The sequence below is a fragment of the Acidocella sp. C78 genome (genome assembly GCF_907164655.1).
Map to the genome: position 1 here is coordinate 227660 of NZ_CAJQZK010000060.1, position 57143 is coordinate 284802.

The window sequence follows — 57143 nt, forward strand, 5'->3', positions numbered from 1 at the left end:
CTATCCTCGGCGACTTCGTCCGTGAGGTCTATTGGCATCAGTATGCGGCCGGGGGTAACCCTGTCTCCAAGGAGGACTCCCTGAATTATGTTACTTCAGCGGTGTCGAACGGCCGAACGACCACCCGGTGGTCGGAAGCAACGGTTATCCGTGTGGCTCGCTACCTGCTCGGAGCGTGTGCAGATTTCGGCCTTCTTGGACCCATGAAGGCGAATGCTAGGTCAATTACCACTTTTCGAATCACTCCGATCGTCTCCTCGGTCCTTGCCCACGACTTGCATTTTAAGGGATTGAGCGACCATGCCCTGCTCCGGAGTCCGGACTGGGGACTCTTCGGGCTGGAGTCCGACGACGCGCTTGGCGAGCTGAAGCGGCTATCCCTGCGGGGAGAGCTCATCGTGCAATCAGCCGGCGGCCTTACCCAGGTATCCTGGAAATACAAGTCGATGGAGGAGCTTGCCGATGGCATCGCTAAAGGCTGACTTCGACGAGCTGATCCGCCGGATTGAAGCCGGACGTGAGTTCGCGCACGCAAGCTTCGAGCCGATCTTCTATCTCGTCTTCCATCCGAGCCAGCTGATTGAGGTAAAGCGGCTGATGCCAGCCTGGACCTCCAAACTGGCAAACGCGGGCTGGCGTGTCGAGACGTTCTCCATCGCCGAGCACATAGCTGACATCCTGGCAAAGGCGCCACTCCGCAAGGTCTGGCTTGAGGCCGACCACAAGGCCCCCCTCTCCTGGGGGAAGACAAACGCCTCACTGGCCAATGCGCTCACGGCCCAGGGGCGTCTTCAGTCCCGGCTGGAAGAGCGGCTCGCCGCCCTTGAAGGCCAATCGTCGACGATCATGCTGGTAACCGACCTGGAAGCCCTGCACCCATACCTCCGAATCGGAGCGATCGAGGCGCAGCTCCAGGGAAAGTTCCACGTCCCCACGGTCTTCCTGTACCCGGGCACTCGGACGGGCAAGACGAGGCTCAGATTCCTTGGCTTTTATCCCGAGGACGGCAACTACCGATCGGTCCACGTCGGCGGCTAACATAAGAGGACACGACAGGAAGCTCCATGACCCAGATTCGCACCCTCTTTGATGCCGGCAAGGACATCTATCGCGCCATCGAGAAGGTCATCACCTATCAGGCCTCCCAAGAGCAGCGCCTGAAGGCGGAGATCTCTGAATACATCGTCACCGAGAGCATCGAGCAGCAGCTGGAGCAGTTGCTGGAGAAGATGCAGGCGGCGATGGAGTCTGGCTCCAGCCACGAGATCGGCGTGTGGGTCTCTGGCTTTTACGGTTCGGGCAAGAGCTCCTTCACAAAATACCTCGGCCTTGCCTTCGACGAGCGAGTCACCATCGACGGAAAGCCATTCCTCCGCTACTTCCAAGATAGGCTCCACCGGCCGACCACCCGGGCACTGCTGTCAAAGTTGGCGGCGAGCTTCCCGGCCGCGGTGGTGTTGCTCGACCTGGCGAGCGAACAGATAGCCGGCGCGTCCCTCGCCGAGGTCTCCACCGTCCTCTATTACAAAGTTCTCCAATACGCCGGCTATTCCCGGAATCTCAAGGTCGCCGCGCTTGAACGCCGGCTTCGCAAGGAAGGCCGGTACCCTGAATTCGAGAGGGCCTTCCAGGAGGAAACTGGCGAGCAGTGGGCAGATTACAGGAACGACGAACTTGTCGTGGACAGCGTCGTTCCACGACTAGCCCACAAAATCTACCCCAACTTGTTCCGCACCGAACAGGCATTCAACACCGCCGGCAGCGATACCATCTACCTGATGGACGACCGCGTCCAGGAAATGATCGACATCGTTCGCGAGGCGTCGGGCAAAGAGCACATCATCTTCGTCATCGACGAAATCGGGCAATACGTCGGCAGTCAGCAGACCAAGATCCTCGATCTCCAGGGCCTTGCCCAGAACTTGAAGGACCTAGGTGGCGGCAAGGTGTGGATCGTCGGCACGGCTCAGCAAACGCTGACCGAGGATGACCCCAGAGCGGCCATCAACTCGCCCGAGCTCTACAAGCTCAAGGACCGTTTCCCGATTACAGTCGCGCTTGAGTCGAGCGACATCAAGGAAATCTGCTTCCGCCGTCTGCTGGGCAAATCGTCCGCGGGCGCGGTCGAGCTGGGCGCGCTGTTCGACCGGCATGGACAGGCTTTGCGGCAGCACACCAAGCTGACTGACGCAAAATTCTATGACGCCGGCTTTGATCGCGAGGCGTTCACCAACCTCTACCCCTTCCTGCCTGCGCATTTTGACATCCTGCTCCACCTCCTCGGCGCCCTGGCGAAATCAACCGGCGGCATTGGCCTCCGGTCCGCCATCAAGGTGATTCAGGACATTTTGGTGGAAGGGGCGGGTTCGCTAAAGCCCGCGGCGGATCGAGAAATCGGATGGCTTGCGACCACTGTGACGCTATACGACGCCCTGGACAAGGACATTCGACGCGCTTTTCCGTCGATCCACCAAGCCGTCGAGAAGGTCCTCATTCGCTTTCCCGACGATGAGTTCTGCCAGGGCGTCGGCAAGACAGTCGCGGTTCTCCAGATCCTCGGCAACCTGCCGGTGTCAACGGACAACGTCGCCGCTCTGATGCAACCGACGATCGCCGCCGCTTCGCTGGCAGACAAGGTCAAGGAGGCCACTGACCGACTCCTAAAGGACGCCATCGTTCCCCTCGGTGAGAAGAACGGCTCGTTTCGGTTCTTCAGTGAAAAGCTGAACGACGTCGAGCAGGAACGGGCTCAGCTCGTTCCGCGATCGCCAGACCTCCGGCGGGTTTTCAATGAAGCGTTGAAGGAGGTTTTCGAGCCGCTACCCGGCACCAGACTGCACGGAACGCTGTCGGTGACGGCAGGGCTGAGGCACATACATGGTGGCCAGCAGACGTCCTTGGCCGGTGAGCGGGAAACAGTCCAAACCATCGTGTCGTTCGCTGATCCGTATCCATCCGGTGTGAACCGCCTGCCGGTACGGCAAGGAGGCGTGCATAAGAGCGCTGCTACGAGCTGATTCATGGTAAGGGGCGGCGGGCGGATGGAGATTATCACGGGGGTAGAGCGCCGGCGCCGCTGGCGGGATGAGGACAAGCTTCGGATTGTGGCGGAGGCTGAGGCGCCGGGTGCGGTGTTTGCGCTGGTTGCGCGGCGGCACGCGATTTCGAGAGGGCAATTGTGGAAGTGGCGCGGTCAGGTTCGGCGTGGTGAGTTGGTGCCGGTGCCGATGGTACCGGAATTCATTCCGGTGCGGGTAATGGCGAGTGCGGCACTGTCGATGCCGCGGGCGGCAGGCAAGTCAGCTTCGGTGAACGACGCGAGCGTTGATCCGATGTCGCAGAGGCGAGCCACGCGATGCGATGCGAGCCGGATCGAGATCGTGCTGCCGGACGGGACGTGTGTTCGGGTTGATGATGGAGTTGGGGTTGCCGCCTTGCGTCGGGTGCTGACGGCGGTGCGGCGGTGATCCCGGTCTCGGCCGGTGTGCGGGTCTGGCTGGCGTCGGGGCATACGGATATGCGCCGCGGGATGAAGGGGCTCGCGTTGCAAGTGCAAGAAGGTCTGGGACGGGAGCCGTTCTGCGGGGATGTTTTTTTCTTTCGCGGACGCGGCGGGTCGCTGGTCAAGGCGATCTGGCACGACGGCGTGGGGATGTCGCTGTATTCGAAACGCCTTGATCGAGGGCGGTTTATCTGGCCGCAGACTGCGGACGGCGTTGTGTCCCTCACCGCTGGTCAGATCGGTTATCTTCTGGAGGGGATCGACTGGCGAAATCCACAACAAACCTGGCGGCCGCAAGCGGCCGGGTAGGCGCGAAGATTCTGGGGAAAATCCTGGTCCAGAGCGGATTTCTGTAGCGAAACCCTGGAAATTCGTGATTCTATACGGGGCATGGATCTCGATCCTTCGACCCTGCCGAATGATATCGCTGCGCTGAAGGCGATCATTCTGGGCGACCGTGCTCGGCGGTCCGATACCGCAGCGTATATCGCGCATCTGAAGCTGCAGATCGAGAAGCTCAAGCGTGCGCTCTACGGCCCCAAGGCGGAACGCACGGCGCGGCTGCTTGATCAGATGGAACTGGAACTCGAAGATCTCGAGACCACCGCGACCGAGGACGAACTCCGCGCCGAGCAGGTGGCCGCGAAGGCCAAAACCACGACTGTCGCCGGCTTCACTCGCAACCGCCCATCACGCCAACCCTTCCCCGAACACCTGCCACGCGAGCGGGTTGTGCTGCCAGGTCCGACCCAGTGCGCCTGCTGCGGTGGATCGCGGCTCGCCAAGCTCGGGGAGACGGTGACCGAGACACTGGAATCCATCCCCCGCCAATACAAGGTGATCCAGCATGTGCGGGAGAAATTCACCTGCCGCGATTGTGAGAAGATCAGCCAGGAACCAGCACCCTTCCACACCATTCCACGCGCTTTTGCCGGTCCCGGCCTGCTCGCGATGATCGCCTACGATAAATTCGGCCAGCATCAGCCGCTGAACCGTCAATCTGAACGGTTCGCACTGGAAGGCATCCACCTCAGCGTCTCGACCCTGGCCGATCTGATTGGTGCTACCTGCGTGGCGCTGGAGCCGGTGTTCAAGCACATCGAGACGATGGTGTTCGCGGGTGCGCGCCTGCATGGCGACGACACCACCGTGCCGGTGATGGCACGAGGGCAGACCGATACGGCGCGCGTGTGGGTTTATGTGCGTGATGATCGGCCGTTCGGCGGATCGGGTTCCCCCAGCGCGGTGTTCTACTATTCACGTGACCGCGCCGGCGTTCATCCGCAAACCCATCTCGCCGGATACCGCGGCATATTCCAGGCCGATGCCTATGGCGGCTACAACAAGCTCTACGAGTTGAACCGATCTCCTGGACCGATCATCGAGGCGGCGTGCTGGTCGCACGCCCGACGAAAATTCTTCGAGCTGGCCGATATCGCGCGGAACGCGAAGCGCAAGGCCCAGGGTAAGACCCCCGCCTTCGTGGCGCCGATGGCCTTGGCCGCGGTGCAGCGCATCGACGCGCTGTTCGAGATCGAGCGGGAGATCAACGGTCAGTCACCCGCTGAACGCCTGGCGGTGCGCCAGCAACTCGGCGCCCCGCTCGTCGCTGAACTCGAGATCTGGATGCGCGCCGAGCGCGCCAAACTCTCACGCCACAACGATGTGGCGAAGGCGATCGACTATATGCTGAACCGTTGGTCATCATTTACCCGGTTCCTGACCGACGGGCGGATTTGTCTCAGCAATAACGCGGCCGAACGTGCCCTACGCACCCTTGCTCTGGGCAGAAAATCCTGGCTATTCGCCGGCTCCGATCGCGGTGGTCAAAGGGCCGCCATGTTGTACAGCCTGATCACGACGGCAAAGATGAACAACGTCGACCCACAGGCATGGCTCGCCGACATCCTCGCGCGCATCGCCAGTCATCCAGTCGCCAGCATCGAGAAATTGATGCCATGGAACTGGACACCGCAATCCTGGGCCCTGGCCGCCTGATCGTGCAGACCAATAAAATCCACCACGTCTTCACGATTGACCGTGTCGCCAGGGACCTCGGCGAGGATGAGGAGTGGCTCGCGGACATCGCCAATGAGATGGAACCCGAAGACGGCCTGATCTGGGTTTACAACCTCAGCGACGGCGGCGTCATAGCCTTCACCGACTTTGGTATCGAAAATCTGCGCGAGCTCATCCTGATCCACCGAGATAGAGCCAAATAGACTCGTCCGCGGCTCTGACCGGATGGGTACGCTGATCCGGGAGACTATGAGGCAGAAAAGGGACGCCTCACCGACGAGTCTCGCCACAAGTCGTCCGAAAACGCCATTTACCTGCTTGCCAGACGATCTCCCGAGGCCGACGACCTTGTCGCTGAGATTTGCCGATGCCAACGCATCGCCGAGCTGCACAGGCATGACCCCGACCAAGAGGTCAAAGAATATTGCCAGAGCCAGATCGACCGGGCCTCTCGTCTCACCTCCGAACTTGCCCAAAAGATCGTCCGCGGCTTGACTCATGGATCGTTCGTTTTCCGCGGCAAGGTAACGGCGGTCGATAGCCTCGACGCATCCCTGCTCGCGGCATGCAGGAAGCACCTGGCGGAAGCAGCCGAACGCGTGTTTGACCGTTACCAGGAAGCGCCAGAGCGTGTGGGAACTGACCTCGCGGAGAGGTTCCTCCGCGCGCCCAACCTGAGGGCGATCACCTCCCAGACTGACCCACTCGGCTTCGTTCAGATCTCGGGCGGCACCCCAACCATCAAGACCGACCACAAGGGCCTCGTCAGCATCAAGGATTATGTCGAGCGGAACGGTACGGTGGAAGGCAAGAAGCTGTTGGACGTCTTCTCGGGTCCGCCTTTCGGCTGGTCGCCGGATACTGTTCGCTACATGGTCGCCGCCCTGCTCGTCGCGGGCGAGGTGAAGCTGAAGGTCTCCGGGCGAGAAGTCACGGTCAACGGCCAGCAGGCCATCGAGGCTCTCAAGACCAACAACACCTTCAAGCCCGTCGGTGTCGCCTTGCGTGACGACAGGCCCTCCATGGACGTGCTTGCCCGGGCCGCAGCACGGCTGACCGACCTTTGCGGTGAGCCGATCGTCCCATTAGAGGAGGATATCGGAAAGGCGGCCCAAAAATTGCTGCCATCGCTGCAGTATCAACTTGCCCCTCTGGCGGAACAGCTTCAGGCTCTGGGTCTCCCAGGCGTGGAGACGGTTCGCTCGGTAAACCAGCAAATCGCTGACATGCTGCTTTCCGACGCATCGGACGCGCCGCAACGGTTCGGGGCAGAACAGTCCCCGCTTTATGACGGGTTAAAATGGGCCAGCGCGGCCAAGCTCTCGTTCGATCAGGGCATTGCCGAGACGATCAAGACACTGCGTGACCTTCAGCGCGGCATTGATGAGCTTCCCGGCACCGGCGTCCCAAAAGACCTTCGGGATGCGACCCGCGACGATCTGGAAGCCGTGGCCGATATGCTGGCCCAAGAGGATTTTTTCAAACGCAAAGCCGACCTCAGCACCCGCCGAACCGCCATCGAGACGCAAGTCGCCAACGCAGTCGAGCATATGCGGTCCGCGCAGGCGGAGAGGATTCTGGCCGCTGAGGGCGAGCTGTCGCTGCTGTCCGAATGGTCCGAACTCACCGCCGAAGAGCAGGCGGGGACCCTAGCCGAAATTCAGGCGCTCGCGAGCAAGGTCAGCACCGATATGGCCGGTCTCAAGCGATTGGTCTCATGCCAATTCGATATCGAAGCCACCATCACCGAGATGAAAGCGAAAGTGGCCCAGATCGGTAAGGCTCGGCGCCAACCGCCACCCTATCCCACACCCCAACCCACGCCTTCGTCAGGGATGCACGACAGAGGACGAAAGACGGTCTCACTGCCCTCCCAAATCGGCAATCTGGATGAGCTGGATGCACTGATCCGAACCCTCTCCGCGTTGCGCCGGGACCTCATGAGCAACACCATCGACCTGGTGGTGAAGGGGGACTGAACTTATGGCCTTCGATGATGCAACACGAGGTCGTCTGCAGCGCTTCGTCACCGATGCTAGAGCGGTTCTGACCAAAGAGTTCGCCAAGCAATTCCAGCAGGACTACGGGCTGGACCCGGAATCCGGCAGCGTGGCGGCGTTGGAGAGCCTGGAGCTGGACGACCAGCGCCTGGAGACCGCGCGCATCCTGCGCGAAATCCTGGGCCATTACCTTGCATCGTCCATCGGCCAGGGCGCCGAAGCGAAGAAGGCGGTCCTGGATCGGATGGTGCGGGAGCAGGCCTTCACCACGCTTAATCGCTTGGCTGCGCTGCGTATGATGGAGGCGCGCGGGCTGGTTATGGAATGCGTGGCCAAGGGCTATCAATCCAAGGCGTTCCAGCTTTACCAGCGCGTCACTGGATCGGCCCTCGGTGAGACCGGGGATGCCTATCGTGTGTTCCTGCTCAGCCTGTGCGGCCTCTACAGCGACGACCTGCCTGCGCTGTTTGATCGCCATTATCCTAACGGCCGCCTGTTTCCGCGAGAACCAGCCCTGCTGCCGCTGCTGGACCTGATTAACGCCGCCGATATCGAACCGCTCTGGGGCGAGGACGAGACCATCGGCTGGGTCTACCAGTATTTTAACAGCAAGGATGAGCGGAGAGCCATGCGCGATGCCAGCCAGGCGCCGCGCAACAGCCGGGAGCTGGCGGTTCGCAACCAGTTCTTCACGCCGCGCTATGTGGTCGAATTCCTGGTGGACAACACGTTAGGCCGACTGTGGTTCAACTGGACCGGTGGGCTGACCGGGCTGCGCGATCGCTGCCAATATCTACTGGTGAAGCCGGACGAAAACCCGGAACCCGCCAGGCGGCTGCGTGATCCGCGCACGATCAAGCTGCTCGATCCGGCCTGTGGATCGATGCATTTCGGGCTGTATGCGTTTGACCTGTTTCTGGAGATTTACCGGGAAGCCTGGGCATGGGAGCAGCAGCACGGCCCCGGCGTGCTGGACGTCTCGACCCAGACGCAGGCGGGCTTCAAGCCGCTTTGCCACACCTACGCCAACGAGGACGCCTTCCTGCGCGATGTGCCGCGGCTGATCATCGAGCACAACATCCACGGGGTCGATATCGATCCGCGCGCTGCCCAGATTGCCTCGCTGGCACTGTGGTTGCGTGTCCAACGCGCGTGGCATGAGGCCGGCGTGCGGGCCGACGACCGGCCGCTTGTCGGGCGGGGCCATGTCGTTGCGGCAGTGGCGCCCCCAGCCGAGCCAGACTTGCGACGCAGCTTCATGCAGGAGCTCGACCCGCTGGATGCCGAGCTGTTCGAGAAAGCACTGTTCATGCTCAAGGGGCTGCCCGAACTTGGCATTTTGCTGCAGGTGGAGAAGGAGCTGCCACGGCTGACCGAGCATGTTTACGGCAAGGTCTTCGACCTGTTGCGCGAACGCGGGCGGCGAAAAAGCTGGGCCCAGATCGAGACGGATTTACGGGAAGCGCTTGGCGGCTTCGCCCGAGCCGCCCGCGCGACGTATCAGGGAAGGCTGTTCTCGATCGATGCCTTACAGGGCTTGCGGCTAATCGACCTCACCCAGGCCAGGTTCGATGTCGTGGTCATGAATCCGCCATTTGGCGCCCTGGCAGCTGATACCAAGGACGAGCTGTCGAAGGTCTATCCGAAAAGCAAGAATGACTTGTTGGCCATTTTTGTCGAGCGTGGCCTAGGTCTCTTGCGCGGCAACGGGCGGCTTGGCGCCATCACGTCGCGCACGTGCTTCTTCCTATCGAGTTTCCAGAAATGGCGTGAGCACGTCGTATTGGGCATGGCGCGTCCAGAAACCATGGCGGACCTCGGACTTGGTGTCATGGACGACGCGCTGGTTGAAGCCGCTGCATACGTCCTGGAGAAGCACTCATGACTGTTTTTCTGCGACTCCTGGAGTCGACGAACAAAAGTCAGTGTCTAAGCGAACTTTCGTACGCGTTCCGGAGCAGCATTTATGACAGCCGAATCTACGAAGTTAGCACGAGTCAGTTTCAAGACTTTCCCGGCACGTCTTTTGCGTATTGGGTCGACGATTCGGTGCGACGCGCGTTCAAGACTTACAATGCCCTAGAATGTGCTGAGACCGGACTCGTTGCACGCCGCGGCGTAAACACGAATGATGATTTCCGCTTCCTACGATCCTGGATTGAGGTGTTGTCGGCGTCTCCGCGTTGGGTTCTTCATCCAAAAGGCGGGAAATACAGGCCGTTCTATTCAGACGTAGACTTGGTTGTCGATTGGAACCGTGACGGCGCATACCTGCAGGCTGAGCGCGTCACAGATCGTGTTTATGCTTACGCCATTGTCCCGAGTAAAGAATTGTACTTTCGGCCTGGGTTGACGTGGTCCCGTCGCACCAAGAGCCGCTTATCAATGCGAATTATGCCTAAAGGCTGTATTTTTGGGGATAAGGGACCAGCAATTATAGCAAGCGGCGACCAACCAGAAGAATTATTTTGTCTTTTGGCGATCTGCTCGAGCGACGCCTTTCACAGGCTAATTGAGGTTCAACTCGCCGCCGCGGATGCACGACCCGGCGGGGCGGCACACTCATTTGAGGTTGGCGTTATCCAAGAGACTCCCATCCCCAAGCTGAGCGCCCCCCACCGATCCAAACTCTCGAAACTAGCGTACCGGGCTTGGCAGCTCAAACATACGTTGGACACAACTGAAGAAATCTCACATGCTTTCGTGCTGCCAGTGGCATTGCGATGCCGTGTAGGTGGTTACGATTTACAGTCCATTGAGGCGGAGCTGGAGCGCATTCGATCGGAGATCGACTTGATTGCCCTCGACCTCTACGGCTTTTCCAAACCCGGCCGTGCAGATGCGCATGCCAGCAACTTGAGGATGATGAACGAAGCTGGGGCTCAAGCTTCCGACGACGATGGAGATGAAGACGAAGGCGCCAATCCCATCGATCAGACAAGCGGCCTTCTAAACTGGGCAGTCGGCGTTGCCTTCGGCCGTTTTGACCTGCGCCTCGCCACCGGCGAGCGCTCTATGCCACCACAGCCCGAACCCTTCGACCCGTTGCCTGCGAAAAGCCCTGGCATGCTACCGGACGGCGCAGAGCCGTTCCATACGCACGCTGGCATTCTGGTGGATGATCCCGGGCATCCGCATGACCTGCAGCGACTGGTCGAAGAAATCCTTGCCCGCGTCGATGCGCTGGTGCCGCCCGATGTACGCCGGTGGCTGCAACGGGAATTCTTCCCCGTTCACTTGCAGGGCTATTCCAAGAGCCGCCGCAAAGCGCCGATCTATTGGCCGCTATCCACTGCCTCCGGCAGCTACACGCTCTGGGTTTACTACCCAAGCCTGACCAGCCAGACGCTCTACACCGCCGTCAACGACTTCATCGAGCCGAGGCTGAAGCAGGTGGGCCACGATGCCAGCGCTCTGCGCACCAAAGGTAGTGCCCGCAGCCGTGATGAGGATCGGGCGCTGGAAGCCGTTCGGTCCCTGGAACAGGAATTGATGGCGGTGCGTGACACGTTGTTGCAGATCGCGCCGACCTATCGCCCCAACCATGACGACGGCGTGCAGATCACCGCCGCGCCGCTCTGGCCGCTATTCCGCCACAAACCGTGGCAGAAGCTGTTGAAGGACACCTGGGCCAAGCTGGAGAAGGGCGAGTACGACTGGGCGCACCTCGCCATGGCGTATTGGCCCGACCGCGTCCGCGAGAAGTGCAAAACCGACAAGTCGCTGGCCATCGCCCATGGTTTGGAAGACCTGTATGTGGAACCGGCCGCCACGCCAAAGAAAGCACGTGGCAGGAAAAGCACTGGGGGCACGTTATGATTCAAGACGTCAAAGCGCTACCGGTTAGTTTTTATTTCAGCCCCGATGGGATGACCTCGTTTTTTATTCCGAAATATCAACGTGAGTACGTATGGGGCTGGAAGAATTGGGATGCATTATTCAACGATCTTGAAGAATCTCCCAGCGGGCACTTTCTTGGCTCGATCATTTGTGTGAACACTCAGCATGACGGCTTAGCGGGCGGCCGGTTGGAACTCATCGACGGCCAGCAGCGCTTCACCACCATTAGCCTCCTGTTCTGCGCGTTCTACAAGAAGCTCAATGCAGTTACGAACCCAGACCGCAAGCTGATAGTCGAACTGGACAACCTGGAAAATAGAATCTTTGTTCGGTCAGCGGGGCAATGGCGTTTGGAGCCCAGTGAGCAGGCAAAAAACAAGGTCGATTTCCAGAAAGTGCTAAGCGATCTTTTCCCTAAAAAGGTGAAGGCGCCGAAAGATCTAGCGTATTTTGGAAATCGACGTATTGGCCGTGCCTATGGCTATTTCTGCGATAGGCTCAGTGGGCTGAGTTTGGACGATACCCTGGCGTTGCTGGACAAACTCAAGACAGCAATGCTGGTCAAGATCGAAGTACGAAGCCACTCCGATGCCTTCATGTTGTTTGAGTCAATCAATAACCGTGGCATCCCTTTGTCAGCGATCGACATCATTACTCACCAGTCGGTAATTAAGACGACATTTTGCTAGTCGTATGTTTGCGGGGATGATATAATTCTGGCATGAAACGGGACGGTCGCAGATTTGATCATCGCACCCTGGAAACCATCCGGCTGATGGCTGTAGAGCGGGTGCGCGAGGGCGAAGCGGCCTCTTTGGTGATTGCCTCATACGGGTTCAGCCGCACAACAATCTATAAATGGCTCAGCGCGGCATCGAAGCCTGGGGTCGGGGTGAAAGCCTTGCGGTCACGGCCGGCAACCGGCCGGCCGCGGCGTCTGACGCCGCGCCAGGAGCAGCAGGTGTTGCGTTGGATCAATGGCCGCGATCCGCGCCAATACGGCCTGGATTTCGGGCTGTGGACCCGGCACGTTGTGGCCGAACTGATCGAGCGCAAGTTTGGTATCAAACTCGGTGTGACGGCTGTGGGCGAACTGCTGTCGAAACTGGGCCTGACGCCGCAAAAGCCGTTGCAGCGTGCCTATCAGCGCGATCCGGAGGCGATCGAGGCATGGCGACGTGAGCGGTTTCCTGAAATCGCCAGGCAGGCCAAGTCCTGTGGCGGCGAGGTCTTTTTCTGGGACGAGTCCGGCTTTCGGGCCGACGCCGTGCATGGCAAGACCTGGGGCGTGAAGGGACAGACGCCGATCGTCGAGCGTCCGGGCCAACGGCAATCGATCAGCGCCGCCTCGGCGGTGACAGCCCGCGGCGGGTTCTGGTATTGCACTTATGAAGGCGGCCTGAATGCTGAGTTGTTCGTAGCGCTGCTACGCCGGATGATGCGGCACCGCACGAGGCCGGTGCACCTGGTCCTCGACGGGCTGCCTGCCCACAAAACAGCGCTGGTGAAAGCCTACGTGGCGTCGACCAATGGAATGCTGACGTTGCATTTTCTGCCAGGCTACGCCCCTGACCTGAACCCAGATGAACTGGTCTGGAGCCACATGAAGCGGACGGGCGTCGCCCGGACTCCGCTACGCCAAGGCGAAAAGCTTCAGGACAAAATCGAAGCCCAACTCGCCGCCATCAAGCGCAAACCACGTCTCGTGCAATCATTCTTCAAAGCACCAACTGTCGCCTATATTACCGACTGCTGAGTAAGAACAACCTGCTGGCGGAGCTCGACAAACGACCGGACTATGGCATTGATCGCGCGTTTGACGAATGGAAAGACTTAATTGATCTGCTGCCCGACCCGGCCGTGCAGGAGCGCTTCCTGCGTCAGCTGTACAACATGTTCAAGTACCTCAAGCAGGTAGAGGTAAAAGGCTGTCCACGCGCTACCCGCTCGAACCTGATCACCATTTACGACACACTGCTACGCAAGCGCCCGGTCTGGCTCTTTGGTTCCTTGCAAGCCAAAGGCAAGATCTATGCAACGCTAATGGATACCACCGCTGCAAAGGTGCAATGGGGAGAGTTGTGCGCGTCTGCCCTCCAAGACCTGCAACGTTTGGGCGCTGCACCAGCCTACGCATTTCTACTATGGGCTAGCCAAGTCGCGCAAAGCCAAGCGTGGGATGAAGGTGACACGCTGCGCCGCTTGGCGACCTTGCTCACCAAATGGTTCTTCTGGCGCAATCTGACCGACATGCCGCCAACTCGTGAACTCGACCCGATGTTTATGGAGCTGGTAGGCGACCTGCTAAAATTGATCCGCAGCAGAGAGGTCCGCGACTTGGACGCCTTCGTCCAGCGGACCAGTGTGTGGTTATTGCAACGGGCAGCCCCCGAAGACGACTGTGATTCTCGCCTAAAGGGCGACGTATACCTCGAAAATTATGAGGTTACCCGATTTATGCTGTGCAAGCTTGAAGAGGCACATCAAACCCTCGAGTCGAGGCGGGACTTGTGGGCGCATGACGCGAATGAACGGCCCGTGTTTACCGTGGAGCACATCCTTCCGAAGACTGAAAACCTCGGCCCAGGCTGGGTAGCGATGCTGGAAGGCGATGGGTCTGTCACGGCTGATGCAATTCGTCAGCGCTGCGCGCACCAGCTCGGCAATCTCACATTGAGTGGATACAACTCTAAGCTTGGGACGATGGAATTTCTGAGGAAGCGTGATCGGCAGAACGACAAGGGGGATTTCATCGGTTATCGGAATGGCCTCTATCTAAACGCAGACTTAGCTAGCCGGAATGATTGGAACGAACCTGCCATCGCAGCCCGAACGGAAAAGATGCGCAGGGAGGTGAAGTCAATCCTGGGCCTGCGGGAGGACTCATGACCATTGCCGGGTTTATCCGCGAGAGTGTACTGCGGCGGCGCCTGAAGCAGGCCGCGGTCATGGCAGTCTATGACCCGGACCGGCGCTATCGCGACCTGTGCCTATCGATGGCGGATGACGCCACCCAGGTAGTAGACGCCAGCGACAGCAGCATCAAAGCCCGCGAGGCCGCGATGCTGGCACTTGCCTCTCTGGGGCGCCCGGACCATCCCAAGGAGCTGCTGGTGTACGTTCCAGCCAAGCCGCCCGTCACGGATGAGGAACGCCAAGCTGACCCGTTCGCCATTTACGCGGCCTGCGGCGCGATCTTCCCGGATGGGGACGGAGATCGCTACGAGAGCCTCTGCCTGAAGGCGAAGCCCGATCACGCCACTGAGATCCGCCGGCTATTCGCCGAGAATCCATCACCGCCCTTTGCGCTGATCGATAATGTGGGTGGCGGCCTGTCCTGGCCCACCCTGCGCACGTGCCTGGGGGCTGAATCTGCGCGTGAGATCATGCTCGCTCTCCTCGTCCCGACCACGAAGCAGACCGAGGCGCTGAAGGCCAACGAAGGCTGGGTTCCAGAGGCAAAGGCGCTGCTGGAGAAATCCCTCGGCCTCAAGCTGATGACGCGGGGCAAGACACTGTCGTCGATCGCGGACGAGGCATGGCGCTTTCTGCTCTTCAGCGAATTTGCCTTCGACCTCCCCGCGTCGTTGCCCGCGAGTCTGTCCAACGTCCCGAGAGCACCGGAAGCGGCCCGCGTACTCGTGGAAGACCTGTGCGACACAATCAGGAGCGGCATGATGACCCGCAGCGAGTACATCGCCCGCGCGGAAGCCGTCGAAGAAGAACTCAAGCTGCGCGAGGCCTGCTCGGGGATCGTCGACCTTGGCGTGAGGAGCACGTTCCCCTTTGAGGAACGGACGTTTCTATCATCGGCGGTGAAGGCACTCGTCGGCGACGACACAGACGCCGCCAAATCGCTCCTCGCTGCCCATGGAGGATCAGTCTGGACCGGCAAAGGCGAAAGCCAGGCCCAATGGGGTCTGGTCGAAGCCGGATTGCGCCTCATCGAGGCCTGCGAGGACGCTGACCGCCAACTCGCCGAGAACGCCCGCAGCCTCGACGCCCTCATCGAGCATTATGCGGCGTCTCTGCGCGAGGCAGACAGGCTTCAGCGCGAATTCGAGCAGGCGGTTGGCGACTACATCCCGACTGACGGGTCGCTGTCTGACGCGGTCGAGCACTGTCGGAAGCGATACGCGAGGTTGGCGGAGAAGGTCCAATCCGTCTTCACCCGGCACTTGGAAAGCGGCGGCTGGCCGCCTCAGGGTCGGTTGTCGAACGCTGACGTGTTGGACAGTGTGGTGGCACCGATGCTCAAGGAGAGCGGGCGCCGGGTGGCCATCATCATGGTGGACGCGCTCCGCTACGAGCTGGGTGTAACTCTCCACAGGCAACTCGCTGAGACGGAGCAAGCCGAGATTCGCGCTGCATGCGCCCAACTGCCCACCGTCACTCCCGTCGGGATGGCCTCCCTGCTGCCGGGAGCCGGCACGGGGCTTCGGCTGACGAGAGACGGCGACGGGTTCGTCGTAATGCTTGACGGAACAAAGATGGCCACGGTCGCCAACCGCATGGATGTCGTGCGAGCGCGCTTTGGCGACAGGTTTGCGGAGGCGCCGCTCGACGCTTTTGTGCGGCAGAAGGATAAGGTCGCGGAAACCGTCGAGCTGCTGATCCTGCGGAGCACCGACATCGATGCTCATCTGGAGAACACCCCATCGGGAACGCTCACGACGTTGGCCCTGATCCACCAATCGCTGAAGGCGATACGCGTGGCCGTCCACAAATTGAAGCATGCCGGCTTCGCCGACGTGGTCATCGCCACCGATCACGGCTTCGTGCTCAACGCCCATGCCGAGGCAGGGAGCGTCTGCGCCAAACCGGCAGGAGCTTGGGTTACGGTACATGACCGCGCACTGCTCGGAGAAGGGGAGGCGGATGCGAGCAATTTCGTCCTGCCAGCCGAGAAGGCTGGGGTAAGAGGCGATTTCGCCAAGCTGGGCGGTCCGCGCAGCCTGGCCCCTTACCGCAAGGGGCTACTGTATTTCCACGGCGGCGCGTCTCTCCAGGAGGCAGTTGTCCCAGTCATCACGGTCAGGCTAAAGCAAACAAAGCAGCCTCTCTTGGCAGCGGCGAAAGTCGCTCTTGCCTACAAGAACGGCGCCAAGCGGATAACCACCCGCCTGCCCGTGGTGGACTTGGCAGTGGAAGGCGAGAACATGTTCTCGCTGGGCGAAACCTTCGAGATCCTCCTTGAGGCATACGACAAGAAGGGGAATATCGTCGGCGAGGCGAAGCGCGGCGGACCCGTTGACGTCGCGACCGGCACCATCACGGTGAAACCCGGCGGCAAGGTTCAGGTGACCGTCAAGATGGCCCTCGAATTTGAGGGCAAGTTCACGTTGAGGGCACTGAATCCCGTGACGATGGCACAGTATGCGTCGCTGGATCTGGAGACCGACTATGCAGTCTGAATACGTCATGGACGCCATCGACGCCAAGCTCAACGACGCCTTCGACGGCAAGGTGGTCCGCAAGGATCTTCTTCACCGGATCAAGAAGGGCACCAACATCCCCACTTTTGTTCTGGAGTTCCTGCTTGCCAGATACTGTGCCAGCAACGACCCGGCGGAGATCCAGGAGGGCCTAGAGGCAGTCCTTTCGACCCTGCAGGAGAACTATGTCCGTCCCGACGATGCCAACGCAGCTCAGTCCCGCGTAGCGATTAAGGGGAAGCACAAGTTCATCGACAAGGTTCATGTCCGCTACGTCGAGAAGGAAAAGCGACACTGGGCATCCCTCGAAAACTTTGCCTCTCAGCGCATCGCGATTGGCGAGAAGTTCTACCGTGACAACGACCGCCTGCTTGAGGGTGGAATCTGGGCCGAGGTCGTTATCGCCCACAACGACGTCGATGCCGACGCCTACGCTTTCTACGTAGAGGACCTGCGGCCAATCCAGCTCAGCCGATTCGACTTCGCCTCCTATGGCGAAGCCAAGAAAGCCTTTACCCGCGATGAGTGGATGGATGTCGTCCTCCGCTCGGTCGGGCTTGAGCCCGCTAAGTTGTCCCGGCGCGTGAAGCTGCATTTCATCGCCAGATTGGCGCCGCTGGTCGAGCCGAATTTCAACTTTATCGAGCTTGGGCCCCGCGGCACAGGCAAGTCATACTTCTTCTCGGAATTTTCCCCCTATTCAACCCTCATCAGTGGCGGGCAGGCGACCAAGTCGGTGCTATTTTATAATAACGCGCGCCGCAAGATTGGTCTGGTAGGGTTCTGGGATACCGTCGCATTCGACGAAGTTGGCGGGATCAAGGTCAAGGATCCCGACACCATCCAGATTATGAAGGACTACATGGCCAATGGCCGGTTTTCGCGCGGCGTGGAGGTCATCGCCGATGCCAGCATGGCGTTCGTCGGCAACATTGACATGTCGGTCGAGCAAATCGTCCATTCGACGGAATACGATCTGTTCCAGCCTCTGCCCGACCAGTTCGACCTGGCAGTGATGGATCGCTTCGCCTGTTACCTGCCAGGCTGGGAAATGCCCAAAAACAGTAGCGCCTTCCTAACCGACCGGTTTGGCCTCATCACCGATTACCTAGCTGAGGCATTCCACTACCAGCTCAAGCACGGCAACCGCTATGAAGAGGTTAGCAAGAGGCTGACGCTCGGCGCCGCCGTCGAGGGGCGTGATGAGAAGGGCATCAAGAAGACCCTGTGCGCGATGCTCAAGATCCTGCACCCGGTAGACTCTCCGACCGACGAGGACTTCGACGAGTACGTCGCCTACGCGATCGAATGCCGTCGCCGCGTCAAAGAACAGATGAACAAGCGCAAGCCGGACGACGAGTTCGCCAAGATAGACTTGTCTTTCTTCAACAAAGTCGGAAAAGAGATCGTCGTCTCCTGTCTTGAAAGCATTGGCGCCTCCGCGACATTGGAGCCCGTCCGCCGCCGTCTCCGGCCGAAGATCGTGGAAGCCAAACCAGCCAACGAACCCTCCTCTCCGTCCGCGCCCCAAGCCGCGCCACCGGCTATGGCGGCGCTCCCCCCCGAAACCGAGGAACCGACTGAGCAACACTACACGATCGCTTACGGGGACACCGGTCACTCATATGACACCATCTTTGGCCCCTATCTGCCGGGGGCGAAGAGTGTGGTTGTCGAAGACCCCTACATCCGCATGCCGCATCAGATCGCGAACTTCGTCCGGTTCTGCGAGACGGCCGTGAAGGCGGAAACGGTCAGAAGCATCACCCTCTTCACCTCATACGATCAGCAAACAGACCTGGCTGGCCTTCAAGAGAAGCTAGACGAGCTCAAGCAGAGCCTGGTGGAGTACGACGTCGCCCTCGATGTGCGCCTGAACGACAAGATGCACGACCGCGAGGTGCGTCTCGATAATGGGTGGACCATCAAGATCGGCCGCGGTCTAGATTTCTACCAGAAGCCTGATGGCTGGTTCGCGGTGGGTGCAACTGACCTCAGCCTTCGGCGCTGCCTGGAGACGAAGGTCGACGTGTTTCGCATCCCATCAACGGACGGAAAGAATTGAGTATCGGCCGTCATCCGCACACGATGTCAGTTCTGTTCGGGTGACTGGAATTGCTCGTTATTCTGTTTACGTCCCAAATCGGATTTCTGCCCGTCCAACAGCGCCGCTATCTCAGACGAAACCTTGTCCGCGGCTACCCGGAGTGCCTCGTCGATATGAATGTAGCGCTGGGTCACACCGCGCGCGGCGTGTCCAAGCAGGGCAGCGATCGTCAGTTCCGAGAAGCCGAGATCGCCGGCCACGCTGGCGAAGGTATGACGCAGCGTGTGTGGCGTTACGTCCTCCAGTCGTGCGGCGCCACACACCCGTTCGAGCACCCGCACGACGCCGATGAAATGCCCGTTTCCCCAGTCTGCCGGGAATACATATGGCGAGCCGTCGGTGACCGGCTGCGCGAGAATGAGATCGATGACGGCTTGACCCACGACGCGCATCTGCGGGCCGGTCTTGGTTTCTGGAAGCTGAATGGCCCGCTGTTCCGCATCCACCCAGGCGCGCTGGAGGGCAAGGCACTCCATGCGCCGGAATCCCGTGAGCAGCAGAAGCCGGATTGCGGCCAGGCCCGTTGGGTGCTCACCCTCGGCGGCGAGCGTACGCATGGCTGTACCCAGACGCGCGATCTCGGCCCTGCTTAAGCGTCGCTCTCGCGGCGTGCTGGCCAGCTTGCGCACGCCCCGTGCCGGGTTGCTCTCGATTTTCCCCCAACGCACGGCGTGCTCAAAGATCGAGTGCAAAGACGAGACCGTGCGGGCCGCGGCTCCCTCGCCACCGATCGGCGTGCCGCCCCGTGGCCCCGCTCGGCCCTTCGCCGTCTTGCCGGCGGCAATGTCGGCCTGCATCGCCTCGATATCGCCAAGCTTCAGGCTAGAAACCCGCCGCTCACCCAAAAGTGGCCGGATATGCGTTTCGATGCGACTCTTGTCCATCGTCAGGGTGGACGCCTTTATCGGCCGCCGGCGCCGGCCGAGAATGCGCCCTGCGTTGGCTTCCAGGAGATACCAGTCGCAGATCTCGCCGACCGTCGTGGTGCTGCCGTCGGGCTCGACCGGCGCCGCTGGGTCGACCCCCTTGGAGACCGCGACCAGCTTTTCGTGGGCGATCACCCGGGCCTCCTCGACGGTCATCAGTCCATAGCGGCCGATGACCAGACGGCGGGTCCTACCTTCCGGGGTGCGATACTGAACCACGAAGCTCTTCAGTCCCGACGGCATCACCTGCACGCCGAAGCCACGGAGCTCGCGATCCCACGCAAAACTTTCTCGAACCTTGACTCCAACCTTCGCACGGTTCGGAACTTTGAGCGCGTCGACAACGCGCTTTGTGAGCCTTGTTTCCGCCATATCAATGCCTTAGCGCCAGATTGCTTAGAACACGGGGATCATAGCCCCTCACAAACCAATTTCCAAGCATTTGGCGGCAAGTGGGCGCGTAGAGGAGGCCGTCCATGGCGGCGCATGGAACCTCAGGAATGTATATGACACAGTGTATTAGCGCATTATTGCGTAGCCCCGGCTACCCCGTCGCAGACCCTTCAGGGACCTTGCCAAGGTTGGGGTCGAGGGTTCGAATCCCTTCGCCCGCTCCAGATTTCCTCAGGAAAATTTAGGGCTTCCAAGCGGCCCTCCAAGACCTTTTTCGCTTTCAAGGCGCCTTCGGGGTACGATCCAGGGCCGTCTGTGAGTTTCTCACCTTCGGCCCCATGACCGCACACCCGAGTGTGAGCCTCATCCGGTCAGATCGGGTCATCTGGCCGGATGAACAATTCTCAACTCATCTATCTGGCAAGGATTGTGTAGCCTGATGGCGCCGCGATGAATCAGTTGCGCGATTCGAGGCGCTGGATCGATTTCAGCTGATGCGTGAAAGCCGACCGGCCGCCGGCGTGGGAGAGGTGCTGGACTGTCGCGCCCTGCCGCTGGGCGCTGCTGGCCGGCGTGGCCTGTGCTGCGACCGGCGCTATGCCGACCATGACGGCGAGGGCGGTCATGGCTATCGTTCTTGTACGCATGGAAAAACTCCGTGTTCGGTGATGCGGGACAACTCCCGCTTCACGCGGAGATGGGTGGGCGCGGGCGGGGACGGAACATGCCGCCAACGGCTAATACTCATGCCTCGCGCGCATGACCGGGGCCTAGGTTCTGTACCTATTGCCATGACTACGGAGCGTCTGATTCAAGTCTGTTTGGAGGACTTGGAACATGGCGGAACTTTTCTGGCTGAACGACACGCAATGGGCTGCGATCGAACCATTGCTGCCGAAGCTTGGCGGCAAGCCTCGGGTTGATGACCGCCGGGTGCTGAGCGGCATCCTGCATCGCTTTCGCGAGGGCTTGCGATGGCGAGCGCTTCCTGAGGCCTATGGGCCACGAACCACGGTGTTCAACCGGTTCAACCGCTGGAGCCAGCGTGGCCTCTGGCAGGAGATCTTTGCGGCCCTGGTCGCCTGCGCGTATCCGCCGCGCATCGCCATGGTGGACAGCACCTCGGTTCGGGCACATCGCGCGGCCGCGGGCGGTAAAGGGGGGCGCAAAGCCAGGCTATCGGCCGGTCGAGGGGTGGACGGACGACCAAGATCCACGCCGTCGCGGATGAGCAGGGGCGCATCGCCGCACTCCTCCTGACGCCGGGACAGGCCTCCGACATCAGCGGCGCCAGGGCGCTTCTGCCCACAATACCGCCACCAGAAGAGCTGATCGCCGACAAAGCCTACGACGCCGATGACCTGCGCGCCTTCCTCACCCGCCAAGGCACCAGGCCCGTGATCTCGCCCATGCCCAACCGCCGCGCCATTCCGCCCTTCGACCCCGTCGCCTACAGAAAGCGCAATCTCATCGAACGCGCCTTCTGCAGGCTCAAGGACTGGCGCGCCATCGCCACACGCTACGACAAAACCGCACGAAATTTCCTCGCAGGTATCTGCCTCGTCCTCGCCGTCACATCTTGGATCAGTTGAGTCCAGAACCTAGAGCATCATCCGATCAGATAGAGTCATCTGATCGGATAAAGATGCTCTGAATATCAATACCATAGAGCACTACATCCGATCCGGATGGATCGGAAAGTGCTCTAGCGCATTGACGCGGGCCGCCTGGGTTTGGTTCGATGGAATCATGAGCACGAGAATTTTGCGTTGGGCCGGCCAGGTGGCGTTGTTCGCCAGCCTCGCCGGGGGGCTTTCGGGCTGTGGGCTGGCAGCGGCGCCGTGCCGGGTGACGTCGGCGGGGCTGAAGATCATCCCGTTGATCGGGCCGGTGGCGGCTGCGCCGAGCGATGCCTGCGCCAACGCGATCGACCCGACGCCGACTCGGAGCTGAGTTTTTGCTCCGCTCCGCCTGATACCCTCCGCGGCCCGTGAGGGTGCGGGGATCGCGGGCCGCCGCGCCCGGTGCGGACGCGGCGGTGGAGGAGGAGGAGGAGCAAAAGATCAGGCGGAGGCTTTGGCCTCGCGCCGGCGGTCGTGCAGGATGAACTCGGTGTAGCCGTTCGGCTGGGTGCGGCCCTTGAAGACGAGGTCGCACGCCGCCTGGAAGGCGACGCCGTCGAAGCCCGGCGCCATGTTGCGATAGGCCGGGTCGCCCGCGTTCTGGCCATCGACCACCGCGGCCATGCGCTTCATCGTCTCCATCACCTGCGCCTCGGAGACGATGCCATGATGCAGCCAGTTGGCGATGTGCTGGGCGGAGATGCGCAGGGTGGCGCGGTCTTCCATGAGGGCGACGTTGTGGATGTCCGGCACCTTGGAGCAGCCGATGCCCTGGTCGATCCAGCGGACGACGTAGCCGAGGATGCCCTGGGCGTTGTTGTCGAGCTCCTGCTGGATGTCCTCCGGCTGCCAGTTCGGGCGGTCGGCCAGCGGGATGGTCAGCAGGTCGGTGAGCGAGCCCATCGGGCGGGAGGCAAGCTCGGCCTGGCGGGCGGCGACATCGACCATGTGGTAGTGCAGGGCGTGCAGCGTTGCCGCGGTGGGCGAGGGGACCCAGGCGGTGTTCGCACCGGCGCGGGGGTGGCCGACCTTCTGTTCGAGCATCGCCGCCATCGCGTCGGGCGCGGCCCACATCCCCTTGCCGATCTGGGCGTGGCCGGGCAGGCCGCAGACGATGCCGATATCGACGTTGCGGTCTTCATACGCCTTGATCCAGGGCGTGTTCTTGATCTCGTTCTTGCGGATCATCGGGCCGGCCTCGATCGAGGTGTGGATCTCGTCGCCGGTGCGGTCGAGGAAGCCGGTGTTGATGAAGAAGATGCGGCTGGCGGCGGCGGCGATGCAGGCCTTGAGATTGGCCGAGGTACGGCGCTCCTCGTCCATGATGCCCATTTTCAGCGTGTCCGGCGCGAGGCCGAGCAGGGATTCGGTGGCGGCGAAAAGGCCGTTGGCATAGGCGACCTCGTCGGCGCCGTGCATCTTCGGCTTGACGATGTAGATCGAGCCGGCGCGGGAGTTGCGCAGCCCGCCGGTGCGGCGGATGTCATGCAGGCCGCAGAGGGAGGTGACCACGAGGTCGAGGATCGTCTCGGGGATCGGCTTGCCGGCGGCATCGAGCACGGTGTCGGTGTAGATGTGGTGGCCGACATTACGGACCAGCATCAGCACGCGGCCGGGGAGGGTGAGGGTCGAGCCGTCCGGCGCGATGTAGGCGCGGTCGGGGTTGAGCTTGCGGGTGAAGGTCTTGCCGCCCTTCTCGACCTGTTCCTCCAGCGTGCCGGCCATCAGGCCGAGCCAGTTGCGGTAGACCAGCACCTTGTCCTCGGCATCGACGGCGGCGACGCTGTCCTCGGCGTCCATGATCGAGCTGATCGCGGATTCGACGATGAGGTCGGCGATGCCGGCCTTGTCGGTCCGCCCGATCGGGCTGGTCGGGTCGATCGCGATCTCGACATGCAGGTTGTGGTGGCGGAGCAGGACGGCCGTGGGGGCGGCGGCGTCGCCGCGATAGCCGGCGAACTGGGCGGCGTGCTTCAGGCCGGTCTCGCCGCTTTCGAGCACGGCGGCGAGATGGCCGTTGTGCACGCGCAAGGCGCGGATATCGACGTGGCTACCGGTGGCGAGCGGGAAATGATCGTCGAGGAAGGCGCGGCCGCGGGCGACGACGGCGGCGCCGCGCTGCGGATTATAGGCCTTGCCGCGTTCGAGGCCGCCGGATTCGGGAATGGCGTCGGTGCCGTAGAGCGCGTCGTAGAGGCTACCCCAGCGGGCGTTGGCGGCGTTCAGCGCGTAGCGGGCGTTCATCACCGGCACGACGAGCTGCGGACCGGCGATGGCGGCGATTTCGGCATCGACGCGTTCGGAGGTGACCTTCACATCGCCTGGCTCGGGCTTGAGATAGCCGATCTCGCGCAGGAAGGCCTCGTAGGCGGCGGGATCGATCTTCTGGCCGCGGCGGGTGCGGTGCCAGTCATCGATCGCGGCCTGGAGACGGTCGCGCTCGGCGAGCAGCTCGGCGTTGCGGGGGGCGTGGCGGGCGACGAGATTGGCGAAGCCCTGCCAGAAGGAAGCGGGCTCGATCCCGGTGCCGGGCAGCGCCTCGGTCTCGATGAAGGCGTGAAGCTCGGCGGCGACGCGCAGGCCCGCCGCGTCCACATAGGTTTGAGTCATTGGTTCGTCTCCTTGATCTGCGCGGTTTTTGGCCAAACCGGCCAGTCTTGTCGAGGGGTGGAGCGCGCTTGCAGTGCTGCCATGGGCAGATCTGCCGCAGTCGGGCTTGATATCGCCGCCTCGCTCCGCAATTAACAGGGCCGATCATGAACTTCCGGTGCCCCCGGACGGACGAGCGACGGAGTTTTCCCGACAGATGAGCGCCTTCAACACCGAAACCGTCACCCAGGTCCATCACTGGACCGACCGGCTGTTCAGCTTCACCGTGACGCGCGACCCCGCATTCCGCTTCATCGCCGGGCAGTTCACCATGATCGGGCTCGAGGTCGAGGGAAAGAAGCTGCTGAGGGCCTATTCGATGGCCAGCGCCAGCTATGACGATCATCTGGAATTCTTCAGCATCAAGGTGCCGGACGGGCCGCTGACCTCGCGGTTGCAGCACGTCAAGCCAGGCGATCCGGTGCTGGTGGGGCGCAAGCCGACCGGCACGCTGCTGGCCGACAACATGCACCCCGGCGAGCGGCTCTATCTTCTGGGCACCGGCACCGGGCTCGCGCCGTTCATGAGCATCATCCGCGAGCCGGACATCTATGAGCGGTTCCGTCAGGTGGTGCTGATCCATGGCTGCCGGCACATCAGCGACCTCGCCTATGAGGACTACATTACCAAGACCCTGCCGGCGGACGAGTTCATCGGCGCGCAGGTCTCGCGGCAGCTGATCTACTACCCGACGGTGACGCGCGAGCCGTTCCGGCATAACGGGCGGATCACGCAGATTCTCGAAACCGGAAATTTCGGCCCGGGGATCGACCTGCCGCCGCTCGCGCCGAAGGATGACCGGGTGATGCTGTGCGGCAGCCCTGCCTTCCTCGACGACATGGTGCAGCTGCTCGAGCGGCGCGGCTTCACCGAAGGCAGCTCGTCCCGCCCCGGCGATTACGTGATCGAGAAGGCCTTCGTCGAGAAATGAGGCCGCGCTGACGGCCGCGCCGCGTCCGGAGTGGCGCGGTTCAGGCCGATTTGGCGATACGGTCGAACTGTTGCAGCCGGGCCAGCAGGGCGGGCATCTGGTCCAATGGAATCATGTTCGGCCCGTCGGAGGGCGCGTGGTCGGGGTCCGGATGGCACTCGATGAAGACCGCGGCGCAGCCGACCGCGAGAGCGGCGCGGGCGAGCACCGGGGCGAATTCGCGCTGGCCGCCCGAGGCGGTGCCCTGGCCGCCGGGCTGCTGGACTGAATGGGTCGCGTCGAACACCACCGGGTAGCCGGTCTGCGCCATGATCGGCAGGGCGCGCAGGTCGGAGACCAGGGTGTTGTAGCCGAAGGAGGCGCCGCGCTCGGTGAGCAGGATGCGCTCGTTGCCGGTGCTGGCGATCTTGGCGGCGACGTTGCGCATGTCCCACGGCGCGAGGAACTGGCCCTTCTTGACGTTGATCGCCCGCCCGGTATGGCCGGCGGCGAGCAGCAGGTCGGTCTGGCGGCAGAGGAAGGCGGGGATCTGCAGCACGTCCACCGCCTCGGCGGCGGGGGCGCACTGGGCGGCGTCGTGCACGTCGGTCAGCACGGGGATGCCGAATTTCGCCCGGATATCGGCGAGGATCTGCAACCCCTGCGCCATGCCGACGCCGCGGCCGGCGGAAAGCGAGGTGCGGTTGGCCTTGTCGTAGCTCGACTTGAAGATCAGGCCGATGCCAAGCTCGCGCGTCATGTCCGCGAGCGCGCCGGCGACCTCGGTCGCATGCTCGGCGCTCTCGATCTGGCAGGGGCCGGCGATGAGGGTGAAGGGCAGGTCGTTGCCGACGCGCAGATCGCCGATCTCGACCGTCTTCATGATCATACCAGCCTCATCTGCTTGACCGCCGCCTCGATGAAGCCGGCGAAGAGCGGATGCGGGTCGAAGGGTTTCGATTTCAGCTCGGGGTGGTACTGCACGCCGATGAACCAGGGATGGTCGGGGTATTCGACGATTTCCGGCAGCAGCCCGTCCGGCGAGAGGCCGGAGAAGCGCAGGCCGGCGGATTCCAGCCGCTCGCGGTAGTGGATGTTGACCTCGTAGCGGTGGCGGTGGCGTTCCTCGATCGTCGCGGCGTCGCCATAGACGGCGCGGACCAGGCTACCCTCGACCAGGGTGGCGGCATAGGCGCCGAGGCGCATGGTGCCACCGAGATCGCCCTCGGCGGCGCGGCGTTCGATCTCGTTGCCGCGGGCCCATTCGGTGAGCAGGCCGACCACCGGCACCTCGCAGGGGCCGAATTCGGTGGAGGAGGCCTGGGGCAGGCCGGCGAGGTTCCGCGCCGCCTCGATCACCGCCATCTGCATGCCGAAGCAGATGCCGAGGAAGGGGACATCGCGCTCGCGGGCGAAGCGCACGGCCTCGATCTTGCCGCCGGTGCCGCGCTCGCCGAAGCCGCCGGGGACGAGGATGCCGTGCACCCCGTCGAGCCGGGCGACGGCGCCGGGCTGCTCGAAGATTTCGGAATCGACCCAGTCGAGCCGGACCCGCACCCGGTTGGCGATGCCGCCATGGGTCAGCGCCTCGCCGAGCGACTTATAGGAGTCGAGCAGGTTGGTGTATTTGCCGACGACGGCGATGGTGACCTCACCCTCGGGATTGCGCACCGTCTCGACGATGCGGCGCCAGCGGCCGAGATCGGGCTCGGCATCGTGCGGCAGGCCGAAATGGCGGAGCACCTCGCGGTCGAGCCCGGCCTCGTGATAGGAGATCGGCACCTCGTAGATCGTGCTCACGTCGAGTGCCGGGACCACCGCCTCGGGCCGGACATTGCAGAACAGCGCGATCTTGCGGCGCTCGCCCTCGGGGATCGGGCGGTCGCAGCGGCAGATCAGCATGTGCGGCTGGATGCCGACATTCAGCAGTTCCTTGACGGAATGCTGGGTCGGCTTGGTTTTCAGCTCGCCGGCGCTCGGGATGTAGGGCACCAAAGTGAGGTGGACGAACATCGCGTCGTGCGGGCCAAGCTCGTTGCCGAGCTGGCGGATGGCTTCGAGGAAGGGCAGGCTCTCGATGTCGCCCACCGTGCCGCCGATCTCGACGAGGACGAAATCAAGCCCGGCGGTGTCGCGCAGGATGGCCTGCTTGATGGCGTCGGTGATGTGCGGGATGACCTGCACGGTGGCGCCGAGATAGTCGCCCCGGCGCTCGCGGGCGATGACCTCGGAATAGATGCGGCCGGTGGTCGCGTTGTCCGACTTGGTGGCGTGCACACCGGTGAAGCGCTCGTAATGGCCGAGATCGAGATCGGTCTCGGCGCCGTCGTCGGTGACGAAGACCTCGCCGTGCTGATAGGGGCTCATCGTGCCCGGATCGACGTTGAGATAGGGGTCGAGCTTGCGCAGGCGGACCGAATAGCCGCGGGCCTGAAGCAGCGCGCCGAGGGAGGCGGAGGCGATACCCTTGCCGAGCGAGGAAACCACGCCGCCGGTGATGAAGACATACCGGGTCATGGGCTTTCGCCATAGCAGAGGGCGGCGCGGTGCAAAACCCCGCGCCGGGCGAATGAGGGGGCGCGCATTACTGCTTTGCCGGCGCCGGGGCGCTCTGCGCGGGTTTCGCCGGAGCCGCGGGCTGGGATGTCGCCGGCTTGGCAGCAGCCGGCGCCGTGGGAGCCGATTCGCCAGGGACGGGCGGCAGCGGGGCGAGCGGCGAGGCGGGGGCGGCCTTCTTCGCCGGACTCGCCGGCGGCGGCGCGTTCAGGATCGCCTCGGCCGAGCCGCCGCCGCTGTGCCGGTAGAGCAGGGCGAGAACCAGCGAGAGCACCATGAACAGCGTGGCGAGGATCGCGGTGACCCGGGTGAGCAGGTTGGCGGTGCCGCGCCCGGTCATGAAGCTGCCCATGCCCTGGCTGGTGCCGAGGCCGAGGCCGCCGCCCTCGCTGCGCTGGATCAGCACGACGCCGATCAGGGCAATGGTGATGAATGCCTGGAGGACGAGCAGAACGGTAATCATGGGAGCGTGGCGGCCTTTCGGAGTGACGCGCGGTTCTAGAGCATCAGCCCGCCGGATGGAACCGTCCGGCGGCCTGATGCCCGACTGTCGGGTCGATGCCGTGCTCTAGTCCCGCGGGGCGGCGGAGGCAATCGCGAGGAAGTCCTCTGGCTTGAGGCTGGCGCCGCCGACCAGCGCGCCGCCGACCTCGGGCAAGGCGAGCAGGGACGCGGCGTTGGAGGGCTTGACCGAGCCACCGTAGAGAATCGGCATCGTCGCGCCGGCGGCGCCGAGCTGGCGGCGCAGCGCGGCACGGATCGAGGCGTGCATCGCGGCGACATCCTCCTCGGTGGGCGTGCGGCCGGTGCCGATCGCCCAGACCGGCTCGTAGGCGATGACGCCGGGGGCGAAGACGCCGGGCACGGTCTGGCCGGCCAGCTCCTCCGGCAGGCTGCCGGCGAGCTGGGCGCGGACCACGGTTTCGGCCTCGCCGGAATCGCGCTCGGCCTCGGTTTCGCCGACGCAGATGATCGGGATCAGGCCGGCGGCGATCGCGGTGCGCGCCTTCTCGCGCACGATCGCGGAGGATTCGCCGTGATCGGCGCGGCGCTCGGAATGGCCGAGAATGACATGGGTGGCGCCAAGCTCGGCCAGCAGATCGGCCGATAGGTCGCCGGTATGCGCGCCGGAGCGCTGCACCGCGCAGTCCTGCGCGCCGAGGGCGACCGGGGCGCCGTCGAGGGCGGCGCGCAGCGGGGCGATCAGCGGCGCCGGCGGACAGATCAGCAGATCGGCGTATGCTGCGGCGGCACGCAGCCCCGCCGCATAGGCGGCGATGCCGGCGAGCGTGCCGTTCATCTTCCAGTTTCCGGCGATCAGCTGGGGCATGCGCGTCTCCCTTCCCAATGGCGCGACGGAGGTAGACGAGGCGGGGCCGGGTGGCAATCGGGCGCGCCCGTGGTAAGACGCGGCTTTCCCGCTGGATGAGGTTGCTGCCGCATGCTTTCGATGATTCGCCAACTGCTCGACAACTGGATCGTGCGCGCCTTTTTCGTCGTGCTGATCGGCGTGTTCGTGTTCTGGGGCGTCTCCAGCGTGGTGATGGGCGTTGGCGCGTCCAACGCGATCGCGACGGTGGGCGGGCGGCCGATCAAGATCGAGGCGGTGAATGCCGACTACCAGCGGACGCTGAACGCTTACGCGACGCAGAACAGTGGCCGCGAGCCGAGCAAGGGCGAGCGGCGGCTGTTCGCCGAGCAGGCGCTGGGTTCGGCGATCGACCGCGCGGCGATGCAGCTCGATGCGCGGCGGATGGGGGTGGTGGCGCCGCCCTCGGCGATCCGACAGCAGGTATTCGCGATCCCGGCGTTCCACGGTCCGGACGGCAAGTTCGACAAGGCGACGTTCAACGCCGTGCTCGCCAATCACAGCCTGACGCCGGCGACATTCATGGCGGAGATCGCCAGCGGGCTGAAATCGTCGCAGATCATCGATGCGGTGACCGCCGGGGTGAGCGCGCCGGCGCCGCTGGTCGACCAGATCTTTGCTTATGCCGCGCAGGAGCGGACGGTGCAGTTCGCGCAACTGCCCTTCGCCGCCGCGACCCCGCCGCCGCCGCCGGCCGAGACCGTGCTGCGCCGCTACTGGCGGGATCATCCGGGGCGGTTTTCGACACCCGCCTTGCGCGATGCCGACGTGGTGGTGCTCTCGCCCGCGCTGATCGCCAAGGGCGAGACGGTGACGCCGGCCGAGATCGCGGCGCAGTATCAGCAGGAGAAGGCGAAATTCGCGCAGGCGCCGCAGCGGACCGTCGAGATCGTCACCGCCGAGGACGCGAAGAGCGCCGCGGCGCTGGCGAAGACCTGGAAACAAGGGGCTGACTGGGCGGCGGTGCAGAAGGCGGCGGCGGCGGCGAGTGCGACCGCTGTCGTGATGACCGATGCGAAACCCTCCGACCTGCCCTCGGCGGCGCTGGCCAAGGCGGTGTTCGCGGCAACGCCGGATGAGGTTTCCGCACCGGTGAAGGGCTCGCTCGGCATCTATGTGTTCAGGGTGACCAAGGCGGTGGCCGGCGGCGACAAGCCGCTCTCGGCGGTGGCGGACCAGATCCGCGCCGAGATCCAGCTGCGCAAGGCGCGCAACGTGGTGGACAATACGCTGAACCACCTGCAGGACGCGCTGGCGGGCAGCACGGCGCTCGGCAAGCTGCCGGCGAGCCTGCATCTGGCCAAGGCGCGGGTGAGCGTGGACCGCGAGGGGATGACGGTGGACGGCAAGCCGGCGAGCATTCCCGGGCCGGCGCCGCTGCGCCAGGCGATCGACAAGGCGATTTTCGCCACCGCCCCCGGCAATTCGCCGCGGGCGGTGAGCGGGCCGGGCGACAGCTACTATGCCATCGCCGTGCACCGGATCATCAAGCCGGCGCTCAAGCCCTATGACAAGGTGAAGGCCGACGTGCTGGCCGACTGGACCGGCGCGCAGGTGGAGCGGCAGGAAGAGGTCGCGGCAGCGAAGCTGCTGACCGCGGTGAAGGGGGGCAAGACCCTGACGGCAGCGGCCTCGGCGGCCGGGCTGACGGTGACGACCTCGGCGCCGATGACGCGCGCCAAGCCCGCCAAGGGCGTGCCGCCGCCTCTCGCCCAGGTGGCGTTCAGCCTGAAGAAGGGCGAGCCCACGATGGTGCAGACGCAGGCGGGCTTCGTCGTCGGCGTGGTGAGCGACATCGCCGAGCCGAAGCCGGGCAGCAACGAGGCGTTCCGCCAGCGGGTGGCCGAGTCGCTCGGCCAGTCGATGCAGAACGACGTGCTGCAGACCTATGCCGCGGCGCTGCGCCAGCGCGACCATGTGACGATCAACACGAAGCTGCTGAACCAGATCAGCAATTGAGGCCCGCGAGATGACATCCGAGACCGACCAGCACGCCCGTTTCCGCGCCGCCTACGATGCCGGGCGGGGCGCGCTGGCCTGGCGACTGCTCGCCGCCGACCTGATCACGCCGGTCGCCGCCTTCCTCAAGCTCGCCCATGGCACGGCGCATTCCTTCCTGCTGGAAAGCGTCGAGGGCGGGGCGGCGCGCGGGCGCTATTCGGTGATCGGCTTCGCCCCCGACCTGATCTGGCGGTGCGACCGCGGCCAGGTGAGCGTGAACCGCGACCCGGCGGCGGACGCCGAGGGCTACACCGCCGATCCGCGCCCGGCCTTCGAGAGCTTGCGCGACCTGATCGCGGCGACGACGCTCGACCTGCCGGACCACCTGCCGCCAATGACCGGCGGACTGGTCGGCTATCTCGGCTATGACATGGTGCGGCTGATGGAGGCGCTGCCGGCGGACAAGCCGGACGTGCTCGGGATTCCCGATGCCGTGCTGATGCGGCCCGGGGTGTTCGCGATTTTCGATTCGGTGCGCGACGAGATCACGCTGGCCGCACCGGTCTGGCCGCGCGCGGGGGGTTCGGCGGCGGATGCCTGGAGCATGGCGACCGGGCGGATCGAGGCGGCGATGGCGGCCCTTGACCGGCCGACGCCGGCGCTGCCGGGCCATGCCGCGCCGGCCGGGCCGGCGACCTCGAACATGAGCGAGGACGCGTTCCGCGCGATGGTGCTGCGGGGCAAGGACTACATCGCCGCCGGCGACGTGTTCCAGGTGGTGGCGAGCCAGCGCTTCGAGCAGGAATTCACGCTCCCGCCCTTCGCGCTCTATCGCTCGCTGCGACGGATCAACCCCGCACCCTTCCTGTTCTTCCTCGATTTCGGCGCCTATCAGGCGGTCGGCTCCAGCCCTGAGATCCTGGTGCGGCTGCGCGACGGCACGGTGACGATCCGCCCGCTCGCCGGCACGCGCCGGCGCGGGGCGACGCGCGCCGAGGACGAGGCGCTGGAGACCGAGCTGCTGGAGGACCCGAAGGAGCGCGCCGAGCACCTGATGCTGCTCGACCTCGCGCGCAACGATGTCGGTCGCGTCGCCGAGATCGGCTCGGTCAACGTGACCGAGAGCTTCGTGATCGAGCGGTTCTCGCACGTGATGCACATCTCCTCGAATGTCGAGGGCCGCATCCGGCCCGAGGCGGACGCGCTGGACGCGCTGATCGCCGGCTTCCCGGCGGGCACGCTCTCGGGCGCGCCGAAGGTGCGGGCGATGGAGATCATCGAGGAGTTCGAGCCGAGCCGGCGCGGGCTCTATGGCGGGTGCATCGGCTATTTCGCCGCCAATGGCACGATGGATACCTGCATCGCGCTGCGTACCGCGCTGATCAAGGACGGGCGGCTTTATGTCCAGGCCGGGGTCGGCATCGTCGCCGATTCCGACCCCGATGCCGAGCTTGCCGAGAGCCACGCCAAGGCGCGCGCGCTGTTTCGCGCCGCAGAGGATGCCGGCCAGTACGTCACCCCCAACGAGGCGCCGGCGCGATGATCCTGCTGATCGACAATTACGACAGTTTCACCTTCAACCTCGTCCAGTTCTTCGGCGATCTCGGGGCGGAATGCGCGGTGCACCGCAACGACCGGATCAGCGTCGATGAGGCGATGGCGATGCGGCCGGAGGCGATCGTGCTCTCGCCCGGGCCGTGCACGCCGAACGAGGCGGGGATCTGCCTCGACCTGATCGCGGCGGCGGCGGGCAAGGTGCCGATTCTCGGCGTCTGCCTCGGGCATCAGGCGATCGGCCAGGCCTTCGGCGGGCGGGTGATGCGCGCGCCGGTGCCGATGCATGGCAAGATCTCGCCGATCCGGCATCAGGGGTCGGACGTGTTCGAGACGCTGCCCGACCCGTTCGAGGCGACGCGTTACCACTCGCTGATCGTCGAGCGCGAGAGCCTGCCGGAGACGCTGATCCCCACCGCCTTCACCGAGGACGGGCTGATCATGGGGTTGCGGCACCGCGACTTGCCGATTTTTGGCGTGCAGTTCCACCCGGAGAGCATCGCGACCGCCCACGGGCACACGCTGCTGCGCAACTTCCTCGGCATCGCCCGCGGGCGGAACCAGGGGGCGGGCGAGATCCTCGCCGATCTCAAGCCGGTGCTCGACCGGCTGGGGCGGGGGGAGACGATGTCCGAGGAACTGGCCGAGGCGGCGTTCGGCGCCGTGATCGACGGCAAGGCGAATGACGCGCAGATCGCCGGGATGCTGATGGCGATGCGGGTGCGGCGCGAGACGGTGGCGGAGCTGACCGGCGCGGTGCGGGCGATGCGCGCGCGGATGCGGCCGATCGCCGCACCGCCGGGAGCGATCGATGTCTGCGGCACCGGCGGCGACGGCGCGGGCACGCTCAACATCTCGACCGCGGTGACCTTCGTGCTCGCCGGTGCCGGCGTGCCGGTGGCCAAGCACGGCAACCGCGCGCTCTCCTCGCGCGCCGGGGCGGCGGATGTGCTGACCGCGCTCGGCGTGCCCGTGGAGCCTGAATTCGAGCGGCTGGCGGCGATTCTGCGCGAGGCGGGCTGCGTGTTCCTCTACGCGCCGCGCCACCATGCGGGGCTGCGTCATGCCGCGGCGGCGCGGATCGCGCTCGGCACCCGCACGATCTTCAACCTGCTCGGGCCGCTCGCCAACCCGGCCTCGGTGAAGCGGCAATTGGTGGGTGTGTTCGATCCTGCCTGGGCGCGGCCGATGGCGGAGACGCTGGCCGGGCTCGGCACCGAGCGGGCGATGGTGGTGCATGGCCAGGGCCTGGACGAGCTGACCATCGCCGGGGAGAGCCATGTCGTCTCGCTCGAGGGCGGGCGGATCGTCGAGATGAATGTGAGCCCGGAGGATGCCGGGCTTGCCCGCGCGCCGCTGGAGGCGATCATCGGGGGGGATGCCGCGCACAACGCCGCGGCGCTGCGCGACCTGCTCGCCGGCGCGCCCGGCGCCTATCGCGACGCCGTGCTGCTGAACGCGGCGGCGGCGCTGATGGTGGCGGGACGGGCGGAAACCCTGCGCGAGGGCGCGGCGCTGGCGGCCCGCGCGATCGATGACGGTGCCGCGGCGGCGGCGCTGGAGCGGCTGCGACGGGCCAGTGCCGCCGCGGCCGTGGCAACAACCCGGGAAATGGCGTGATCCAATGAACGATGCGATCGAACAGGATGTGCTGAAGACGATCTGCGCCGACAAGCGGGCCGAGGTCGAGGCGGCGAAGGCGGAGACCGGGCTTGAGGAGATGCGGGCGCGGGCGAAGGACACGCCGCCGCCGCGCGGCTTCGCCCGGGCGCTGATGGATGCCGCCGCCTCGGGGCGGACCGGGCTGATCGCCGAGATCAAGAAGGCGTCGCCCTCGGCCGGGCTGATCCGCGCCGATTTCGACCCGGCGGCGATCGCCCGCGCCTATCAGGAGGGCGGGGCGGTGTGTCTTTCGGTGCTGACCGACCGGAAATATTTCCAGGGCGAGACGGCGCATCTGCAGGCGGCGCGCGAGGCGGTGGACCTGCCGGTGCTGCGCAAGGATTTCATCCTCGACGAGTGGCAGATCTATGAAAGCCGCGCGATGGGGGCGGACTGCATCCTGCTGATCATGGCGGCGCTGGGCGACGAGCAGGCGCGCGCCTTCGAGGAGCTGGCGAGCGCGCTCGACATGAGCGTGCTGGTCGAGGTGCATGACGAGGCGGAGCTTGATCGCGCGCTGGGGCTACAGGCCCGGCTGATCGGCATAAACAACCGCAACCTCAAGACGATGCAGACCGATATTGCGGTCTCGGAGCGGCTGGCGGGGCAGATTCCGCCGGAGCGGTTCGTGGTCGCGGAAAGCGGCATCCGCGACTATGCCGACATCACCAGGCTGAAGGCGGTGGGGGTGCAGGGCATCCTGGTCGGCGAGAGCCTGATGCGGCAGGACGACATCGTCGCCGCGACCCGCCGGCTGCTCGGGCTCGGGGCATGAGCCTCACCCATATCGACGAGCGGGGGGCGGCGCGGATGGTCGATGTTTCGGGCAAGGCCGAGACGGCGCGGGAAGCCACCGCCGCCTGCCATGTCACGATGCGGGCGGAGACGCTGGCGCTGGTGACCGGGGGCACGGCGAAGAAGGGCGATGTGCTGGCGACGGCGCGGATTGCCGGGATCATGGCGGCGAAGCGGACCTCCGATCTGATCCCGCTCTGCCACCCGCTGGCGATTGCCGGGGTAACGGTGGAGTTGGAGCCGGATGAGGCGCTGCCGGGCATCCGCATCGCGGCGACGGTGAAGACCACCGGGCCGACCGGGGTGGAGATGGAGGCGCTGACCGCCGCCTCGGTCGCGGCGCTGACGGTGTATGACATGCTGAAGGCGGCGGAGCGGGAGATGCGGGTCGAAGGGTTGCGGGTGATCCGCAAGTCCGGCGGGAAATCGGGCGTTTTCTGGCAGGAGTGAGCGATGATCAGCGTCGAGGCTGCACGGGCGCGGATACTGGCGCTGATGGCGCCGACCGGCGCGGAAATCGTGCCGCTGGCGGCGGCCGCGGGGCGGGTGCTGGCCGAGCCGGTGGTCGCACGGCTGACCCAGCCGCCGCATGACGTTTCGGCGATGGACGGGTTCGCGCTGCGCGCCGCCGACGGCCAGGCCGGGGCGCGGCTGCGGGTGATTGGCGCGGCGCCGGCGGGGCACCCGTTCGCGGGCACGGTGGGGCCGGGCGAGGCGGTGCGGCTGTTCACCGGCAGCGTGGTGCCGGCGGGAGCGGACGCGATCGTCATCCAGGAAGATACCGCGCATGACGACGCCTCGGTGACGCTGCACGAGGCGGCGCGGCCGGGGCGGCATATTCGCCGGGCAGGGCAGGATTTCGCCGCCGGCGAGATGCTGCTGGCGGCGGGGCGGGTGCTGGGCGCGCGGGATATCGGGCTGGCGGCGGCGGCGAACCATCCCTGGCTCGCGGTGCGGCGGCGGCCGGTGGTCGCGGTGCTGGCGACCGGCGACGAGATCGCCATGCCGGGGGAGCCGATTCCGCCGGGCGGGTTCGTCAGTTCCAATTCGCACGCGCTCGCGGCCTATATCCGCGCGGTGGGCGGCGAGGCGGTGATTTTGCCGGTGGCGCCGGACGACCGCGCCGCGATCGGCGCGGCGGCGGCGGCGGCGGCGCGGGCCGACCTGCTGGTGACGACCGGGGGGGCGAGCGTCGGCGCGCATGACCTGGTGCAGGCGGGGCTGGCCGAGCTTGGGCTCGACGTCGATTTCTGGAAGATCGCGATGCGGCCGGGCAAGCCGCTGATGGCGGGGATGCTGGGCAGCGTGCCGGTGGTGGGGCTGCCGGGCAATCCGGTCTCGGCACTGGTCTGCGCGGTGCTGTTCCTCGGCCCGGCGATCGCGCGGCTGACCGGGCGGGCGGACGAGGCGCCACCGACCGAAGCCGCGCGCTGCACCGTGGCGCTGGCGGCGAATGATCACCGGGCCGATCATCTGCGGGCGACGCTGGCGCGGGATGCGGCGGGGGGCTGGAGCGTGACGCCGTTCCCGGTGCAGGATTCGGCGATGCTGGGCCGGCTGGCAAAGGCCGATGCGCTGCTGCTGCGCGCGCCGGATGCGCCGGCCGAGCCGGAAGGCGCGATGGTGCGGGTGATCAGGCTCGACTCATGCGGGATGTGAGCGGTTGCTGATACGGGTGATCAGAAACCGCTCACAAGTCTTTGCTATTTAATAAAATCAGACAGCAAGGCTGGCCAGCAAAACGAAGACGATCAAGAACTGGACAGCGTTGACCCAGACCGAGAGCCGGTGGCCGCGCTGGAAATCCACCTGGTTGCCGGCGTCGCGCACGGCGTTGAGATGCGGCATCCATTCGAGCCAAAGCCAGAGGGTGACGCCGGTGACGATCACCGCGAGCAGCGCGTACCACGGATTGCCGCGGATCAGCAGGCCCATGGCGGCGAGCGCCGAGGTGACCGTCATGAACAGGTAGTAGCGCGGAAAGGCGGCCCGGATGAACGGGCCGGCCACGTCCGGCGGCAGTTTCGAGAAGACCAGCGGCGTCATCACCGCGCCGAAGAACAGCATGCCGCCGAACAGGGCGGCGAGCGCCATGACCGCGAGGAAGCTGCCCATCGTCGCCTCCTCAGTAGCGGTAGTCGTCGTGCTTGAAGGGACCGGCGGTCTCGACGCCGATATACTCCGCCTGGGCCTTGCTCAGCTTCGTCAGCCTGGCGCCGACCTTGGCGAGATGCAGGGCGGCGACCTTCTCGTCGAGATGCTTGGGCAGGACATAGACCTTCCGCTCGTAGCGGCCGGAAGGCGCGTTCCACAGCTCGATCTGGGCGAGGACCTGGTTGGTGAAGCTCGCCGACATGACGAAGGAGGGGTGACCCGTGGCGTTGCCGAGATTGACCAGGCGGCCCTCGGAGAGGACGATCAGGCGCTTGCCGTCGGGAAAGACGACCTCGTCGACCTGCGGTTTCACGTTTTCCCACTTGTAGTTGCGCAGGCTCTCGATCTGGATTTCGGAGTCGAAATGGCCGATGTTGCAGATGATGGCGCGATGCTTCATCGCCCGCATGTGGTCGGCGGTGATGACGTCGATATTGCCGGTGGCGGTGACGAAGATGTCGCCCTTCGGGGCGGCGTCGTCCATGGTGACGACCTCGTAGCCTTCCATCGCCGCCTGGAGCGCGCAGATCGGGTCGATTTCGGTGACCATCACGCGGCAGCCGGCGTTGCGCAGGCTGGCGGCCGAGCCCTTGCCCACATCGCCGAAGCCGGCGACGACGGCGACCTTGCCGGCCATCATCACGTCGGTCCCGCGGCGGATGCCGTCGACCAAGCTTTCGCGGCAGCCATAGAGATTGTCGAATTTCGACTTGGTGACGCTGTCGTTCACGTTGATGGCGGGGCAGAGCAGCGAGCCGTCGCGCGCCATTTCGCGCAGGCGGTGCACGCCGGTGGTGGTTTCCTCGGAAATGCCGCGGATGTCGGCGAGCATTTCGGGGTATTTGTCGTGCATCAGCTTGGTGAGGTCGCCGCCGTCATCGAGGATCATGTTCGGCGTCCAGCCGTCCGGGCCGCGCACCGTCTGCTCGATGCACCACCAGAACTCGTCCTCGTTCATGCCCTTCCAGGCGAAGACCGGCACGCCGGCCGCAGCGACACCGGCGGCGGCGTGGTCCTGGGTCGAGAAGATGTTGCAGGACGACCAGCGGATTGTGGCGCCGAGCTCGATCAGCGTCTCGATCAGCACCGCGGTCTGGATCGTCATGTGCAGGCAGCCGGCGATGCGCGCACCCTTCAGCGGCTTGGAGGCGCCGAATTCCGCGCGCAGCGCCATCAGGCCCGGCATCTCGGTTTCGGCCATCGAGATTTCCTTGCGGCCCCAGTCGGCGAGGGTGATGTCGCGGACCTTGTAATCCGTGGGCTGGCTGGCGTCGGGCATATGAATGTCTCCGTCTGGATATTGGTCGGGATATAGGGGCGGTCGGCTGATTGCAAAACGTTTCGGCGCGCGGATTACACCGCCGCGCCGAGGATGCGGGCGCCGATCGCGATCAGCAGCGTGCCGACGGTCCGCTCGATCCAGAGGCCGGCGCGGCGATAGGCGCGCTGGATGCGCGCACGCGAAAACAGCAGGGTGACGAGGCAATACCAGGCGGCTTCCTGCAGGCCGACGACCGCGATGGCGGCGAAGGTCAGCCAGAGCGGGATATGGGCGGGGAGCAGGGCCACGAAGATGCTGGTGAAGAAGATCACGATCTTCGGGTTGCCGAGATTGAGCGCGGCGCCGGAGGCTACGGCGCGCAGGAAGCCGACGCTGCCAGCGGGTCCGGCGACGTCGATTTCATGCGGCCTGGCGCGCCAGGCGCTGACACCGATCCAGACCAGATAGACGCCGCCCGCGATCTGGATCGCCTCGTAGAGCGTGGCGAAGCGGGCCATGATGATGGAAACGCCGAAGCAGGCGGCGGCGGCCCAGGTGGTGGCGGCGATGGCGACGCCAAGGCTGAGACCGAAACCGACCGCCCTGCCGCGCCCCGCCGCCGCCCGGCTGACCAGCAGGAAGGCCGGGCCGGGGCTGATGATGCCGATGAAATTGGCGAGTGCGAGTTCGGCCAGCGGCAGCGCGTAGGACGACATGGTCAGGTGTTCATCGCCTCGAAGAAGTCGTTGTTGGTCTTGCTGTATTTGAGCTTGTCGAGCAGGAAGTCCATCGCCTCGCCCGGACCCATCGGGTTGAGGATGCGGCGCAGGACCCACATTTTCGACAGGGTGGCGCGCTCGACCAGCAATTCCTCCTTGCGGGTGCCCGACTTGGTGATGTCGATGGCCGGGAAAGTGCGCTTGTCGGAAAGCTTGCGGTCGAGGATGAGTTCGGAATTGCCGGTGCCCTTGAACTCCTCGAAGATCACCTCGTCCATGCGGCTGCCGGTGTCGATCAGCGCGGTGGCGATGATGGTCAGTGAGCCGCCTTCCTCGATATTGCGCGCGGCGCCGAAGAAGCGCTTCGGCTTCTGCAGCGCGTTGGCGTCGACACCGCCGGTCAGCACCTTGCCCGAGGAGGGAACGACGGCGTTGTAGGCGCGGGCGAGGCGAGTGATCGAGTCGAGAAGAATGATGACGTCGCGCTTGTGCTCGACGAGGCGTTTGGCCTTTTCCAGCACCATCTCGGTGACCTGGACGTGGCGGGTGGCCGGTTCGTCGAAGGTGGAGGCGACGACCTCGCCCTTCACGGTACGGGCCATGTCGGTCACTTCCTCGGGGCGCTCGTCGATCAGCAGCACGATGAGGAAGGCCTCGGGGTGGTTGGCCGAGATCGAGGTGGCGATGCTCTGCAGCATCACCGTCTTGCCGGTGCGCGGCGGGGCGACGATGAGGGCGCGCTGGCCCTTGCCGATCGGGGCAATGAGATCCATCACCCGGGCGGTGTAGTCCTTCTGTTGGCCCTTGGGCGGCGGTGGCGCGTCCTCGATCTCCATTTGCAGCCGCTTGTTGGGGTAGAGCGGGGTGAGGTTGTCGAAATTGATGCGATGGCGCACCGCGTCCGGCGCCTCGAAATTGATCGTGTCGACCTTCTGCAGCGAGAAATAGCGCTCGCCTTCCTTGGGCGCGCGGATTTCGCCGGCGACGGTGTCGCCGGTGCGCAGGCCAAAGCGGCGGATCTGCGCGGGAGAGACGTAGATGTCATCCGGGCCGGGGAGGTAGTTGCTCTGCGGGCTGCGCAGGAAGCCGAACCCGTCGGGCAGGGTTTCCAGCGTGCCGTCGCCATGAATCGCCTGGTCGTTCTCGGCATAGGCCTTGAGAATGGCGAACATCATGTCCTGCTTGCGCAGCGACGACGCGTTCTCGACCTGCAGCTCTTCGGCGAGGCTGAGCAGGTCGGTCGGGGATTTGGCCTTGAGTTCGGCGAGCTTCATGGAAATTCCGCGAGGTGAGGAGCCCGTGGCGAAAAAGGGACGGGCCGATTCGGAGTATGATGGAAAATGCTCGGTGACGAGCCTGAGGCGGCGGGCGTGTCTGTCCCGCTACAGGGCAGACATGGCGCAACCGCGGCGCGAGGTCAAGATTGAACGAAAGGGCAGATCACCGCGAGATGCGGGTTTACAAGCCGGTTTTCAGGTGCAAATCCGCGTCTGGTAACGGACAGATGCGGGAAATGGTCTGATGGCATCGCAATCGGTGGCGGGTTTTGCCGGTCGGTCGGTCATACGCGCGGCGCGGGCGGCAAGCCCGGAAAGCCGGCGGATGGTGGCGATCTGGCTGTTCGTCAGCTTCGCGCTGATCGTCGAGATGTTCGGGATCGGCGCCTATGTGCAGAACATGAATGCCGGCCTGTCGATCATGACGTGGCAGCCGGTCTCCGGCGTGATCCCGCCGCTGACCCATGCGGCATGGGAGCGGATGTTCGCCCTTTACAAGACGATCCCGCAATACAAGGACCTCAATCGCGGCATGGACCTCGCCGGGTTCAAGGCGATCTTCTGGCCGGAATGGATCCACCGGATGTGGGGGCGGCTGCTGGGTTTCGACTTCGGCGTGCCGCTGGCCTGGTTCCTCTGGACCGGGCGGATCGAGCGGCGGCTGCGGCCCTGGCTGGTGACGCTGTTCGTCCTCGGCGGGGTGCAGGGGCTGATCGGCTGGTGGATGGTCGCCTCCGGCTTCCAGCCGGGGCTGACCGAGGTTTCGGTGTTCCGCCTCTCGGTGCATTACTGTTTCGCGACCCTGCTCGCGATCGCCGTGTTCGCCACGGCGCTGACCGTGCTGAAGCCCGCCGAGGCGCGGCTGCCGCCGGCGGAGGCGGCGCGGTATGCGGGGGCGCGGCGGATGGCGATGGGCTCGATCGTGCTGATCTCGATCGCCATCGTGGCGGGGACGTTCCTTTCGGGCACCCATGCCTACACGATCGACAACACCTTCCCGCTGATGCAGGGGCGCTGGGTGCCGCCGGATTACGCGGCGCTGCACCCGTTCTGGACGAATTTCTTCCTTAACAAGGCGGCGACGCAGTTCAACCACCGGCTGCTCGGCACGGTGGCGGCGGTGGGCGTGCTGGCGGCGGTGGTGGCGGCGATTCGCGCCGATCTGCCAGCGCGGGCGCGCGATGCGTTCCTGGTGATGGGCGCGCTGCTGATCGTGCAGTATATTCTCGGCGTGACCACGCTCGTTTCCAAGATTCTGGATATCGGCATCGTGCACCAGCTCAACGCGGTGCTGCTGCTGGCGGCCGCGGTGTGGGCCTGGTTCGAGCTGCGCGGGCGGCCGGCATGAGCGGGGCGGCGGCGCGGGGGGACCGGCTGGTCGGCACCTGGCTGCTCGTCATCTGCTTCATGATCTTCGGCATGGTGGTGGGCGGCGGCCATGCGCGGACGATCGGCGCGGGGTTCGTGATCCAGACCTGGCAGCCCTTCACCGGCATCATCCCGCCGCTGACCCATGCCGCCTGGGAGCGCGCCTTCGGCCTCTACAAGGCGACGGCGCAGTATCGGGCGATGCAGCCGAAAATGACGCTGGTTCAGTTCCAGTCGCTCTATCTGCCGATGTTTTTCGACCGCGACTGGGGGCGGCTGATGGCGGTGGTGTTTCTGGTGCCGCTGGCGGTCTTCCGGCTGGGGGGGCGGATCTCGAACCGGCTGACAGCCTGGCTGCTGGTGCTGTTCGGGCTCGGCGCCGGCGAGGCGACGATGGGCTGGTACATGACCTATCAGGGCGTGACGGGCAGTGTTCTCCAGCCTTCGCCGCTCTATCTCGGGCCGCATTTCGTGCTGGCGATGCTGATCTTTACCGCCATGCTGTGGACCGCGCTGACGCTGCGCAACCCCGAGCCGGCGCCGTTGCCGGGCCTCGCGCGGTTGCGCGGGCTGCTGAGCGTCTCGATCGGGCTGATCATCGCCACGATCGGGCTCGGCGCGCTGGTGGCGGCGAGCGGGGCGCTCAAGGTGTATAACACGTTCCCGCTGATGGACGGGCACGCGCTGCCGCCGCACGCGCTGGCGCTGCATCCGCTGTGGCTCAATTTCCTCGCCAACAAGGCGACGGTGCAGTTCGATCACCGGGTGATGGCGACGGTGACGGCGATCGTCGTCGTGATTGCCGCGGCGATGGGGCTGCGCGCGCCGGTAGGGGCGAAGGCGCGCGACCTGTTCCTGCTCTTGGCCGGGCTGGTTTCGCTCCAATATATTCTCGGCATGAGCACGCTGGTCTCGGGCATGGCCGAACTCGGCTATGTGCACGAGCTGAACGCCGTGCTGCTGCTCGCCGCCTGCATCGCCTGCCGCCACGCGCTGCGCGGTGCGACGGCGGCGGTGCCGCTTCCCGCCTATGAAATGAAGGCCGCTGAATGATGTCCGACACGATGCAAGACATGCTCGCCACCGCCGACCGGCTGTTCCATGGCAATGACGGGCTCGACGTGATCGAGGCGCGGCGGGCCATCGCCCCCGTGCTGGAGGCCGCCGATGATGGCGAGCTGTTCCTGGAATATCGCGAATCCGAGGTGGTCAGCCTGGATGACGGGCGGATCCGCAACGCGAATTTCGACAGCCGGCGTGGCTTCGGCCTGCGCGCGGTGACCGGCGAGGCGGCGGTCTATGCCCATGCCGGGGAGATTTCCGACGCCGCCCTGGCGCGCGCGGTGGAGACGCTGCGCGCGGCGCGGCAGGGCGATGCCGGGACGGTGGCGGTGGCCCCAGCGGCGGCGACGCGCCGGCTCTATACCGGCCACAATCCGCTGGCGGAGATGCCCTTCGCGGCGCGGGCGGCGCTGCTCGGCGAGATCGACGCCTATGCCCGCGGCGCCGACCCGCGCGTGGTGCAGGTGATGGCGAGCCTGGCCGGCGAGTGGCAGGTGGTCGAGATCGTGCGGGCGGACGGGGTGCGGGTCGCCGATGTGCGGCCGCTGGTGGTGCTGCATGTCTCCGTGGTGATGGAGCAGGACGGGCGGCGCGAATCGGGCGGCCATGGGGCCGGCGGGCGCGCGACCTATGAGGGCGTGACGGCGCCGGCCTTCTGGCGGGCGGCGGTGGACGAATCGATCCGCAAGGCGGCGCTGAATCTCGAGAGCGTGCCGGCGCCGGCGGGCGAGATGCCGGTGGTGCTGGGCGCGGGCTGGCCGGGCATTCTGCTCCACGAGGCGATCGGGCATGGGCTGGAGGGTGATTTCAACCGCAAGAAGACCTCGGCCTTCGCCGGGCTGATGGGCAAGCGAGTCGGCTCGAAGGGGGTGACCGTGGTCGATGACGGCACCATCCCCGACCGGCGCGGCTCGCTCAGCGTGGATGACGAGGGAACGCCGAGCGGGCGCACCGTGCTGATCGAGGACGGCATCCTGACCGGCTATATGCAGGACCGGCAGAACGCGCGGCTGATGGGCATGGCGCCCACCGGCAACGGGCGGCGGCAGTCCTACGCGCATCTGCCGATGCCGCGGATGACCAACACCATCATGCTGGAGGGCGAGGCGAGCCGGGAGGACATGATCCGCTCGGTCAAGCGCGGCATCTATGCGGCGAATTTCGGTGGCGGGCAGGTGGACATCACCTCGGGCAAGTTCGTGTTCACCGCCTCGGAAGCCTATCTGATCGAGGATGGCAAGGTTGGCGCGCCGGTGAAGGGGGCGACGCTGATCGGCAACGGGCCGGACGCGCTGACCCGGGTGGAGATGATCGGCAATGACCTCGAACTCGATCCCGGCATCGGCACCTGCGGCAAGAACGGGCAGGGCGTGCCGGTGGGCGTGGGGCAGCCGAGCATCCTGATGGGCGGGCTGACGGTGGGCGGCACTGCGTGATAGAGCGGCCTCCGATTCGTCGGATACCGATCACGCAGGGAATGCCGGCTGTCTGGGATAGTTCGGGGCATTTTCACGGTAGAGCACAACATCCGATCCGGATGGATCGGAAAGTGCTCCGGGGCTCCAAGGCCGCTTTTTATCCTGACTGTCGGGCCTGTTGCATTGCTCAGATCAATTCCCGATAGATTTTTTCCATATCGAGACAGACGCGTTCGATCGTGAACCGTTCCGCGCCGCGTTTCGACCGCGCGCGATATTCCGCGAGCTTCGGCGGATCGTCGAGCAGATCGCGCAGCGTCGACGCCAGGAGCTCTGGTTGCTTTGGCGGGATAAGGAGTCCGGCATTGCCGTGATCGAGCATCGCGGGAATACCATCAACATCGCTGGCGACGATGGCAATCCCGGCATGCCGGGCCTCGGCGATCACGAGCGGTCCGGGGTCAGCGTGCGAGGCAAGCACGAAGATGTCGGCCGCGAAAAGATAACGGCGCGGGTCGTTACAGAAACCAAGGAAATGGGTATGTTCGGCAATTCCGAGCTTTTCGGCCTGAGCCTTGTAGTCCTGAAGCGTCGGCCCTTCGCCCGCAAGATACAGATGGGCATCCGGATTGGTGCTCCGTAACAGGGCAAAGGCGTTGAGCAGGTCACCAACGCCCTTCCGCGGATGCATGCCGCATACGGTGAGGATGGCGGGATGGGCGAGATCGGCCGGGGTGAACGCCGCGGGCAGCCGCGGCGAGCCGACGGACCCGTTCTGTACCTGCCGCAGCTTGCGGGTCGGAACACGGGATTTCCGCATGATTTCAAATCCGGTCTGGCCGACCGTAACGACCCTCGATGCGCGCCCCATCAACCACGCCGAGCGATCGAATTCATTATGCAATGTTGTCACGACCTTGTAGCCGAGAAGCCGGTACGGTTGAACAAGAACGCTCTGAGCGGCCATGTGCACATGCAGGACATCCGGCGCGAAGTCGCGTATTGCCCGGTTCAGTTGCACATTGGCGCGGAAAAACTTGCCGATCCCGCGATGCGGCTGCTCCACGCGGTAAACCTTGACGCCGGCCGATTCCAGAAGCGGGATGAAGTCGCCGGAGGCGCAGGTATAGCCGACGTCATACCCCATCGAACGCTGCGTGATCGCGAGATCAACCGAGACATTGACGTGCCCGTTCGCCTTTCCGCAGTGATTGAGCAAGTGCATGATGCGCATGGGGGCTTATCCGTTTTCGTGAACGGCGCGTGCCGAGACGGTGCCGCGAGGCCGGAACTGCGCCATGGCGGTTTCCACGGCGGCATGGATACGGGTGCGGAACAGGGAGGCGGAAAAGCGCAGCGCGTTCTCACGGCAGAGCGCGGGCACCATCGTGGCGCTCCGGGCTTCAAAGCTGCGCACGGCGGAGACGATGGCATCCTTGGTCTGGGTCTCGAACAGAACGCCTGTCGGCGCCACGGAGTGGGCGGGAAAAATGTCTCTTGCCCCTCCCTCGGCGAAGGCGATCACCGGTGTGCCGCAGGCCTGGGCTTCCACCATCGTGATGCCGAAATCCTCTTCCGCGGCAAACACCATCGCCTTGGCCGACTGCATCAGCGACACCAGCTCGGCATGCGGAACCGGGGGCCGCAAGGTTATGTTCGGTGCCCCGGCTGCGGCTCTGCGCACCTGCGGTTCATTGGTTCCCGTGCCGACGATGGTGAGAGGGCATTCGGGCAATTCGCGGAACGCCTCGGCGATCAGTTCGATCCGTTTGTAGGGCACGAAGCGGGAGGCCACCAGATAGCCGCTCCGTGCTCCATGCCCCGGAACAAAGCGTTCGACGGCAACTGGTGGCGGAACAACTTCGGCGTCCCGGCGATACGTCTTCTGTATGCGCCGGGCGATATAGCTCGAATTGGCCAGAAAATGATCGACGCCGTTGGCGGCCATCGCATCCCAGAGTCTGATCCTGTGCAGAAGCCAGCGTATGTAAAGGCTCTTGACGCCCCGCGTCAGCCCGCTCTCACGCAGATATTGGGATTGCAGATCCCACGCATAGCGTATGGGCGAATGCATGTAACAGACATGAACCTGTTTCGGACCGGTCAGCGCCCCTTTCGCCACAGCGTGGTTACTCGATATCACCAGGTCATAGCCGGTCAGATCGAACTGTTCGATCGCAAGTGGCATCAATTGCAGGTAATTGCGGAAATGTTTCCGGGCCAGGGGCAGTTTCTGGATGAAGCTCGTCGTAACCGGGCGCCCGCCCAGGAAATTGCGGTCGTCGTCCGCAAGGAAATCGACGACCGCAAATATATCGGCCTGCGGATAGCAGTTCAGCAATTCCTCAAGCACGCGCTCGGAGCCTGCGTAGTGTTCAAGCCACTCATGAACGATCGCGATCTTCATCGGCGTTCCAGAACCTCCATGGCGATGGATTCGAGGATTGCCGCGGCACTGGCCCAGGTGAGTTGGGCGGCCCGCGCCCTGCCGGCGGCGCGAAGGCGATCCTGTTGCGACGGCGTATCCAGGATGGACGAGACGCTCTCGGCGATCTGCGCCGGATCATTCGGATCGAAATAGAGCGCGGCCTCGGCGCAGGATTCCCGCAAGGCGGGGATATCCGCGCAGGCGACCGGGCAGCCGCAGGCGAGGGCCTCGACGGGGGGTAGTCCAAATCCCTCATATCGGGACGGAAAGACAAAACATCCTGCCGCTTCGTAGAGCGCTTTCAGTTCAGCATCGCTCACGCGGCCGATATAGCGGGCGGGCTGCGGCAGTCTGCTCTCATCGGCCGTGTTGAAGGCGGCTCCCCCCATGCCGCCGGCGATCACCAGCGGCGTGCCGCGCGCGTGCAATTGCCCGGCAAGCTTGCCCAGCGCCGCGAGATTCTTGTGTGCAGACAAAGTGCCGACACCCAGTACAAACCTTCCGGGCAACAGCCCGTTCGCCCCAAGAACGCCCGGCTCGCTGGCAATACGCCGCATATGGTCGGCGCCTTCGGGCATGACGCGGATCAGGGGTTCGGGCAGGGAGAGATGGCGCGCGATCTCGCTGCGTGAAAACGAGGAGACTGTCACGATCGTCGCCTGCCGGCGGATCAGCGCTTTCTGGACGAATTTGTACCAGAGCCGGAACGTCCGTGAATAGGCGTCGGGCGTGCTGAACACCCCGGCATCGTGGATCACCACGATCTGCCGCCCCGCCAGAAGCGGCCCGGTATTGCCAAGGTTGATCAGTAGCCGGTCCTGCGCATGCAGGGGCAGTTCGAGCTGTTCCCAGATCTGCCCCTGGCGTTTTCCGATCTCGCTGGCGCCGGGCCAGGCGAGGCTGCCGCCCGGCGGCGTCAGCAACGCGACGCGGGCGTTCCGTGCCATCAGGGCTCGAGTGGTTTCGATTGCAAATCTTTGAACGCCAGAGAGCGACTGGGTAACGAACCGGCCGTTGATCAGCAGGGCAGGGGTCATACCGGCACCGGTTCGGAGAGGGGGTGATTGATGGGCGCCGGCTGCCAGACCGCCTTGGCCTCGAACTGCGCGCGGGCGGTCGCCGCGACCAGCATGGCGAGCAACAGGTAAAAATCTGGCGAGGAGATGGTCGGGCCGGATAGCAGCGCGGAGATCAACGACGAGAGAAGTGAAGCGGATGTGCCGCGGATGACGTAGCGCAGATCGGGGGCGCGGGTGATGCGCATGGCCTGTCGCGCCCGCATTGCGAGGGCGCATCCGAACCAGATCAGGCCAGCCACCCCCAGATGCCGACTGCCGCCAGCAGGCCGGGCAGCAGGCTCGACGAACGATTGCTGCCCCAGCCGACGCCCAGCCCGTAGGTTTTTATCATCTCCTGCACGCTGTCGTAGTCGGCTTCCGATCTGGCCCGGTAGGATGCGGATTGCGTCTTGTCCAGCACCGAATTCAGGATGATCGTCGCTTCCCGCCCGGCCTCGGGCGTTGCGAGCGGGAGCGCCACGGCTGAAATTCCGCCTGCCAGTCCAAGGCCTGCAAGGGTGAGTGCGACACGCCGCCGCATTTGCGGCGTTGCCCGTATCGCAATGCGGGCCAGCAGCAGAGTGGCCATCGCCGCCATTGTGACATAGCCGGTGGTTGCCGTGCTGAGCAGCACAACGACAATGCCGCCCACAAACGTTGCGCGCGGCAGCCAACGGCGGTCGCCATTCAGTACTGACCATCCGGCCGCGCTCAGCGATGCGCACATATAGGCGGACAGCGACGATGGCTCGCTGAAAGGCCCATTGAGACGGGTCAGGGTGCCGATCGTCTGGTTGTCAAGTTGCGACCATCCGGGATTTGAGAGGAAAAAGCTTGCCGGAAAGGGGATATGCAGAATCGTGCTGGCGAACTGCCACAGAGCGATCAGGATCACCAGCAGGCCACTCGCGAAATAGGCATCGAGCAGCCGCGGTAATATCCTGCCGGGACGGGTCAGATAGGCGGCGGCTGTGACGGCGAGCAGCGCGTTGGCGATGAGATACATATCCTGGGTGAAGTTGCCTGCATTTGGCGCCAACGGCGATCGAACGAAAAACGCGCTGATTTTCTGCGGCCACACCATGACCTGCCCCATGAACAGACGCGGCATGATGACTGAACTCGCGACCGCGCCGATCGTGACGAGGATAAAAGGTAACAGAATTGTGAATGTTTGCCGCTCAGCAGGATAATGGACGTTATTAAAGAGATTAATTGCAAATAATGATACAAACATTGCTGTTGGCAGCAAGGCAGGTGTGACCCCCAGACCGCCGATGACAATGATCGCACTGGCAGAAAATACTGAAAAAACAATGACAAGAACAAGAATATTTGCTGGACGACGCCAGAACCACAGGCAGAACGGCAACAGCACGGCGCCGATCGCGGTGATCATCGATTCAATCTCTCCCAGAATTGGCGGGCGGCAGCCTGTGTCATCGTCCCTACTCAGACGCCGTCGCGATAATGCAAATCACGCGAATTTACAAGATATTTACATCATCAAATCTTAATGGACATATTTATGCGGATTTATCTTTAATTATCTAATTTTTGACGGTAAAACGTCAACATGTTACGAGCGGTTAAATTTTTTTCCATCCTTCCCGTTCGTTCGGGGTCAGACGGTTTTCAGAATTCTGGGGGCAAGGCGTGACGGCGCAAATTTCAGGGTTGCACCTTTCAGCATCATTGGGTCGTATAAAAAATAAGACGATCTTTCGCGGCAAGTCCATGCCAGGATCGAACCGGGCGACCTCGCTGCCAATGGTCATGGCCGTGCTGCTGGGCATGGGTGGACTTGCGGGCTGTGCCGCAAAGCCGCCGATGTCGCACATTGTGCCGGCCGGCGCCGTTGCCGCCACGATGCCCTCGCCGGTCGTGTCCATGAAGCGGCAAAGCCTGCCGCCGGATGCGAGGTTGCCGCTGACCCCATACCGGTTGGGGCCCAATGACGTCATCGCGGTTTCGGTCTATCTGCATCCCGAGCTGTCCACGCCCCAATATGGCGTGACATCGGGGCCCGCCGGGGCCCTGATCACCAGTGATGGCACCGTGGGGCTGCCGTTGATCGGCACCGTCAAGCTGGCCGGACTGACGGTCAGCCAGGCCCAGGCCAAGCTTCAGGCGGCGTATTCCGCCTATGTCAACAATGCGAATATCTCGGTGCAACTGGTGACGCCGCATAGTCTGCGGTATTATCTGCTCGGCGATTTTTCGAGCCCGGGCATAAAATATCCGGGGCGTGAGCTGACGCTTCTGGAGGCTCTGTCCCTGGGCGGCAGCCTCAATGTTGCCAATGCCGACCTCTATCAGGCCTATGTTGCGGTCGGGGCGCGAAAAGAACCGGTCGATCTTCGCGAACTCCTGCTCGACGGCAATCTGTCGCAGAACATCGTATTGCCGCCGGGCGCCACGATCGTGATTCCGCCGGCATCTGAAGAAAAAGCCTTCGTGTTCGGCGCCGTGGGCAAGCCGGGTGCCATTGGCTTTCAGGGCGGTTCGCTGTCTCTGCTGCAAGCCATGAGCGAGGCCGGGATGACCCTGTCCAACTACACCGATGCCCAGCTCTCGCAGATACGGATCATCCGTTCCCATGGCGCTTCGGCCGACTTCATCGTCGTGAACGCCCGAAAGATCATGGACGGACATGCAATGCCCTTTGCCTTGCAGCCGGGCGATATCGTTTTCGTGCCGCCGACAGGCATCGCGACATGGAACGATGTTCTGAACAAGTTGCTCCCATCGCTGAATACGATTTCCGGCGTGCTCAACCCGTTTGTCTCCATCAAATATCTCTCCAAGTGACAATGAAGCAAAAAGTGGCGACACAACTTCCGGCAATCGGTTTCCATGCGCCGCATGAGCCGCATGACATCGTCGATTTCGGACTGTTTCTGCGCACGCTGCGCCAGCAAGCCTGGACGATTCTGCTGTTCACCTGCATCGCGGCGGCGGCGGCCCTGCTGCATGTTCTGCTGGCGGTGCCGCAATTTACGGCATCCGGCGCGCTTTATCTCGGTGAAACACAGCAGGGCGCGGGCGGCGGCGGCGGGTCCAGCAATACGGTCAATCTTTCTGCCTATGCCCAGCAGAGCGACGTGGAAACACAGATCGAGCTGCTGACAACCGGCACCCTGATCCAGCGCGCCGTGCTGGAAACCGGTCTGAACGCGACGATCCATCCTGCTGGCGCTCCGACCCTCAGATATTGGCGGTGGAAATGGCTCGACGGGGGTTCGACCAAGGCTTTCCTGCCGGCAGCGGAGGCGTTGAGGGTGGTGGACGCGACGCTGGTCGGGAAATTTCGCCTCGTTACCGGTGCCGGAAATACCTACAAGCTGTACAAGGCCGGAGGCATTTTCGGTCGTGAGAAGCCTGTTCTCAGAGGCACGATCGGCACAGTGGCGCACACCGCGGCGGGCGCCCTGCTGGTGCGTTTCGTCCGCGCCGGAGAGGCTGACAGGTCCACCGCAACCCCGGCAGAGTCTGCGGCGCACAGCGCTGTACGCACAAATATCGCGCCTGGCCGGATTTTCGACCTGAGCGTCGTTGCGCCCGATGCGCTGGCCAATGGCCTTGCCGGTGGCCCGCTGCGCGTGACCGCCGGAGGGTCGCCAACAAGGCCGACCAAGTTGGCCAGGATCTCGTTGCGCTGGTCGAATCCCTTTCTCGCGCAGATTTTCGTCAACCACCTGATGCGCGATTACATCGCGACCCAGCTCCAATGGAAGGCGGAGGCCGCCGCGGTGACGGAATCTTTTGTCACCGGCCAGCTTGTGAATGTTGCGCGCAGGCTGGCGCGCGCCGACCAGCAATTATCCGCCTATCAGGCCAAGACCGGCATCATCGATCCACAGCAGGCCGCACAGGCTGCGGTTGAGCAGATGAGCCAGCTGGAGCAGCGCCGCGGTCAGCAGTTGCTGCAACTTCAGGCCCTGCGGCAGTTGCACCGCGCGATGATGGGCCGCAGGTCGCGCGTGAACCCTTATCTCATCAGCGAAACCAGCGACCCTGTGCTCACTTCGCTGACCACCTCGCTCTCCGAGGCCGAGGTGAAGTTGAGCCAGCTGCACGCCGAGTTCACCGATCGTGCCCAGAACGTGCAGATCCAGCAGGCGCAGGTCGATCAGCTTCGCGCCTCGATCCGCGAGCTCATCGACAACGACCTGCAATCCGCATCCCAGAGTCTGGCAAGTATCGACAGGCTGATCTCGAGCGACAAGTCGAAACTCAGGGACCAGCCTGCCGAGTCGCTCAAGGTCAGGGCGTTGACCCGGAAATCCAAGCAACTGGCTCAGCTTTATGAAGTGCTGACCCAGAAGGCCGAACAGGCGCAGATATCGAAGGCGGCGACCATCATCGACACGCGCGTCGTCACCTCGTCGCGTCTGCCGTTGCGGGCCACTTCTCCGCGCGCGGTCATCACGGTCATCGCCGGAGCGATGGTTGGTTTCTTTGCGGGCATGGCGCTGGTGTTCGGCCGGCGGGCCTTCTCCGGCCGATATGAGAGTGAAGAGCAGATCCGCCGCGCCGTGCGATTGCCGGTCTACGGTGCCGTGCCTCAGCAAGGGCAACGACTCATCGGCGCCAACACATTCGGCCCCGACAGTTTCAACCCGTTTTCCGAGGCATTCCAGCTTATAAAGCGTAATATTTACCGAAATACCGATGAAGCGCGCGCTTCGGCGATTTTGTTGATTTCCGCGAGCAAGCAGGACGGCAAGACAACGATCGCGGCCAACCTGTGCCGGACCTTGGCGGAAGACGGCAAACGAGTGGTGCTGCTCGATTGCGATTTTTATCTGAGCCGGCTCAACCTGCTGGTCGATTTCGAAGGCTTGCCCGGGCTGACCGACTGGCTGCGGACTGGCTCGCGGCCCAAGTTGCAGCGATGGCCGAACGGAAATTTCTGGGTTCTGCCCTCGGGCAGTGCTGCGGCTGAACGCGGCGCCCGCCTTGATGAGGTTGCTTTGCGCGGGATCGTCAGAACCCTGGGCGAGGAATTCGACTACATCATCCTCGACAGTCCCCCTCTGCCGATCGTCTCCGATGGCTTGGTGCTCGGCAGCGTTTCCGACCTGATCCTGTCTGTTGTGGGCGTGTCCAACACGATGCGTCGGGCGTTCGATCTGCACAACGAACTGATCGAGACATTGGACAAGCCGCACGGGCTCATCATCAACGGCACAGATGCCATGACGTATGGCGGCGAGGATGCCTATTTCCTCGGGGGAACGCGGCGCAAGCCGAAATTCACGGGCTGGTTCAGGATTTAAGGCGGGCTCTGGGAGGAGAGGGGGCCAGGAAATGGGAAATTACATCCATCGGATCGTCGATGCCGCGCTCGCCAGCGAGTTCCTGCCGGTATCGATACGGATGCCGCTGATGCGCAGGCTTGGCTACGATGTCGACCGGTCTTCCTGCATCTGGGCGCGGGCCAGCTTCCGCTCCCGGACTGTGAAGATCGGCTCTGAAGTCTTTATCAATGTGGGGTTTTTCTATGACGGCTTCATGCCGCTGGAAATCGGGCCCAATGTGCGGATCGGCCAGTTTGTCCGAATCATTACCGGTTCGCATGAGATCGGACCGCCAACGCAGCGCTGTGTCGTGGAAGCGGTGGGCGGTCCGGTGGTCATCGGTCGCGGCTGCTGGATCGGTAGCGGTGTCACGATTTTGCCCGGGGTAACGATTGCCGAGGGGTGCGTCATCGCGGCCGGGTCGCTGGTTACCAGGTCGACCGAGCCGAATGGCTTGTATGCCGGAATTCCAGCGCGCCTTGTGCGGGCGCTCGCCAGCGATGCCTCCGCCGGGACTGCGGACGATCCTCTGCTCACATGCTAGGTCACAAGACAGTGCTGAGCGGGTCGCTCATGGTGTTTGGCCGGTTGGTCAGCCGGGTGATCGACCTGTTCACCATGTTGATCCTGGCCCGCCTGCTTTCGCCGGCCGATTTCGGCCTGGTGGCGATTGCCATGACCTTGGTGACCATTCTGGAAGCCGCCCTGGAAATGCCGCTGAGCCAGGCGTTGGTCCAGTTGCCAGACATCATGCCGCATCATCTTCATACGGCATTCACCCTCAGCCTGATCCGCGGAGCGTCACTGTGTCTCCTGGTGAGCGGTATCGCGATCCCGTTCGCGCATTGGTACGGGCACCCTGAACTGATACCGCTGATCCAGGCCCTCAGCCTTGCCCCCGCTGCCCGTGGCATGCAGACACCGCAGCTTGCCGAATATGCCAAGGTGCTGAATTTCGTTTACGAGTTCTGGTTCGAACTGGCCGGGAAAGCCGCCGCCTTCGCAACCGCCGCGATCCTCGCCTTCACAACCCATTCGTTCTGGTCGATCGGCCTCTGCACGATTGCGGGACCAGTGGTGAATACCCTGCTCGGCTACGTCGTTCTCCCATACCGGCCGCGGCTTTCGCTGCGCGACTGGCGCTTGTTCAGCGGCTTTCTGGGCTGGGTCAGCGTTTCGCAGATACTGATGTCGATCAATATACAGTCAGAACAGCTTCTACTCGGCAAAATCATGCCGGCAGCGCGTCTTGGTCTGTTTAGCACGGCGAATAATCTCAGCATCATCCCGATGGCCGCTCTGTTTTCGCCGATCATCCGACCATTGCTGTCGGCTTTCACCGTTGTTCGCGACGATCTGGCGCGGTTGCGTGAGAGTTATCAGCTTGCGGCGAGTGCGGTGATTGCGGTCGGGCTGCCGCTTCTGGTTGGCCAGGCCGCGGTAGCCGGGCCATTGGTTCAGGTACTTCTGGGGCCGAAATGGGTTAGTGCCATTTTGATGACGCGCTGGCTCTCTATCAGCCTGATCCCCTATATGTTCGGCATGCTGCTCTCGCCTCTCGGCATGTCGCTCGGCCGCACGCGTGAAATCGCATCCCGGAACACCGTTCAGGTCCTTGTCAAACTGCCTCTTCTGGTTGGCGGTGCACTTTATTGGGGTTTCGCCGGGGTGATCGCCGCCCGGCTGATCTCGGAAACCGTCACGGCAATCTTCTGCATGGCCAGCATCCGCCAACTTGCCGGCATTTCCATCCGCAAACAGATCCTGGTCAGCCTGCGCAGCATTGCCGCCAGTCTGCTGATGCTGGCCGCGGTTCTGGCTCTTGATTCGCTGCTGCATCTGCCAGCCAACCTGACGGGACAACTCACCCGTCTTGCGTTGCTGGTCATGTGTGGAGTGGCGGTTTATGCGGGCAGCCTCATGGTTATCTGGCATCTTCTCGGACGCCCTTGTGGCATCGAGCAGTCGGCGCTGCGCCTCCTCAGTGATGTTGTTGGCCGGCGTCGCCGGAGCGTTTCAAATCAGCAGCCGGTGTGACTGATGGCGAGGCATTCCAATATCCGCGAAACCGCTGGTTGCCTGGCCTCTCCGGCACCGGGTCCGGATGTCTGCGGACATGATCCTCGTGGCCAGAGAGTGTGGTCATGACGGCAGATTGCTGTATTTCGTATACAACCGATCCTGGTTACCTGTTTCCAAGCTTCGTGAGCGCCATGCAGGCACGGCGGCATACGCCGGCAGATCTTGCGGATGTCGCCATTTTCAGTGTGAAAGGCGTCGCCGAGTGTGACCGGGTATTTCGCCGCGCTTGCGAATCTGAGGGAATTCTCTTCTTTTCCGTTCCGGAAACAGCGATCGAGCGTGTCGGTGCCATGCTGGCCCGCCTGTTTCTGGATCGTATCGCGCCGGCGCACTACGGACATCTGCTCTATATCGATGGCGACACGCAGATCATGGGGTCGTTGGAACCGCTCGTGCGCACCGAGGTTCCTTCAGGACAATTTTGCGCCGCCAATGATCCAATGACGTTTTCCCTCGATGGGGGAAGAGGCCACGATCGGAGCCTGGTAAGCTACTTCGCCTCCATCGGTTTGGAGAACAACCGGCAGCGCAACTATTTCAACAGCGGGGTGTTGCGGATCAACCGAGACGGGTGGGACCGGATCGGTTGGGAGTCATGGAAACTGTTTCAGAACCTGAAAGGCAAGACGAGATACCCGGACCAGGATGCCCTCAACCTTGTTGCCATGGATCGACGCATACCGATGTCGCTGAGCTGGAATTTCCCGATTTTCCTGCGCAATGCGAGGCTTGAGCAGGCGATCGATCCACGCGTTGTTCATTATATGGGCAGCCCGAAACCCTGGCATGGCGCGTTCCTGCCCTGGGGTGGGACGGAATACCTCCCTTATGTGGAGGCCGTTTCGCGGTATCCCGACCTGGAGCAGTTTCTGACTCGGATGCCCTTCTACAGGCGTTGCCGCTATATCCTGCAACAGCATTACAAGCGTATTCACGAGGTCTCAGCTTGGGGAAAAGGATCTCGCCATCACGAGATCCTGAATTATGAGAATCGCGTCGGGCGTGATGTGGTGTCAGCCGGCTGACACCACGGAACTGCCCGGACGTTCCATCGGGCGCGTAATCTTATCAGCAGACCAATAACGACAAGCTAGAGCATTTTCCGATCAGGCTGGATCATATCCAGCGGCGCTGAAGTGGTTTTTGGCTTCGGTGGGGGTGATGGTGTCGCCTCGCAGGTATCTGCCTCGTCCTCGCCGTCACCTCATGGATCAGTTGAGTCCAGAACCTAAGAGCCTGACCGCAAAAGATAGTTGAGCGATTTCAGCGGGTTGTGATTCAGTTCGTTTGCGAAGACGAACGGAGACACGATGGCCTGGACTGAAATCGCCCGGTAACGATATTGCCGCGCCGGATTGCGCTACGCAAGCGACCTCACCGACGCCGAATGGGCCTTGATCGAACCGTTCATGCCCTTGCCTGTTGATTTCCGCTGAGATCTGACCCGGGAATTCCATCGAGATTTGACCCGCCCATAGTTTATGATTTGAGTTTCATGATGGGGTCAAGGCTGGATTTTTCTCCTTTCGTTTTTGGGATTTCTGCACGGAGCTATTTTTGAACCTGAAGCTGTCATTTCCGGTCTCGAGGATATGGCAGTGGTGGGTGAGGCGATCGAGGTGCTGATTCCGGGCTCAATTCGCCCGGGATTCCGAGATTAACTCGCCCGGGATTCCGGGAATTATTCGCCCACCTATTCCGAGATTAATTCGCCCACCTGTTCCGACTTTTAT

At 63.8% G+C, this 57143-nt stretch carries 48 protein-coding genes and 2 pseudogenes (1 of these 50 cut by a window edge); 33 read left to right on the forward strand and 17 right to left on the reverse strand.

The genetic code is table 11. The annotated features are described in order from the left end of the window. From ACIDOCELLA78_RS81670 to brxL, 15 genes are all read left to right on the forward strand, one after another. Positions 1-482 carry the 3' portion of a BrxA family protein gene (locus ACIDOCELLA78_RS81670; protein WP_201727545.1) on the forward strand. It extends 307 nt beyond the left edge of the window, so the window shows 482 of its 789 coding nt (coding positions 308-789); its start codon lies beyond the left edge, outside the window; it ends in the stop codon at positions 480-482. Then, on the forward strand, positions 463-1038 hold the full coding sequence (locus tag ACIDOCELLA78_RS81675) for a BREX protein BrxB domain-containing protein (protein WP_201727546.1): 576 nt from the start codon (positions 463-465) through the stop codon (positions 1036-1038). Before ACIDOCELLA78_RS81670 ends, ACIDOCELLA78_RS81675 begins: the two co-directional genes overlap by 20 nt. A gap of 26 nt (positions 1039-1064) precedes the next feature. Beyond that, on the forward strand, positions 1065-3017 hold the full coding sequence (brxC, locus tag ACIDOCELLA78_RS81680) for a BREX system P-loop protein BrxC (protein ID WP_201727547.1): 1953 nt from the start codon (positions 1065-1067) through the stop codon (positions 3015-3017). Between the two features lie 24 nt (positions 3018-3041). Then, positions 3042-3467, forward strand: coding sequence for an IS66-like element accessory protein TnpA (gene tnpA / locus ACIDOCELLA78_RS81685; protein ID WP_201727520.1), 426 nt, complete (start codon positions 3042-3044; stop codon positions 3465-3467). Beyond that, on the forward strand, positions 3464-3811 hold the full coding sequence (gene tnpB, locus ACIDOCELLA78_RS81690; RefSeq protein WP_201727519.1) for an IS66 family insertion sequence element accessory protein TnpB: 348 nt from the start codon (positions 3464-3466) through the stop codon (positions 3809-3811). The genes tnpA and tnpB overlap by 4 nt, the downstream gene beginning before the upstream one ends. An 81-nt stretch (positions 3812-3892) precedes the next feature. After that, positions 3893-5500: an IS66 family transposase gene (gene tnpC / locus ACIDOCELLA78_RS81695; RefSeq protein ID WP_201727518.1), complete on the forward strand. Its 1608-nt coding sequence runs from the start codon at positions 3893-3895 to the stop codon at positions 5498-5500. Continuing rightward, positions 5461-5724, forward strand: coding sequence for a hypothetical protein (locus ACIDOCELLA78_RS81700; protein WP_249674923.1), 264 nt, complete (start codon positions 5461-5463; stop codon positions 5722-5724). Before tnpC ends, ACIDOCELLA78_RS81700 begins: the two co-directional genes overlap by 40 nt. Positions 5725-6012: 288 nt before the next feature. Continuing rightward, complete coding sequence (locus ACIDOCELLA78_RS81705) at positions 6013-7500, forward strand: hypothetical protein (RefSeq protein WP_201727548.1); 1488 nt, start codon at positions 6013-6015, stop codon at positions 7498-7500. A gap of 4 nt (positions 7501-7504) precedes the next feature. Next, on the forward strand, positions 7505-9406 hold the full coding sequence (locus ACIDOCELLA78_RS81710; protein WP_201727549.1) for an Eco57I restriction-modification methylase domain-containing protein: 1902 nt from the start codon (positions 7505-7507) through the stop codon (positions 9404-9406). Positions 9407-10191: 785 nt separating this feature from the next. Further along, positions 10192-11340 carry a hypothetical protein gene (locus tag ACIDOCELLA78_RS81715; RefSeq protein WP_201727550.1) on the forward strand — a complete coding sequence of 383 codons (1149 nt, stop codon included), beginning with the start codon at positions 10192-10194 and terminating at the stop codon, positions 11338-11340. Next, a complete protein-coding gene (locus tag ACIDOCELLA78_RS81720) occupies positions 11337-12050 on the forward strand; it encodes a DUF262 domain-containing protein (protein WP_201727551.1) in 714 nt (237 codons plus the stop codon). Before ACIDOCELLA78_RS81715 ends, ACIDOCELLA78_RS81720 begins: the two co-directional genes overlap by 4 nt. Before the next feature lie 32 nt (positions 12051-12082). After that, positions 12083-13117 (forward strand): IS630 family transposase, encoded by a 1035-nt coding sequence (locus tag ACIDOCELLA78_RS81725; protein WP_201727480.1) that lies wholly within the window; start codon positions 12083-12085, stop codon positions 13115-13117. A gap of 104 nt (positions 13118-13221) precedes the next feature. Then, complete coding sequence (locus tag ACIDOCELLA78_RS81730; protein ID WP_201727552.1) at positions 13222-14250, forward strand: HNH endonuclease family protein; 1029 nt, start codon at positions 13222-13224, stop codon at positions 14248-14250. After that, positions 14247-16775: a PglZ domain-containing protein gene (locus ACIDOCELLA78_RS81735; RefSeq protein WP_201727553.1), complete on the forward strand. Its 2529-nt coding sequence runs from the start codon at positions 14247-14249 to the stop codon at positions 16773-16775. The genes ACIDOCELLA78_RS81730 and ACIDOCELLA78_RS81735 overlap by 4 nt, the downstream gene beginning before the upstream one ends. A 7-nt stretch (positions 16776-16782) precedes the next feature. Continuing rightward, positions 16783-18861, forward strand: a complete 2079-nt coding sequence (gene brxL, locus ACIDOCELLA78_RS81740) for a BREX system Lon protease-like protein BrxL (protein WP_201727554.1) — start codon at positions 16783-16785, stop codon at positions 18859-18861. 26 nt (positions 18862-18887) lie between these two features. On the opposite strand, the gene ACIDOCELLA78_RS81745 is transcribed toward brxL, so the two are convergent. Together ACIDOCELLA78_RS81745 and ACIDOCELLA78_RS81750 are read right to left on the reverse strand one after the other, a co-directional pair. Next, entirely contained in the window at positions 18888-20201 is a 1314-nt protein-coding gene (locus tag ACIDOCELLA78_RS81745) for a site-specific integrase (RefSeq protein ID WP_201727555.1), read from the reverse strand. A 476-nt stretch (positions 20202-20677) separates the two neighbouring features. Further along, the gene (locus ACIDOCELLA78_RS81750; protein WP_201727556.1) at positions 20678-20869 is read right to left on the reverse strand and encodes a hypothetical protein; all 192 of its coding nucleotides are present in this window, start codon (positions 20867-20869) and stop codon (positions 20678-20680) included. 190 nt (positions 20870-21059) lie between these two features. On the opposite strand from ACIDOCELLA78_RS81750, the gene ACIDOCELLA78_RS81755 reads away from it, so the two are divergent. After that, a protein-coding gene (locus ACIDOCELLA78_RS81755) for an IS5 family transposase (protein WP_374223207.1) occupies positions 21060-21814 on the forward strand; the annotation gives its coding sequence in 2 pieces (ribosomal slippage) (positions 21060-21380 and positions 21383-21814; 753 coding nt in all). A gap of 157 nt (positions 21815-21971) precedes the next feature. Then, positions 21972-22175: a DUF6726 family protein gene (locus ACIDOCELLA78_RS81760; RefSeq protein WP_201727558.1), complete on the forward strand. Its 204-nt coding sequence runs from the start codon at positions 21972-21974 to the stop codon at positions 22173-22175. Positions 22176-22285: 110 nt separating this feature from the next. On the opposite strand, the gene ACIDOCELLA78_RS81765 is transcribed toward ACIDOCELLA78_RS81760, so the two are convergent. After that, the gene (locus tag ACIDOCELLA78_RS81765; protein ID WP_201727559.1) at positions 22286-24454 is read right to left on the reverse strand and encodes a malate synthase G; all 2169 of its coding nucleotides are present in this window, start codon (positions 24452-24454) and stop codon (positions 22286-22288) included. Between the two features lie 196 nt (positions 24455-24650). Here ACIDOCELLA78_RS81765 and ACIDOCELLA78_RS81770 point away from each other — a divergent pair, with 196 nt between their 5' ends. After that, a complete protein-coding gene (locus ACIDOCELLA78_RS81770; protein ID WP_201727560.1) occupies positions 24651-25424 on the forward strand; it encodes a ferredoxin--NADP reductase in 774 nt (257 codons plus the stop codon). 40 nt (positions 25425-25464) lie between these two features. On the opposite strand, the gene kdsA is transcribed toward ACIDOCELLA78_RS81770, so the two are convergent. The 4 genes from kdsA to tpiA form a co-directional block, all read right to left on the reverse strand. Beyond that, positions 25465-26292 carry a 3-deoxy-8-phosphooctulonate synthase gene (gene kdsA / locus ACIDOCELLA78_RS81775; protein ID WP_201727561.1) on the reverse strand — a complete coding sequence of 276 codons (828 nt, stop codon included), beginning with the start codon at positions 26290-26292 and terminating at the stop codon, positions 25465-25467. Continuing rightward, positions 26289-27920 (reverse strand): CTP synthase, encoded by a 1632-nt coding sequence (locus ACIDOCELLA78_RS81780; RefSeq protein WP_201727562.1) that lies wholly within the window; start codon positions 27918-27920, stop codon positions 26289-26291. The genes kdsA and ACIDOCELLA78_RS81780 overlap by 4 nt, the downstream gene beginning before the upstream one ends. A gap of 67 nt (positions 27921-27987) precedes the next feature. Beyond that, the gene (gene secG, locus ACIDOCELLA78_RS81785; protein ID WP_201727563.1) at positions 27988-28422 is read right to left on the reverse strand and encodes a preprotein translocase subunit SecG; all 435 of its coding nucleotides are present in this window, start codon (positions 28420-28422) and stop codon (positions 27988-27990) included. Between the two features lie 105 nt (positions 28423-28527). After that, positions 28528-29289, reverse strand: coding sequence for a triose-phosphate isomerase (gene tpiA / locus ACIDOCELLA78_RS81790; RefSeq protein WP_201727564.1), 762 nt, complete (start codon positions 29287-29289; stop codon positions 28528-28530). Positions 29290-29400: 111 nt separating this feature from the next. Here tpiA and ACIDOCELLA78_RS81795 point away from each other — a divergent pair, with 111 nt between their 5' ends. Genes ACIDOCELLA78_RS81795 through glp form a run of 6 tightly spaced genes read left to right on the forward strand, consistent with a single transcriptional unit; the run spans position 29401 to position 36939 of the window. Then, positions 29401-31287 (forward strand): peptidylprolyl isomerase, encoded by a 1887-nt coding sequence (locus ACIDOCELLA78_RS81795; protein WP_201727565.1) that lies wholly within the window; start codon positions 29401-29403, stop codon positions 31285-31287. A gap of 10 nt (positions 31288-31297) precedes the next feature. Beyond that, positions 31298-32812 (forward strand): anthranilate synthase component I, encoded by a 1515-nt coding sequence (gene trpE / locus ACIDOCELLA78_RS81800; protein ID WP_201727566.1) that lies wholly within the window; start codon positions 31298-31300, stop codon positions 32810-32812. Then, the gene (locus ACIDOCELLA78_RS81805) at positions 32809-34443 is read left to right on the forward strand and encodes a bifunctional anthranilate synthase component II/anthranilate phosphoribosyltransferase (protein ID WP_201727567.1); all 1635 of its coding nucleotides are present in this window, start codon (positions 32809-32811) and stop codon (positions 34441-34443) included. Before trpE ends, ACIDOCELLA78_RS81805 begins: the two co-directional genes overlap by 4 nt. 4 nt (positions 34444-34447) lie before the next feature. Then, positions 34448-35260, forward strand: a complete 813-nt coding sequence (gene trpC / locus ACIDOCELLA78_RS81810) for an indole-3-glycerol phosphate synthase TrpC (RefSeq protein ID WP_201727568.1) — start codon at positions 34448-34450, stop codon at positions 35258-35260. Beyond that, the gene (gene moaC / locus ACIDOCELLA78_RS81815) at positions 35257-35730 is read left to right on the forward strand and encodes a cyclic pyranopterin monophosphate synthase MoaC (protein WP_201727569.1); all 474 of its coding nucleotides are present in this window, start codon (positions 35257-35259) and stop codon (positions 35728-35730) included. The genes trpC and moaC overlap by 4 nt, the downstream gene beginning before the upstream one ends. Before the next feature lie 3 nt (positions 35731-35733). Continuing rightward, positions 35734-36939, forward strand: coding sequence for a gephyrin-like molybdotransferase Glp (gene glp, locus ACIDOCELLA78_RS81820; protein WP_201727570.1), 1206 nt, complete (start codon positions 35734-35736; stop codon positions 36937-36939). A gap of 57 nt (positions 36940-36996) precedes the next feature. Here glp and ACIDOCELLA78_RS81825 read toward each other — a convergent pair whose 3' ends face one another. From ACIDOCELLA78_RS81825 to rho, 4 genes are all read right to left on the reverse strand, one after another. Further along, entirely contained in the window at positions 36997-37395 is a 399-nt protein-coding gene (locus tag ACIDOCELLA78_RS81825; protein ID WP_201727571.1) for a DUF4149 domain-containing protein, read from the reverse strand. A gap of 10 nt (positions 37396-37405) precedes the next feature. Further along, positions 37406-38713 (reverse strand): adenosylhomocysteinase, encoded by a 1308-nt coding sequence (ahcY, locus tag ACIDOCELLA78_RS81830; RefSeq protein ID WP_201727572.1) that lies wholly within the window; start codon positions 38711-38713, stop codon positions 37406-37408. Positions 38714-38787: 74 nt separating this feature from the next. After that, positions 38788-39411, reverse strand: a complete 624-nt coding sequence (locus ACIDOCELLA78_RS81835) for a LysE family translocator (protein WP_201727573.1) — start codon at positions 39409-39411, stop codon at positions 38788-38790. A 2-nt stretch (positions 39412-39413) separates the two neighbouring features. Further along, positions 39414-40688 (reverse strand): transcription termination factor Rho, encoded by a 1275-nt coding sequence (rho, locus tag ACIDOCELLA78_RS81840; RefSeq protein WP_201727574.1) that lies wholly within the window; start codon positions 40686-40688, stop codon positions 39414-39416. Positions 40689-40935: 247 nt separating this feature from the next. On the opposite strand from rho, the gene ACIDOCELLA78_RS81845 reads away from it, so the two are divergent. The 3 genes from ACIDOCELLA78_RS81845 to tldD are packed head-to-tail and all read left to right on the forward strand — an operon-like array spanning position 40936 to position 44557. Continuing rightward, complete coding sequence (locus tag ACIDOCELLA78_RS81845; protein WP_201727575.1) at positions 40936-42039, forward strand: COX15/CtaA family protein; 1104 nt, start codon at positions 40936-40938, stop codon at positions 42037-42039. Further along, positions 42036-43112 carry a COX15/CtaA family protein gene (locus ACIDOCELLA78_RS81850; protein WP_201727576.1) on the forward strand — a complete coding sequence of 359 codons (1077 nt, stop codon included), beginning with the start codon at positions 42036-42038 and terminating at the stop codon, positions 43110-43112. The genes ACIDOCELLA78_RS81845 and ACIDOCELLA78_RS81850 overlap by 4 nt, the downstream gene beginning before the upstream one ends. Beyond that, entirely contained in the window at positions 43109-44557 is a 1449-nt protein-coding gene (tldD, locus tag ACIDOCELLA78_RS81855) for a metalloprotease TldD (RefSeq protein WP_201727577.1), read from the forward strand. The genes ACIDOCELLA78_RS81850 and tldD overlap by 4 nt, the downstream gene beginning before the upstream one ends. A 169-nt stretch (positions 44558-44726) precedes the next feature. Here tldD and ACIDOCELLA78_RS81860 read toward each other — a convergent pair whose 3' ends face one another. The 5 genes from ACIDOCELLA78_RS81860 to ACIDOCELLA78_RS81880 all read right to left on the reverse strand — a co-directional run bounded on the left by ACIDOCELLA78_RS81860 (position 44727) and on the right by ACIDOCELLA78_RS81880 (position 49424). Next, the gene (locus ACIDOCELLA78_RS81860; RefSeq protein ID WP_201727578.1) at positions 44727-45773 is read right to left on the reverse strand and encodes a glycosyltransferase family 4 protein; all 1047 of its coding nucleotides are present in this window, start codon (positions 45771-45773) and stop codon (positions 44727-44729) included. A gap of 6 nt (positions 45774-45779) precedes the next feature. Continuing rightward, the gene (locus ACIDOCELLA78_RS81865; protein WP_201727579.1) at positions 45780-46946 is read right to left on the reverse strand and encodes a glycosyltransferase; all 1167 of its coding nucleotides are present in this window, start codon (positions 46944-46946) and stop codon (positions 45780-45782) included. Beyond that, positions 46943-47914, reverse strand: a complete 972-nt coding sequence (locus ACIDOCELLA78_RS81870) for a glycosyltransferase family 1 protein (protein WP_249674932.1) — start codon at positions 47912-47914, stop codon at positions 46943-46945. The genes ACIDOCELLA78_RS81865 and ACIDOCELLA78_RS81870 overlap by 4 nt, the downstream gene beginning before the upstream one ends. A gap of 86 nt (positions 47915-48000) precedes the next feature. Next, the gene (locus tag ACIDOCELLA78_RS81875; protein ID WP_201727581.1) at positions 48001-48231 is read right to left on the reverse strand and encodes a hypothetical protein; all 231 of its coding nucleotides are present in this window, start codon (positions 48229-48231) and stop codon (positions 48001-48003) included. 41 nt (positions 48232-48272) lie between these two features. Continuing rightward, positions 48273-49424, reverse strand: coding sequence for a hypothetical protein (locus ACIDOCELLA78_RS81880; protein WP_201727582.1), 1152 nt, complete (start codon positions 49422-49424; stop codon positions 48273-48275). 257 nt (positions 49425-49681) lie between these two features. Here ACIDOCELLA78_RS81880 and ACIDOCELLA78_RS81885 point away from each other — a divergent pair, with 257 nt between their 5' ends. The 6 genes and pseudogenes from ACIDOCELLA78_RS81885 to ACIDOCELLA78_RS81910 form a co-directional block, all read left to right on the forward strand. Continuing rightward, positions 49682-50836: a polysaccharide biosynthesis/export family protein gene (locus ACIDOCELLA78_RS81885; protein ID WP_201727583.1), complete on the forward strand. Its 1155-nt coding sequence runs from the start codon at positions 49682-49684 to the stop codon at positions 50834-50836. Between the two features lie 2 nt (positions 50837-50838). Continuing rightward, positions 50839-53307 (forward strand): polysaccharide biosynthesis tyrosine autokinase, encoded by a 2469-nt coding sequence (locus ACIDOCELLA78_RS81890; RefSeq protein WP_214006263.1) that lies wholly within the window; start codon positions 50839-50841, stop codon positions 53305-53307. A gap of 31 nt (positions 53308-53338) precedes the next feature. After that, positions 53339-53872 (forward strand): DapH/DapD/GlmU-related protein, encoded by a 534-nt coding sequence (locus ACIDOCELLA78_RS81895; RefSeq protein WP_201727585.1) that lies wholly within the window; start codon positions 53339-53341, stop codon positions 53870-53872. Between the two features lie 29 nt (positions 53873-53901). Beyond that, on the forward strand, positions 53902-55365 hold the full coding sequence (locus ACIDOCELLA78_RS81900) for an oligosaccharide flippase family protein (RefSeq protein WP_201727586.1): 1464 nt from the start codon (positions 53902-53904) through the stop codon (positions 55363-55365). A gap of 107 nt (positions 55366-55472) precedes the next feature. Further along, a complete protein-coding gene (locus ACIDOCELLA78_RS81905) occupies positions 55473-56435 on the forward strand; it encodes a glycosyltransferase (RefSeq protein WP_201727587.1) in 963 nt (320 codons plus the stop codon). Between the two features lie 285 nt (positions 56436-56720). Continuing rightward, a pseudogene (locus ACIDOCELLA78_RS81910) lies at positions 56721-56831 on the forward strand (transposase); the annotation flags it as partial. Positions 56832-56903: 72 nt separating this feature from the next. On the opposite strand, the pseudogene ACIDOCELLA78_RS81915 reads toward ACIDOCELLA78_RS81910, so the two are convergent. Then, positions 56904-57029 (reverse strand): annotated as a pseudogene (locus ACIDOCELLA78_RS81915) (ATP-binding protein); the annotation flags it as partial. Between the last annotated feature and the right edge of the window lie 114 nt (positions 57030-57143).

Excerpts from the sequence above, each read along its gene's own strand:
- ACIDOCELLA78_RS81675 (WP_201727546.1), top strand. The coding sequence starts at position 463 with ATGGCATCGCTAAAGGCTGACTTCGACGAGCTGATCCGCCGGATTGAA.
- brxC (WP_201727547.1), top strand. The coding sequence starts at position 1,065 with ATGACCCAGATTCGCACCCTCTTTGATGCCGGCAAGGACATCTATCGC.
- tnpA (WP_201727520.1), top strand. The coding sequence starts at position 3,042 with ATGGAGATTATCACGGGGGTAGAGCGCCGGCGCCGCTGGCGGGATGAG.
- tnpC (WP_201727518.1), top strand. The coding sequence starts at position 3,893 with ATGGATCTCGATCCTTCGACCCTGCCGAATGATATCGCTGCGCTGAAG.
- ACIDOCELLA78_RS81700 (WP_249674923.1), top strand. The coding sequence starts at position 5,461 with ATGGAACTGGACACCGCAATCCTGGGCCCTGGCCGCCTGATCGTGCAG.
- ACIDOCELLA78_RS81710 (WP_201727549.1), top strand. The coding sequence starts at position 7,505 with ATGGCCTTCGATGATGCAACACGAGGTCGTCTGCAGCGCTTCGTCACC.
- ACIDOCELLA78_RS81720 (WP_201727551.1), top strand. The coding sequence starts at position 11,337 with ATGATTCAAGACGTCAAAGCGCTACCGGTTAGTTTTTATTTCAGCCCC.
- ACIDOCELLA78_RS81725 (WP_201727480.1), top strand. The coding sequence starts at position 12,083 with ATGAAACGGGACGGTCGCAGATTTGATCATCGCACCCTGGAAACCATC.
- ACIDOCELLA78_RS81735 (WP_201727553.1), top strand. The coding sequence starts at position 14,247 with ATGACCATTGCCGGGTTTATCCGCGAGAGTGTACTGCGGCGGCGCCTG.
- brxL (WP_201727554.1), top strand. The coding sequence starts at position 16,783 with ATGGACGCCATCGACGCCAAGCTCAACGACGCCTTCGACGGCAAGGTG.
- ACIDOCELLA78_RS81745 (WP_201727555.1), bottom strand. The coding sequence starts at position 20,201 with ATGGCGGAAACAAGGCTCACAAAGCGCGTTGTCGACGCGCTCAAAGTT.
- ACIDOCELLA78_RS81750 (WP_201727556.1), bottom strand. The coding sequence starts at position 20,869 with ATGCGTACAAGAACGATAGCCATGACCGCCCTCGCCGTCATGGTCGGC.
- ACIDOCELLA78_RS81760 (WP_201727558.1), top strand. The coding sequence starts at position 21,972 with ATGAGCACGAGAATTTTGCGTTGGGCCGGCCAGGTGGCGTTGTTCGCC.
- ACIDOCELLA78_RS81765 (WP_201727559.1), bottom strand. The coding sequence starts at position 24,454 with ATGACTCAAACCTATGTGGACGCGGCGGGCCTGCGCGTCGCCGCCGAG.
- ACIDOCELLA78_RS81770 (WP_201727560.1), top strand. The coding sequence starts at position 24,651 with ATGAGCGCCTTCAACACCGAAACCGTCACCCAGGTCCATCACTGGACC.
- kdsA (WP_201727561.1), bottom strand. The coding sequence starts at position 26,292 with ATGATCATGAAGACGGTCGAGATCGGCGATCTGCGCGTCGGCAACGAC.
- ACIDOCELLA78_RS81780 (WP_201727562.1), bottom strand. The coding sequence starts at position 27,920 with ATGACCCGGTATGTCTTCATCACCGGCGGCGTGGTTTCCTCGCTCGGC.
- secG (WP_201727563.1), bottom strand. The coding sequence starts at position 28,422 with ATGATTACCGTTCTGCTCGTCCTCCAGGCATTCATCACCATTGCCCTG.
- tpiA (WP_201727564.1), bottom strand. The coding sequence starts at position 29,289 with ATGCCCCAGCTGATCGCCGGAAACTGGAAGATGAACGGCACGCTCGCC.
- ACIDOCELLA78_RS81795 (WP_201727565.1), top strand. The coding sequence starts at position 29,401 with ATGCTTTCGATGATTCGCCAACTGCTCGACAACTGGATCGTGCGCGCC.
- trpE (WP_201727566.1), top strand. The coding sequence starts at position 31,298 with ATGACATCCGAGACCGACCAGCACGCCCGTTTCCGCGCCGCCTACGAT.
- ACIDOCELLA78_RS81805 (WP_201727567.1), top strand. The coding sequence starts at position 32,809 with ATGATCCTGCTGATCGACAATTACGACAGTTTCACCTTCAACCTCGTC.
- trpC (WP_201727568.1), top strand. The coding sequence starts at position 34,448 with ATGAACGATGCGATCGAACAGGATGTGCTGAAGACGATCTGCGCCGAC.
- moaC (WP_201727569.1), top strand. The coding sequence starts at position 35,257 with ATGAGCCTCACCCATATCGACGAGCGGGGGGCGGCGCGGATGGTCGAT.
- glp (WP_201727570.1), top strand. The coding sequence starts at position 35,734 with ATGATCAGCGTCGAGGCTGCACGGGCGCGGATACTGGCGCTGATGGCG.
- ACIDOCELLA78_RS81825 (WP_201727571.1), bottom strand. The coding sequence starts at position 37,395 with ATGGGCAGCTTCCTCGCGGTCATGGCGCTCGCCGCCCTGTTCGGCGGC.
- ahcY (WP_201727572.1), bottom strand. The coding sequence starts at position 38,713 with ATGCCCGACGCCAGCCAGCCCACGGATTACAAGGTCCGCGACATCACC.
- ACIDOCELLA78_RS81835 (WP_201727573.1), bottom strand. The coding sequence starts at position 39,411 with ATGTCGTCCTACGCGCTGCCGCTGGCCGAACTCGCACTCGCCAATTTC.
- rho (WP_201727574.1), bottom strand. The coding sequence starts at position 40,688 with ATGAAGCTCGCCGAACTCAAGGCCAAATCCCCGACCGACCTGCTCAGC.
- ACIDOCELLA78_RS81845 (WP_201727575.1), top strand. The coding sequence starts at position 40,936 with ATGGCATCGCAATCGGTGGCGGGTTTTGCCGGTCGGTCGGTCATACGC.
- ACIDOCELLA78_RS81850 (WP_201727576.1), top strand. The coding sequence starts at position 42,036 with ATGAGCGGGGCGGCGGCGCGGGGGGACCGGCTGGTCGGCACCTGGCTG.
- tldD (WP_201727577.1), top strand. The coding sequence starts at position 43,109 with ATGATGTCCGACACGATGCAAGACATGCTCGCCACCGCCGACCGGCTG.
- ACIDOCELLA78_RS81860 (WP_201727578.1), bottom strand. The coding sequence starts at position 45,773 with ATGCGCATCATGCACTTGCTCAATCACTGCGGAAAGGCGAACGGGCAC.
- ACIDOCELLA78_RS81865 (WP_201727579.1), bottom strand. The coding sequence starts at position 46,946 with ATGAAGATCGCGATCGTTCATGAGTGGCTTGAACACTACGCAGGCTCC.
- ACIDOCELLA78_RS81870 (WP_249674932.1), bottom strand. The coding sequence starts at position 47,914 with ATGGCACGGAACGCCCGCGTCGCGTTGCTGACGCCGCCGGGCGGCAGC.
- ACIDOCELLA78_RS81875 (WP_201727581.1), bottom strand. The coding sequence starts at position 48,231 with ATGCGCATCACCCGCGCCCCCGATCTGCGCTACGTCATCCGCGGCACA.
- ACIDOCELLA78_RS81880 (WP_201727582.1), bottom strand. The coding sequence starts at position 49,424 with ATGATCACCGCGATCGGCGCCGTGCTGTTGCCGTTCTGCCTGTGGTTC.
- ACIDOCELLA78_RS81890 (WP_214006263.1), top strand. The coding sequence starts at position 50,839 with ATGAAGCAAAAAGTGGCGACACAACTTCCGGCAATCGGTTTCCATGCG.
- ACIDOCELLA78_RS81895 (WP_201727585.1), top strand. The coding sequence starts at position 53,339 with ATGGGAAATTACATCCATCGGATCGTCGATGCCGCGCTCGCCAGCGAG.
- ACIDOCELLA78_RS81900 (WP_201727586.1), top strand. The coding sequence starts at position 53,902 with ATGGTGTTTGGCCGGTTGGTCAGCCGGGTGATCGACCTGTTCACCATG.
- ACIDOCELLA78_RS81905 (WP_201727587.1), top strand. The coding sequence starts at position 55,473 with ATGACGGCAGATTGCTGTATTTCGTATACAACCGATCCTGGTTACCTG.